The organism is Candidatus Omnitrophota bacterium (assembly GCA_041648975.1).
Lineage (GTDB): Bacteria > Omnitrophota > Gorgyraeia > 2-01-FULL-45-10 > 2-01-FULL-45-10 > JAQUSE01.
Genome location: JBAZNZ010000011.1, coordinates 1 through 57671, shown reverse-complemented (window position 1 = coordinate 57671; position 57671 = coordinate 1). Strand labels below are relative to the sequence as shown.

Genomic DNA, 57671 nt, shown 5'->3' with positions numbered 1-57671 from the left:
CCGTCATGGGTATTCGCGCCGGTATGGACCGTGCTTTACACTATGATGGGGACAGCCGCGGCTCTGGTGTGGCACAAGGGCGCGCGCGACAAGCTCGCGAGGACAGCGCTTTATGTTTTTTGGGCGCAGATGCTCTTAAATTTCCTGTGGTCATTCGCGTTCTTCGGAATGAGGTCGCCTGTGTTAGGCCTGGCTGTCATAGCGCTTTTATGGAGCGCGATAGTGCTTACCATAGCGCTTTTTTATCGGGTCTCGAAGTCCGCGGCTTACCTGCTGATGCCGTACATATTTTGGGTGAGCTTCGCATTTTATCTGAACGCCGCTATAATGCATATCAATAGATAAAGGCATGGACGAAAATAAATTTGCCCGATGAGGCAATATGTGATATAATTGTATCATATTATGAAGCGATTAGCCCATCTAATCGCTTCAACCGCATAAGGCAAAAAATGAAGTATATATGGGAACGCAAAAACTGGTTCGATTTTAAATATGACAAGGCCCGCCTGCTTAAACCACTGGGAGAATTGAGGGTTTTGCAGGGGAAGCTCTTGGGCCGTGTAGTGTCCCTTGGCATTAAGCTTGAGACCGAAGCCCAAGCCGATATATTGGTAGAAGAGACCGTCCGGACCGCGGAGATCGAAGGGCAGAGGCTTGACCGCAGCGCGGTCCGTTCCTCGGTTGCCGTTAAGCTTGGCCTGCCCAGGGGTGTGGGTGCGCACGACCGCAATGTTGAAGGGCTCGTAGATGTCCTGCTGGATGCCGTGCGCTTTCACGACAAACTTTTGACGTTGGAACGGTTGAACGGCTGGCATGCCGCGCTATTTCCATCCGGGCATTCGGGATTGAGGAAGATCAGGGTGGGAAGACTGAGGGGCGGTGAGCTTATGCAGATAGTATCCGGCCCCATCGGCAAAGAAAAAGTGCATTTTGAAGCCTTGCCAAGGCAGCGGCTCGACGAAGAAATGAGATCATTCCTGAAGTGGTGGAATTCTTCATCCGACACCATGGACGGTATACTGCGCGCGGCAAGCGCGCATCTGCGTTTTGTAACGATACATCCTTACGAAGACGGCAACGGCCGGTTGGCGCGGGCCCTGACCGATATGGCTTTGGCCCATGACGAGAAGTTGAAAGTCAGGTTTTACAGTGTTTCTTCCGAGATCATGAAGATGAGGAATGCATATTATAAGATCCTCGAAGACGTCCAGAGATGCAGGATCGATGTGACGCAGTGGTATCTATGGTTCATTAAATGCGTTACCGCGTCTATCGAGCACTCGCAGAGTATCATCGCCAACATATTCGCGCGGGTCGATTTCTGGAATCAGCATGCCCAAATCGGACTTGGCGAGCGGCAGAAGAAAGTGTTGAACCGGATCCTCGAGGCGGGTCCCGGAAATTTTACCGGAGGCCTGACAACGCGCAAATATGTGAGCATCGCCGGGGTAAGCCGCGCTACGGCGTTTCGTGAAATAGCGGATATGGTCGATAAAAAATTACTGCGTCAGCTGCCCGGCAAGGGCCGGAGCGTTAAGTATGATTTAGTATGGCCGAAGATGGATAGTTGAGATTCCGGAGATTGGGACCCCGATAACCAAAGAGGGAGAATAGATAGTGAGCGATCTGATAATTTGTACTAAATGCGGCAAAGAGACCAATAAGTATTCGCCGGCCTGTGAATATTGTTTTGAACCTTTGGAACGCGCCGCTTCCGTCGATAATACCGCAAAAACCATAGAGGAGCAAGGCAAGGTCCTGCATGCCGGGTTAAAAAAATATTCCGGACAAATGAGAAAATGCCCGTTTTGCGCCGAGGAGATACAGGCGGACGCGATCAAATGCCGGTATTGCGGAGAATTTATTAAAAAACCGGCCGATGATGTAAAAAAATATAAGAATTTATTATTGATATTACTGGGCGGCATAGGGGCGCTCGTTTTCTTAGTGTTAATATTTATCGGAACTTCCAATTTTCTAAAAGGCGCTTCGGCTATTAAGTATGATAAAAGCGTCAGTTCGGAGTTGAAGAGAGATCCCGCTAAGGCGGATTATGTTAAGAAGTATATTACCGTCACAGATATCGGGACACTGGAAGAAACGGACTTAAAGTCCTCGGCGGCGACAAAATATTTCTACGGGACGATCAATAACGCCGGAGATAAGACCGTGATCAAATTGACGCTGGCCGTCTATTATTTTGATAAAAATGACCGGTGTATCGCCGAGGGTACGATAGCGCCTATACTGGGAACCAAAGATAAGCCCAATTCCGTGAAGCCGGGCAGTTCAAAAGCTTTTCAACTGCCGATACTGGATACAAATCCCGAATGGTCCGGCAAGTTCAAGGAGAAGGTTGCCGACATTGAATTTTTATGATGAAAAATAATCCGAGATCGCCGAAACCGAAGATATATTTAGAGAAGAGAATGGGTAAGTCCGTCACTGTCATAGCCGGACTGCATACTTATGGGGCAAAACGGTTGGATGACATTGCCAGGGAGTTGAAGACGCTCCTTGGCACAGGAGGAACGGTCAAGGGCGGAAAGGTTGAGATCCAGGGAGACAAGGCCGCGCCTGTCAAGGCATGGTTCATTAAAAAAGAGATACCGGTAGAAAAATAAGAGGAGGTTTATCGTGGAAAGAAAAGAAGTCATTACGATGAAGGGGGAGGGTTTAACGCTTGAGGGCCCGGCGATCAGCCCCGGACAGAAGGCCCCGGCGTTTCAGGCGCTTTCGCAGGATATGGAAACGAAGGGCCTTTCAGATTTTAGCGGAAAGATCAAACTCATAGCCTCCGTCCCGTCGCTCGATACGCCTGTCTGCGATACCGAGATAAAGCGTTTTAACGACGAGGCAGCAAAGGTCTCGAAAGACGTAGCGATCATATTTATCAGCATGGACCTGCCGTTCGCGCAGAAGCGTTTTTGCCAGGAATTCGATATCAAGAAAGTGAAGACATTGTCGGACCACCGGGACGCAAGCTTTGGTCAGAATTACGGGGTGCTTATAAAAGAGTTGAGATTGCTCGCCCGGGCGATATTCATTATAGGGAAAGATGACGTTGTTAAATATGCGCAGATCGTAAAAGAGCTGAGCTCCGGGCCAGATTACGACGGCGCGCTTGGCGCGTTAAAAAAAGAGACCGGAGCGGCAGAGCGATAATTATTTGCATTTTCAGTGATTGTATGTTAACTTTATCTATATAGCTTAACAATTGTTAACCTATATGAATGAAGTTAACGAAAGGCGCCATATGGCGGTAAATGGGTTCATCAGTATACAACAGCTTGCCGGTATACTTGGTATAAGCAGGATAGCCGTTTATAAAAAGGTCAAGAAGGGCCAGATAAAGGCCATACGTATAGGGCGGAGCTTTGCCATACCCCGCAAGTATTTAGACAGCATATTGGGCAGAACGCTTAAAGATAGCCAGAAAAAAGAGATAGACGCGGCTGTAAGGAAGACCGTGAGGGAATACGGAGATACGCTGAAGATGCTGGGTAATATGTGATGAAGACCGTAACGATAAAAGAGATAGAATATGTGGCGTTCCGTCTTGCGCAGGAGATGATGTCTTTCAATGAGCCTATACCGGATTTTTCAACGCGTTTTCCCAATATCCTGGAAAGCTGTTTTGCCGCGCCGTTCCAGACGTTTGGCGGAAGATCGCCCTATCATGACCTGTCTTCAAAGACAGCTGTCCTTTTCTATCTCATGGTGAAAAATCATCCGTTCCAAAACGGTAATAAGCGCATAGCTATGACGACATTGTTTGTGGTCCTGCATAAAAACAGGAAATGGCTCTCGGTGGATACACAGGAGCTTTACAACTTCACAATGTGGATAGCCCAAAGTCCGGCTAAAGCAAAAGAGGAAACGATAAAAGCGACAGAAAAGTTTTTGAGATCGCATTTAACCATAGCGTGAGTTTTGCATTTTACTTGGATGCCGTTATAATTTATATTATCAGCAGGGATATGGATACAGACAAATCCGTTCCATAACATGAAAGGGGGAGCAAGGATGAAAAAGATTACGATGGCGGCCGGCGTCATAATAAAGTGGCTGGCGATCGCCGCAGTAGTCGTTTTACTTGCGATATTGGCGATGGAGAGGGGTGAACTGGTGACCTATACATTGATCATGGCGATCCTGCTCTTATCCGCGGATAAGATCAACAAAGGAAGTAAATCCGCCTGGTGGTTCCTCGTGACATTCCTGCTGATCCCGACCGTTGGTATCGCGATCATGCTCCTTTTGCCGACGCAGAAATTCCCGCACGAGATATTCGTCATGAGCGCGATGCTCATAATATTCGTTCCTCTGCTAATAATTTTGCTGTTAGATCCGCCGAGCAAGTGGAATGTTTAAAAAAGCCTTTACGTTTTTTATAGCAGTTGCGGAGGAATAGAAAGTGATAAGTACTCGTAAGCTTTTGCCGGTGAAGATGTTGATATCCTTTGTAAAAAAAGCGGGGTCCGATGTTGAGGCCGCTTTTCTATCCTATCCTAAAAAAATACAATGCAATATTTGTGGTTGGAGCGGCCGTCGTTTTCTAAGCGATCCGTGGCATAAATATGTCAATTGTCCGGTATGTCATACCAGTGTCAGACAAAGGCTGTTCATTGCCGCTATTCAAAATACCGGTAATATACCGTTTGAAAATACAGTGCGGGATAAAAGGATACTGCATTTTGCCCCCGAGGACGCAATAAGCGGGATATTGAAGAGTATATCGTCCCGCTATTCTACGGCTGATCTTTTGCGGGATGATTGCGACTATAAAATTGATATTTCCAATATGCCGGAAATTAAAGAAGGAGCATTCGATTCTGTAATTGCATTCGATGTCCTGGAACATGTGGCCGATTACAAAAAAGCCATCGAAGAAGTGCACAGGATATTATCCCCGAACGGCAACGCTATTTTCACTGTGCCGCAGAAAGATAATCTGGAGTTGACTTTTGAAGACCCGGCTATCGTTACGCCGAAAGACAGGATAAAGTATTTTGGCCAATGGGACCATCTTAGGATCTTTGGGAGTGATTTTTCTAAAACCGTTGAAAGCAGAGGCTTTTCCGTAATTGCCGTCAACGAAGCAATGTTCTCTGAAACTGTCGGACGTAAACATGTCTTATTCCCTCCGGTATTGTCACCTCATCCCTTAGCTACAAATTACAGAAATGTGTTTTTTTGTAAAAAAACTTAAAAAAATAAGGATGACGTGTCCAGTAAGGATCCAGTAAGGATAGCGGCGTTGACTAAATATTTTCTTTGTGATATACTTTTGTTACAATCAAATTAAATATTTATATATTATATCTAGTGTAACATTTCCAAGAGGCTGGATGAAAGCTCTATTTAAGACCTACATAGTCCTGTCATTATTAACCGCTTTATTTTCTTCGCAGATATTCGCTCAAGGATTCAGGGATAGGGGCACGCGCGTTATGGGATGGCAGTTTCCCATAGTAGGCGACAGCGCCCAGGTGCAGGAGTATTATCTGTGCATAGGTGATGTGCTGGAGATCAGCATATGGAACCATCCCAATCTTACGCGGAAGGTCAGGATAAATCCCGACGGTTATCTGTATTATCCTCTGGCGGGAAAAATAAAGGCGATCGGGCTTACGGTCGACCAGCTTCAAGCAAGCCTTAAGGAAAAACTATCGTTGTATATCAGGGTCCCGGATGTCACAGTGCTGATATCGGAGATATCGGGAAATAAGATCATCATCCTCGGCGAGGTCCAGTATCCGGGCGTCTATACGTATGAAGGAGTGATAACGATAGTTGACGCCATAGCGTTGGCCGGCGATATCACGCGTGATGCAAAGATGGAAAGCCTCATAGTAGTAAGCGATAACCTGACCGATCACCCGAAGGTAAAGAGGGTTGATTTATTTAAGGCTCTGCGCAAGGGAAGCGTCGATAGGGCCCTTTTACTGACTAACGGCGATATAGTCTATGTGCCCAGGCATTTTATCGCGGACTTCACGCAGTTTATGAGAAATGTCAATGTTTGGGCGCAGGCCGCGTATTATTCTTCTAACGGGGCTTTTTATTACCGTACACTTACAAAGCCACTGGACAAACAATAATCTTATTATGGACGTCCCAAATCTAAACTTGAACGATTACCTGGATATAATCTACCGTCGTAGATTTACGGCTATAGTTGTCTGCGTTGTTACGGTAATATGCTGGGTCTTTTTTTTAAAGATGCAGGCGCCCACTTATAAGGCCAGGCTTATATTCAAAGTGGATAGCGCTTACAGCGCTATAATACCGTCTCAAGTATATCAGGAACAGCCCACCGGCCGTGTTGCCACGACCGTGGAGGAGCTTTATGATTACGCGAAATTGATCTCCAGCAGGTCCAATATCGAGAAGACCCTTGTCGACTTAGGGCTGGTGACAAGCAGGGATATCAGCAAGATCGAAGATTATATGAAGAACATCTCGACTACCGTCGTCCCTAAAAGCAACCTGATCGAACTCGAAGTGACCGATACCGACCCCGTCATGACAGCCAGGATCGCGAATAAAATGTTTGAAGTTTTTAAAGAAATAAACTTCAACGAGAAAAATTTCCAGAAACGTAATGTGGCCGTCTTTATAAAAAAATCGCTGGAGGAGGTTTCGGAGAAGCTGAAAAAAGAAGAGGGCAGGATGCGCCAGCTTACTTCGTCCGGAGTCATCGGAACTGCTGAAACGCTTCGGAAACAGATAGACCAGCTCGACCAGAAGCGGGTGGATCTTTTGAATATATATACGGAGAAGCATCCCGATGTCCTGGCTTTAAGACAGCAGATAGAAGAGATGAAACAGGAATTGCAAAAACTTCCGGTAGAGGAGTTTGAATACAGCACACTGCTTAGGGATATAACGCTTGATCAGCAGATATATAACGACTTAAAGCAGAAATTGCAGGAAGCCCAGATAAAAGAGGCTGAGGTGATCGATAATATTTCCCTCGTTGAGGACGCGATACCTCCGCAGAAGAAGTCGTTCCCGACGTTGATCCATTATTTGCTTGGCATATTATATGGAGCGCTGGCCGGGATAACTGTGCCGCTCTTTATCGAGCATGTGGTAGAGACATCCTTCAACAGTGTCGAAGACATAGAGAATCTTCTCAAGATCAAAGTGGTCGGGATTATTCCCTGCGCCTCTAAGTCCGCTGTGAAAGAAGGGGTCTGGCGGCAGCGCATCTTCAAAGTGAAGCGATCTACGGCTGGGATAAACCCCAAAGGTCTTTTAATGGCTTTCTATTCGGTGGATCCGTTATTCGAGGAAGCTTTCCGCATACTCGGAACGAACATACAGGCGATCTTAGGCGGACCTGCCGGCCGCATTAAGAACAAGACGTTGCTTATAACCAGCGCCGTGCCCCAGGAGGGGAAGAGCATGATCTCATCAAACCTGGCGACATTAATGGCGCAGATGGGATATAAGACTCTTCTCATCGACGCGGATTCACGGAGGCCTTCAGTCCATCAATTATTCGGCTTTCCTGAAAAATCCAAAGGATTCGTCGATATAATAGCGGGGAAGAACGACCTTAAAGAAGCCGAACAGTCGGTGATAAAGAATATCACCGATATCATGTTGAGTGATCAGGAACAAAATGCCGAGGAGATGTTCAAAAAATCATGGCTTAATAACTTACATATTATGACGGCCGGTTCTATTGCGCCTACCGGTATGCACATGTTCGGCGCGGAACGCATAAAAGAGATAATAGAATATTTTAAACCAAAATACGATATAGTTATACTGGACACATGCCCGATCTTATCGGTAAGCGATACCTCTGTCTTATTACCTATGGTAGATGATGTGCTGATAGTGTACAAAGTAGGTTTTACCTCCCGCCTTACCCTTAGGAGGACTAAATCGAACATAGAGAACATAAGGGGCAAAGGCACAGTAAACGGCCTTATATTGAATAACGTCATCTCGAAACTTACCATGGCCCCTTATTACAGCTACGGGGGAAAATATTACGCCAATGCGGCAAAACCGGCCTCCGGCGCAAACAGGAAGACGACTTAAATGTACGAGACATATTGGGGGCTGAAAGAGAAGCCTTTCGAGAACACGCCCGATCCGAAATTCATGTATTACTCCTCCAGGCATGAAGAAGCGCTGGCGAGGATATTATACGGCATCAGGGAGGGGAAAGGCGCTGTAATGCTCACCGGGGACTACGGCTCCGGCAAGACGGTCTTAAGCCGTATCGTGATAAACGGCCTGCTCAAGGGCAAAGAATACGAAGTAGCCCTGCTGACTCACCCGTACCTGACTTCCGCCCAGCTCATCCAGGAGATATTCTACCAGCTTACCGGCGATTACCGTAAAATGCCGAAAGCGCAGATGATACACGAATTCCAAAACGTGATTTATAAGAATTTCAGCGCGAATAAGCGGACCGTCCTCATAGTGGACGAGGCGCAGATAATTAAACATAAAGAGACGTTCGACGAATTGAGGCTCCTGCTCAATTTCCAGCATGATGACCGTTTTTTCGTGACCCTGGTATTGATCGGCCAACCGGAATTACGCCAAAAAGTCGCTACCATGCCGCAGCTGGCGCAAAGGCTGGCGGTGACATACCATCTGACCGGGCTCGGCCGCGATGAGGTGGCTAAATATGTAAATCATCGTTTGAATGTGGCCGGCAGGGCCTCCGAGATATTCACCCCGTCCGCGGTAGACGCTATCTGCGATTATTCCGGAGGCATACCCCGCAAGATCAACAATATCTGCGACATGGCGCTTTTTATGGGTTTCGGCAGCGAGCTGAAAAATATCGACATAGATTTCATGAAAAAGGTCGGTGATGATATGACAATGGAGATCGCGCAGTATGCCCAGAATGGTTGATCTCATAGGCGGTTCAGGCGGTGTCCGGGACGGGGGAGATAATTTCGAAAACAAAAAGAAAGACAGGGACTATCTGTCTATGTCAAAAAAGATAATATCCGCCATGAAGAACGAAGATACGGAAGCCAAAAAAGATATGGCCGTTTTGTACGAAAGGATCGTCCGGGCAGCGTCCCAATTGCTTGAGAAGACAAGGGAGAAGGGGGATATGGCCTCCTGTATGCGGGAGGCTTACGCTGTTTTCGATGAGCTCTTCAATAAGCTTGTCACGGGGGAGTCTATACTGGAAGAGATATACGAGACGCGGGAAGGGTACTATTTACCGTATCATATAGCCAACATGATCGTCCTGGCGTCTTTCTTAGGTATAAAGATGGGCTTGAATAAGTCCAGGCTGGGACAGCTGGGCCAGGCGGCTCTGTTCTGCGATATCGGCCTTGACCGGTATAAAGATATCATCTCTAAACCGGACAAGCTGGACCAGAAAGAGTTGGAGTTAATAAAAAAGCATGTCGCGGACAGCATCGAAATCCTGGACGGGATCCCGCATATCAGTAAAACCGTTAAAGACGCGATAATAGAGCATCACGAGAGGACGGACGGCAGCGGTTACCCGGACGGTTTGAAGATGGATGAAATCAGCGATTACGCGAAGATAATAGGGCTGGTAGACACTTATGACGCGTTGACTAACGACAGGCCGTATCGCGAAGGGGGGAACGCCCACGAGACGATAAAGCTTCTCCTGAGTTCGTTGAAAGGAAGTTTTGACCATGATACGATGAGGTCTCTCTTGAACGCGTTATCCCTGTATCCTATAGGAACTCTTGCCGAACTGGATACGGGAGAGATCGCGCGGGTAATCGGGGTAGAGCCGGGCTCACCGTTGAAACCTATAGTGATGGTAGTCCAGGATTACTCCGGGAATCCCGCAAAAGAAAAGAAGATCATTAATCTTGCCGTCACCGACTCGATATCGATAGTAAACTCCAAATAATATTATAAGCCGGTCGTCAGCTTACTGAGCCCCAACCCCGCGAGAATAAGAGAATTTGAAAATACGAGGACGCTTATCGTCTTCATTTGTGTGATGCCCAGATTGATCATCTCGGTGCCTATAGTAACCCGTAATAATACCCCCGCGACTAAACCGACCAATCCTAAAAAAATCAATGCCCGGGCTGTTTTTACCATTGTCTCCCTCCTATTTTGCGGTTATTTTTATACCATTCTATTTATTATTCGGCGCCTTTTCGCGTTAAGACTGCCGGAATAGTCTTCAAGAATATCGAGAAGTCAAGATGCAGGGACCAATGGTCAATATATTCCAGGTCGAGCTTTGCCCAATCCGTAAAATCGCAGACCTTATTTCTTCCGCAGATCTGCCAGAGGCATGTGACGCCGGGTTTCATGCTGAACCTTCTCCTCTGCCACCCCTTTATCTGGCTCACCTCGACCATAGGAAGTGGCCTGGGGCCGACTATACTCATCTCGCCTTTTAGCACATTTATTATTTGCGCGATCTCATCCAGACTGGTCCTCCTTAAAAATTTTCCGAATGGGAATACGCGGGGATCGTCTTTTACCTTGAAGACAGGTCCTTTCATGATGTTAAATTTTTGCAGCTCTTCACGTCTCTGCTCGGCGTTATTATACATGGTCCTGAACTTGTAAAATATAAACGGTTTTCCGTACAGGCCGCCGCGTTTTTGTTTAAAAAGGACGGGGCCGGGGGAGCTTAATTTTATACCTATGCCTATCAGCAGGTATAAAAAACAGAAAACGGGGAAGAAGATAAGCGCCACGGTAAAATCGAAGAGAGTCTTGATGAATATCGGCCAGTCGTAGGGCGGAGTTGTGCTGAATACCAGCAGGTGTGAATTGCCGATACGCCCGCTGTCGAGCCGGGCGCTACGCAAGCCGAACAGGGCAAGTTTTATCCAGCCCTCTACACCTCTCTCGCCGCACAGGAACAGGATGTTTCTCACATCGGACTCAAACCCTTCATATGAGGCCGTTATGACAAGTTCGATATTGAGCCTTTCGAGTATATCGCCGAGATTTTTCACGCCTTCTTCGAACACAGGAATTTTATCTTTACGCTCTTTTTCAGCGGCTTCACCATGACTAAAGTATATTACTCCTTCGATCTTTAATCCCAGATCCTCGTTCTTTAATTCTTCCAGGATGCGATCTACGTCGTGGACCTTTCCGATGAGAATGGCTGATTTAACATTGCCATATTTCAGATAGATCTTCTTCGCCCAATATTCTTTCAGGCAGAAAAAGGCGGGAAGTATGGCGCCGTACAATACTATGAGTGAACGGTTGTATTGATATTCGTTGCTGAAAAATGAAAAGGCGACGAATATGATCACCAGCTCTACAGTTGATTTTATCGCGTCCATACAGACTTTCGAAAACGGCCTCAGCCTGTTTGTGGGGTATAGCTTATTCAGCCGGAGAAGGATAGGGAAAAGGGGAATTGACAGCAGGATCAGCGCCGACCAGTTTTGATGGCCGGTCAATCCTTTGAAGTCGTAGAGGCCGGCCTTCTCGATAGCGCCCTTTAAGATAAACGCGGCGAACCAGGATAATGTCGCTATGGCGCTATCCAGGAGGATGTTTAGCGACGTTAATACTTTTCTTTGAGATGTATACATGGGCTTAGTTCTTAGATTTAACAGCTTCTTTTTTCGAAGTCCGGTTTTTTATCCAATTATATGTTATTACCAAACCCTTTTCATAAGTGATCTGCGGTTCCCACCCGAGGATCTGGCGCAATCTGGTATTGTCGCTGTTCCTTCCTCTCACGCCTTGCGGAGCGGAAAGATTATGTTTTTTGCTTATCTTTTTACCTGATATCGCTATGATCATATCCGCCAATTTATTAATGGAGATCAGCCTGTCTGATCCTATATTCAAAGGCTCGATATGATCCGATTCCATAAGCAGGATGCATCCCTTAACGCAGTCATCGATATAGCAATAGGAGCGCGTCTGGTCGCCGTCCCCCCAGATCTCTATTTCGCCTGGGTTGTTTGCATCCGCCACTTTTTTACACAGGGCAGCGGGAGATTTTTCCCTGCCGCCTTCGTAAGTTCCCTCAGGGCCGTAAATATTATGAAACCGCGCTATGCGTATATCAAGCTTATAATCCCGCTTAAATGCCTGGAATATCTTTTCCGCATAAAGTTTCTCCCAGCCGTAAAAACTGTCCGGATCCGCAGGGTACGCGTCCTCTTCCTTGAGCGGTTTGACATCGGGCGTTTCCTGTTTAAATGTAGGGTATATGCATGCGGATGAGGAAAAGAAGACACGGTTTATTTTATTTTCGACGCAGCTCTTTGCCATATTCGCGTTTATAAGCGTATTGTCATATACGATATCCGCGCAAACCTCGGTAATGAAACCTATGCCGCCCATATTTGCCGCCAGGTTGAAAACATAATCCATCCCTTTTGTCGCTGTCAGGCAATTTTTAGAATCTCTCAGATCAAGCGTTAATTTTTCGGAATAGTAAGGCTCATCTATATATCCGTCCCATTTTATATCCGCTACTCTTACAAAATTACCTTGAGCATACAATTCCCGCGCCAGATGAGACGCCACGAACCCGCCCGCCCCGGTTACCAGAATTTTTTTATTCTTTATCATTTCCGACTCCTTTCGGATTTTTTATTCCCAGTCGTTCAATTATAAGATAGTAGATAAATTTTGAACCGCCGATCAAATAGCGGCGCCAGAGCCGCGCAGGTTCTGTGATAAGCCTGAAGAACCATTCCAAACCATGTTCCCGCATCCACCGGGGGGCTTGAGCCTTTAACCCTGCCAGAAAATCGAACGCCGCTCCTACACCAATCATTACGGGAGCATTCAATTTATTTCTATGCGAGTACATCCATCCTTCTTGTATAGGCGTACTCAATCCGACCCATATTATGTCAGGTTGAGCTTTGTTGATAAAGGCCATTATTTTGGAGTCTTCTTCGGGCGTAAGAGCCCGGAATGGGGGAGAGAAAGTTCCTACAATATTTGATCCATAATTTTTACCCAGGACCTTCGCCAGGAGTTCAGGCGTGCCCGGCGCTCCGCCGTATAAGAAATGTTTATATTTTTTTCCGGTCTGCCGGCAGAAGGCATCCATTAGCTTTGAACCATAAACACGACGTTTTAACGCTTTCCCGTTCATACGGCCGAGCCACACGAGCGGCGCGCCGTCAGGGACGACCATATCTGCTGAATTTAAAATTTGTTTAAAGCCCGGATTACGCTGGGCTTCTACTATGCCGTGCATGCTGGTGACAGCTATAAAATGGCATCCGGCCTTTTCCTTGATCCAATCTTCTATCCTGGCAATAACATCCGGGATCTGGACGGCATTTATACGCACACCCAGCACCTTAAAATCCGTTAAATCCTGCGGTTTCATATTATGTTATTCCTGCCGATAATGGAATTTTTCGAAAATAGTCATGGCAATAATTACTTTCGAACGCTATTGATTTATTATCGGCAAATTTTTTATTTATAGCGTCTTTCTGTTTTTGTATAAGCCAATCTTCCACGTCTTATATTACCTATTCATTGGTTTAAAGTATCGTGCCCTATCTTTTATTGTTATAATCGATCCGATAATCTGCGATTATCTTTCCGGTCTTACTAAGATTTTCGTATCATACGCTCAATAAAATTTTTGTGCTTGCCAATATTGGTAAAACGCGCCTTTCCTTTCCAACAATTCTGACAATGTGCCTTCTTCTGCCAATATTTTATTTTGTATAACTACGATTTTGTCGGCATTTTTTATGGTGGACAGTCTATGGGCGATCACGATCGCCGTTCTACTTTTTATCAACTCTGAAATTGATTCCTCGATCAATTTTTCAGTCTGCGTATCCAGTGCATTAGTTGCTTCATCAAGGATGATTATGTCCGCGGGCTTAAGAAGCATTCTTGCGATCGCGAGGCGCTGTTTTTCGCCGCCTGAAAGCCTCACGCCACGGTCACCTATAACCGTATCCAGGCCGGCGGGGAGGCTGTTGATAAAATTGCTTAGGCGAGCTTTCGCGATAGCCTCGTTCAAGTCTTTATCGGACACCTTCTCCTTCAAGCCGTATACTATGTTGTTCCGTATAGTATCGTTGAATATCAATCCTTCCTGCGATACTAGCGCCATATGGGACATGAGAGATTTCGTGCTAAATTTTCTAATGTCTACATTGTCAATGAGAATAGTCGATGGGGGACAATCATAAAATCGTAAAAGGAGGTTTATCAGGGTCGTCTTGCCGGCTCCTGTCTCACCTACTATCGCCGTGAGAGAGCCATTCTTAATAGAAAAATTAATATTTTCCAGGACCATTTTCTCGTTACCAAAATAAGAGAATTTCAAATGGTTAAATCTGATAGTTTCTTTAAGCCCGGTAAATTCTTCCGAGCCGTCTGATACGAAGAACTTATCTTTATTGTCAAACATTTTCATTATATCGGAAATAGGGCCGTCTATCGTTGAAATATATCCCCTGAAAGTATTTAACCCTCCTATTGCAGTTACGGATTTTTTTAAAACATAGAAATACACAAGGAATTCACCCAGGTCGCGTTTTCCCCTCGCCGCCATAAAAGCTATCGCGGATACCAAAAGGAGTATGACAAAGAGCATGATTACTTCCTGCAAGGGGAAGATCAGGTAATACTTCTTGTCGAGGCCGAACTCGAGTTTTGTAGTAATATTATTTATGCGAATGAAATCCCTATTTTCTCCATCTTCGTTGTTATAGACTTTAACCAACGGAATGCAGGAAAGAACATTTTGCAGCTTGCGGCTCATAGCTGCGTAAAATTCGGTATAAGCGTTGGAGTTTTTCTTGATCTTTACAATAAGCCATTGCGAGCCAAAGTAAAAAAATGGGGAGATAATAATTATAACTAACGTAAGTTTCCATGATATGAAAATCATTAAAATAGAGTATATGACAAGCAGAAATATTTGAGTCAACGCTACGTTTGCTTGCAGCATCCTCTGGGAAATTTGGTTTGTATAATCCAGCATAACAGTTTGGAGGTATCCCGCGCTTGATCGGTCATAAAATAATTTTCCGAATGAGAGATAGCGGTCAAAAATAGACGTACGTAACTTATTAATTGACTGCCACGAAAAATATGAAAAACTCAAAGCGGAGAGATATTGGAAAATATTTTTTAACACAGCCGATAGGAAAACGATTACTAAAAGGATTATGAATATAGCGGTATTGGAAAGGTTGAGATTGCCGGAAAATATATAAATAAGATAAGAAAATGCTTTATTTTCTTTAGTGAAACTAAAATCTACATGTATTACCCCGTTTAATAATGGTATAAGAGTGATCGCGCTGATGCCTTCAAAAATGCTGGAAACTATCGCGAGGATTGATGAGATTATAAGATAATAGACACTTACGCCGGTTTTCTGGAGTAAGTCCCATGCTGCGAGTAGGCTGGACAGTATTTTAATGTTTGGTCGTTGAAATCGCAAGATATTTCATGCTTTCTTCTTCAGGGCTATAAGTCCATATTATACCCTTTGATCATTTCGAGGTCAAATCATTTCTATTTTGGCTTTTCTATTTTGGCTTGACACATATCAGACACATATCAGAAATTTATTTCTATAATCATATACTTGTGATAAAATATAGCTCATATATGTATATAATCATGTTTTACGGTAAGTAGCTAGTTACTATGGTTAGGGAAGGCGAGGGAGTTTTTATAAAAATAGTGCATTTTGAATAAAATCAATATAGCAAAAAAATATAACAATCCTAGATTTTTGTAACTACATAGATAGAATAAAGAAAGAAAAAATATGAATTTATTAAAAAAGATAGCATGTAAAGCTAGGGGCTTTTTAGTTTCCCCTCTTCTTAAACAAGAGAATTACTCCTCCGCGGTTTGTCAGCTGCAATTAAAGTTGGCTTATAAATTATTTGCCGAGTCAAAAAATCGCCTCCCAGGTATAGATGAGGTTGGATTTAAAGTTTTTTCTCAGACAGATGAAGATGGTATTCTGCTATATATTTTCTCAATAATTGGAGCGGCTATTAAAAAGTCAGTCGAGATTTGTGCTGGAGATGGGATTGAATGCAATACTGCAAATCTAATTATTAATCATGGATGGCATGGGCTGCTAGTAGACGGTAACGAGACTCTAGTCAAAGAAGGGCAAGAATTTTACAAGAAAAATATACATACCTGGATATATCCTCCTGTTTTTGTACATTCTTGGATAACCCGGGATAATGTCAATGAGATTATCAAGAAAAATGGTTTTATGGGAGAAATAGATCTTTTATCAATAGATATGGACGGTATGGATTACTGGATATGGGAAGCAATAAGTGTAATTAACCCCAGAGTTGTTGTAATTGAGTACCAAGATATAATCGGCCCGGATAAGGCGTTAACAGCTCCATATAAAGACGATTTTAATGCATATACGTACCCATTAACCCGTGGAATGCCGAATTTTTGCGGAGCGTCTTTACCTGCTTTAGTAAAATTAGCAAAGAAAAAAAATTATCGCCTTGTTGGGTGTAATAAATATGGATACAATGCTTTTTTTATTCGCTATCCATTCGGGGAAAAAGAGATCCCGGAGATACCGATACAGGAATGTTTTAAGCACCCAAAAGTTCTTTGGGGCATAAAAGAACGATTCCTAACTGTTAAGGATTTTCCATGGGTTGAGGTGTAGTTTTGAAACATTTTTTCGTATAATTTTGTTGCATAAATATGGCTGTGGATAGCTTTATTATTTAACGTCTTTATATTATACGAAGCTTAAGGCTAGTCTACTTTTTCGGATAATTTGCTGCGCAATTAATCCCACAAATTCCTGTCCAGGCTGCGGTAGGAGGTCGCCTCCGAGATGTGGCGTGCTTCTTGATATCCTTGCCGTCAATATCTGCGATTGTGCGCGTGACCTTCAATATCTTGTCGTATGCCCTCGTCGAAAGGCCAACACAGTATCAACAAAAAGAAAAGGTTACCCCAAAAGAGAAAGGGCTGTTTCCAACAAAATAGGACATTTCTATTTTGGCTTGACAATTTATAGGACAATTTATAGGACTTTCATTTACTTTTGCAAAATTAGATGGTATGCTGATATAGCTATCGGCATAAAATTCGTTTTATATAAAAAGCATTCATATTATTTATTTTTATATTGATAAATGGATATAATTCATTGATGAGTAGAAGTATGCCAGCGAAAATTTTAAAAGCAATAAAAAACCCTTGGTTAATTATTCTTTATTTACATAAACACTGGCATTATTTTATCGTGTCGCTAAGAAGCCGGGAGATAGTACAGATTTATAAAAACGGAGATATGTATTATAAGTACAAAGGAGATCTGTATCCTGAATACCTGAATAAAGGAAATGCGAGTTCGTTTATTGTTGATAAAGCAAAACAATATTGCATTGGCAAGGGGATTGACATAGGCGCTGATGCGTGGCCATTGCCGGGAGCAATCCCAATATTGAACGAAGAGCATCAAAATGCTTACAAATTAGACAATTTTCCTGATAACAGTTTAGATTATGTTTTTAGTTCACATTGCCTTGAACACCTTGACAAATGGCAGGCTGCTTTAAAGCTATGGATTAAGAAAATCAAACAACAGGGAATTCTATTTCTATATCTACCCCATAAATCAATGAAGATGTGGAATAGGGGAGGTCCGTGGGTTGGTTATGGACATAAATGGATTCCTACTGCCGAAGTTGTAAATAAATTTTTGAAAAAAAATGGAATGGAAATAATAGAATATAATCCCAGTAAGGATAAATACTGGAGTTTTCATATTGTTGCGAAAAAAACGGATTGTGAGCATGTCAAACAAGGTCATAACTCTTTGTAAAATCGTTATCCGACGGATATTGATTATCTTCCCCTTGCCTTTGTTTATTTTCTTTATCGGTGAGCCGGTCTTTTGGATTCTTGGCAGGCGTTGGAATAGAAAAAAGATCGACATGCCTCATTTAAAACGGGTATTGGTTGTACGCCTCGACGGGATTGGCGATGTAGTATTAACTACACCTTTTTTAAGAGAGCTGCGCAAAAATTTACCTAATGCGCGGATTACGTTGATAGTAAGGCCTGAAGCTCTTAATTTAGTAAAACTTTGCCCATATGTTGATGAGATATTAACACATGATTGGAAAGAGCCCGGTATCTTTGCATACTTAATGTGGCACATCAGCGCTCTAAAATTTTCTATTTTTCATCTTTGGAAAAGACGTTTTGATTTATCGATCTTACCTCGCTGGGATGTTGATAACCGTAATAGTTCATTTATAATATATTTTAGCGGAGCCAGGTTAAGAGTAGGGTATTCTGAAAATGTAAGGCCTGAAAAAATTGAATTGAACAAAAGATATGATATTCTTTTTACTCATGTAATATCAGATAAAACTCTTAAGCATGAGGTTGAGCACAATTTAGATGTTATCACGTTTATCGGAGGAAAAATTGAAAGGGATAATTTAGAACTCTGGTTAAAAGAAGATGATTCGACTTTTGCACAGTCGTTGTTACGGCGATTTAACATAGATGCAAAATGTTTTTTCGTAGGAATTGGCCCCGCTGCACAAGAAAATCTTAGGATGTGGCCAAAAGAAAGGTATTTGGATATGCTCGATTGGTTTTTAAAAGAAACAGCGTCTAAAATAGTTCTTTTGGGTAATAAAAATGAGCGATTAATAGGCGATTATATCGAAAATAATATTAAAAAGGAATTCTCAGACAGAATAATAAATATAATGGGTGAAACGACCCTTCGACAAACAGCGGGTTTATTGAAATATTGCAGATTTTATCTTGGAAACGATACAGGTGTAATGCATATAGCAGCGGCAATGAAGATTCCGGTAATAGAAATAAGCTCCTGGTCGGATTCCGGAAACAAATTCTCGGCAAAATCCCCATTTAGGTTCGCGCCTTGGAAAACTCGCTGTGTTATAGTTAATCCGAGACATCCGCTCAGCCCATGTGTATATGATTGTGTTAGCTCCGAATCACATTGTATTGCGCAAGTTACGATAGAGGATGTTAAGAATGCAATTAAAAAGATCATAAAAGGACATTAGTTATTAATTAAAATAGACTTGACTTATGCAGCGTATGCTAATGGGGTAAAAAATAGTAACTATGCCTAAGCCTCTTATATCCGCAATCATTTGCACTAAAGACCGATATCAAGATCTAGAGAATTCTTTAAAGAGCCTTGCTGACCAAGATTTTGATAAGGATAAATATGAGATTATAGTAGTCGATAACGCCTCGCAGGATGATACCAAAAAATTAGTCGACAAATATCTTCACATTCAAGCTCCTAGAATAAAACATATAATTGAGAATCAAATCGGACTTTCGTTTGCCAGGAATGCCGGACTCAAATATTCCGAAGCGGATATAGTGGCTTTTATTGATGACGATGCTGTGGCAGATAAAAAATGGTTAAAAAATCTATTAAAAGCCTATGATGAATATGATGCTGATGTTGTTGGAGGCAAGATACTGCCGTTGGGGTATACCGACATGCCCAAGTGGCTGCCGGATGAAATAGCATATTTCGTAACGGGAAGATTTGATCTTGGAGATAAATACTTATTGCTTAAGGATAAATGCTATCCTGTTGGAGCAAATATGTCGTTTAAAAAGAAAATATTTGATAAAATAGGGCTGTTCAATACCAGTATAGGCAGAAAGGATAATTTATTGTTATCCAGAGATGAAACTGATATTTGCTGTAAAGTACGACGAGAGGGAGGCATGATTTATTATTCACCGGATGCGGTAATCCATCATAAGCTTCATCTTTCACGGCTAAACAAAAACTGGCTTAGGAACAGACTGTATCAGGAAGGCATATCCGAAGCGATTATTGATTTGCATGAAAGAGGCGTAAAGTTTGGCCTGATAATAGCCATTAAAAAAATCCTCCACGTTATGTACTATATGCTTAAATACTTGGTATATCGCTTGGGGTACATATCGGGTAACGATGAAAAACGCATTATTTTATTAGAATGTAAAATAATAAGGTGCGCGGGCTATATTACTCAGACTTTAAAGCAAGTGATGACGTTACAAATCTTCATGCATAAAAATGGATAAAAAATCGTTTTGGGTTAAACTAGTATTGTGTATAAATGAAAGGAAAGTCGTATGAGGTTAAGGAGCTTTATAAAAAAAGCGCGTATTAAAATATTAAAAATTTTTAAAAAAGATATTAACTTTATTTATAATGAACCTTTTGCTATTGAAAATCTTCAGGGTTTAAAATTCGCCAACAAAATGGGCGAAATTATTGATATTGAATTTCATCCGCAATCAGTTGTTGACTTTGGGTGCGGCACAGCAACCATATTGGAATATTTTGAAAGAAAAGGAATAGAAATCTTAGGAATTGACGGTAGCGAAGCCAATAGAAAATATTCCAGAATAAATGTTAAAAATTTTGTATTATTCGACATAAGGAGAAAGTATACCGTTACGCATAAATATGATTTATGTATGTGCTTAGAAGTGGGAGAGCATATAGAAGAAAAATATTCTGATATGCTTATTAACAATTTGATTATGTCAAGTTCTACCATCCTATTTGGAGCCGCACCCGTAGGTCAAGGAGGCACAGACCACTGTAATGAAAAGCCTTATGTATGGTGGATTGAGAGATTCAAAAAATACAATTTTGAATTCGACAAAAATCGTACGGATAAATTAAGAAAAAAACTATCAAGCATACCGGATATTTTTTATTGGTATATTAATAATATTATGGTATTCAGCGAAATGTCACTGCATTTATAGCGGTCAATAGATATTGAAAAGTCGGGATAAATGTAATAATTAAACTGGATATGTGTAATGGAAAAAAAAATAATTAGCTTTCTAATCCTGGCTTATCTGTTGTGTCTCATATTCTCAACGGATTTGCTTGATCCCGAAAGAAAGTTATTCGGCATGTTAGAAGACTATGGGATATTGTTTTGTTTTCTAGTATCGCTGTTTTATTTTGTAACAAATAAAATGAATGTTAGGTATTTTAAGATAAATTTTATATTTTTGTTGATTTGCTATATGTTTTTATCCACGGAATCTATTTTGCGATACGGTAAAATTATGTTATATCCGCATATTATTTTATTTTTGAGTTATATATTATATACTTTTGCTTTTTATGGCTTGTTTTCGGATCAACGTGACGTAATGCGATTCATAAGAAGATTGTGCTATTCGGCATGTGGCATTGTATATATTATTATACTTAGTAAGACGACTTATTTATCCAATATTTTCGAGGTTAAAAGGGCCACAGCCGCTCATTATGTATATTTATTACTTCTGGCTAATCTTCTTTTAATAATTAGTTATTTTCAAAACGGGAGAAAGATTAATATTGCTTTTATCATAACTAATTTTTTCATAATCCTTATAGAACAACACAGGACTGTATGGATATGCAGTATTTGGTCATTATCTATATTCAGCATTTTATTGCTGAGGTGTAAGAATGTAGATTTGAAAAACAAGCATATTCGACTCTCTTTTTTCGCAATTCTTATAATATTAGTCATATTGTCGCATGCTGTAATTTTTGGAGGAGAAAAATATGATAAGATTATGGAGTTTTTGAACATGAGGTTTAAGGAGATATCTGAATTTAAAGAAAAAGGAACAGGCGCCTGGCGCTATGAACAATATAAATACTATATGCCGTTTATTGCAAAAAATTCTTTATTCGGCATGCGTTTCAAAGGATTTGAGTTACCACCACTATATGACTTTATCCCAGGTAAACTAACCGGCCATCATTTCCATAGCGGGTACTTAACGGCTTTACTATATAATGGAATATTTGGTCTATGGCTTATCTTTGGTTCGTTTGTGTATTATGTGGTTAGGTTTTTGAAATTACAACAATATTCTTTGGAAAATATTGCATTATTCTCTTTTTTGTCCAGCGCTTTTCTTTGGTCCCTTTCCTATGAGTTACCGGAATTTGTTTTTGCTATATTGGGATTAGCTTTTGTATGTTTGCAAAATAATGAGACAAAGAGTACATTATTATGATTCATATTATAATTCCGGTACATAATCGAAGAGAGCTAACTCGAAACTGCCTTGCCTGTTTAAAGAGACAGACGTTCACAGATTTTAAATGCGTTGTAATTAACGATGGTTCCAGCGACGGCACAGGCGATATGGTAAGGAACGAATTCCCCGACGTTGTCTTGCTGAGCGGGGATGGAAATCTATGGTGGACAAAATCTGTCAATTTAGGGATAAAGAGTGTGCTGCCGGGGTGCAAAAAAGAAGACTTCATATTGACGTTAAATGATGATGTCGAGATCAGGGATGATTTTCTGGCGAATATCGTGAAATGCGCCGGAAATAATCCGGGTCTTTTAATCGGCGCGCTTGCCATAGATATAAAATCAGGAAACATTACTTTTCCTGTTATGAAAAACAAGGGGTGTAAGTTGCCTGAAGGGCAGGAAGCTATCAAGATGGATATGTTAGTAGGGAGGGGAATGCTCATACCTGTCCCTGTGTTCGAAAAAATAGGTTTTTTTGATGAAGCGTTGCCTCAATCGGCGGCAGACGAAGATTTCAGCATTAACGCCAAAAAGGCCGGTTTCGATCTGATAGTGTGCGCTAAATCGGTTGTCTATGCGAACGAAAGCAAGGAAGAAAAGATGCGTTTATATATAATCAATCCCATCGAGTATGCAAAATGGATTTTCGCAATAAAAAATCCGTTTAATATCCGGACCCGTTATATTTTCAATAGAAAACATTCAAGATTCTGGGTTGTGTCTTTTACCCGTGACCTGTTGATCATATTCGTAAGATATTTCCGTAATGTATTTAACCGTCTTCTGGTTATCGCAGGTGTTAAAAAATGAGGCTTGCACCCATAGCATTATTTGTTTATAACCGAGTTTTCTTTGCCAAGAGGACCATCGAGGCTTTACAAAAAAACCTTTTGGCTGGCGAGAGCGATCTTTTTGTATTTTCAGATGGTCCAAAATCCAATTATGATGAAAAACGCGTATCTGAAATGAGGGAATTTTTACGAAAAGTGGACGGATTTAAAAAAATAGAAATTATCGAAAAGGACACTAATCTTGGATTGGCCGAATCGATAATCAGCGGGGTTACCGAAATCGTAAATATGCGCGATAGGGTAATTGTTTTGGAAGACGACCTGGACCTGTCTCCGTATTTTTTGAAATTTATGAACGAAGCCTTGGAGCTATACAGCAATGAAGACAGGGTAAGCAGTGTATGCGGTCACTTTTTCGGAGTAACTGGAAAAATTCCGGAAACCTTTTTTTTAAAAATGTTTTCCTCTTATGGATGGGCGACATGGAAGAGAGCCTGGGGTTTTTTCGAGAAGGATGGGAAAAAGCTTTTGCGTAAATTGGAAGAATTGAAATGCGGCAAAGCATTTGACATGAATGGAATGTACCCATTCATGCGCACGCTTAAAAAGCAGTCTACGGGCCTGAGCGATGCGTGGGCTGCCCGCTGGTATGCGTCCTCATATCTGAGAAATAGCTTGAATCTTTTCCCCGGCAGGTCCCTTGTCGATCATATAGGGATTGCCCCGGACTCTAGTCATAATGTGACACCTTATGCAAAGTTATATAGTGTAAATATGTCTGACCGTCCTATCGTAGTAGAAAAGGTAAAACCGGAAGAAGATCCGTGTGTAGTAAAAATAGTGGAAGAGCATATGAAGAGGACGATGCCGAACGTAACGACGAGGGCGTTTTATAAATTACAACGATTTTTTTATTCTGCCCGGAAAAGCGCAAAAAATATAATTTCCAAATGGTTGTGATGGCGGATATTTGAAATCAATTCTGTAGAAGGCTTGAACAATTACTGATGGTACTTTCAATACACTGCGCATTCAAGGCGTATTTGCGGTATGGATGCAAAAGAGGTTTTGTCTATCGCGGCCATTTGTCGGAATTGCGCCATCCCGATACTGCAGAGCTTCTTCAGGTGGACGGACTTTTTATCCGCGAAAGATAAAAACGCGATTTCTAATCCTTTAATCCGCTCCGTATAAACATGTCTGCTTTTGAATACATTTTTTGCCTGAAACACGACCATATCCGGGACTTATGTTTGGGCAGCAGGGCTTTAATAAGTTCTTTGGCAATAGTGCCTAAACCGCATCCTATGAGGGGGTATTTCTGTACGCTTAAGATCTCAAAATCCATGCGCTCCAGTATATTCACAACGATCTTTTCGGATGCGAAGCTCAAGTGATCCGGCAGAAAGAAAGGCTTATAGTGATCCGCCGCGGAAAAATTTGCGGTATCTCCTGTCTCTAAAATAAGCTCGCCGCCCTTTTTCAATAATTTTCGCGCAGACCTGATAAATGAAGGAGGGTTGGGAAGATGTGAATATACATTCAACATTGATACGACATCGTACTTTTCGCTATGGGAGTCTATATCGAAATAGCCGACGTTCAAGCCTCTCCTGCGCGCTGACCCCTGTTTTTTGATATTCGGCTCCGTCCCTGTAGCGGTAATTTTTCCATAGCTGTATTTTTGAACAGCCATTATGAACTCGCCGTGTCCGCAACCGATGTCAAGCCACGTTGTTTTATTTCCCAGATTCCCCTTAAACATGTCGTCAAGAATATTTAAATATTTTGATATTTTGCTATTATCAAAATTGCCGGTCATGTCAAATGTGTTTACGCCGCCATGTTTGCCCTGTTTATGCGCCTGGGATATTTGATCGTCATCCGGACGGTTCTTTACGAATAATAAGCCGCATCCGGCGCATTTCACCAGGTTAAAGCCATTCTCCTCAGCGTAAAATAGGTGGTCAGAAGATCCGCAATTATAACAATTTTTCACTTCCATATAATAAATCTTATACCAAAACAGACCATAAGTAAAGTGATTAAGACTTGAACAAGTTATGATGACTTTACATATATGCTGTTTGGAAGTATAATATATAAAATGCAACGGAAAGGAAGCACCGGAAAATGACAGCTAAACCAAGGTCGACTTTTATCTCTATACAGGACGCGGATGATCCGCGCCTGGCGTCATACCGCTCTCTTAAGGGAAAACAGCTGGAAAAGGAAGGTATCTTTATAGCTGAAGGGGAGAAGGTAGTTAACAGCATGGTCCAGAGCGGATGCCGGATAGCGTCATGCCTTACGGCCAGAGGAACGGTCCCCAGATACAAGGGACTCCTTGCTATGATGGCTTCGAAAGGAGCCGCTACTTACGTTGCGGCCGATAAGTTGATAGAGGAGATCATAGGTTTTCGTTTTCATAAGGGTATCATGGCCATTGGGTATTGCCCCAAAAAACTTACAGTCGCCAATACGGTGGAAACTCTCAGGCGCCCGTTATTCCTCGTCGCGCTGAATGCCGTAAATGACCCGCAGAATGTCGGGCTCATAGCGCGTAACGCGGCCGCGTTCGGGGTCCAGGCGCTTATAGTCGATAACGAGACATACGATCCGTATTACCGGAAAGCCGTTCGCGTCTCGATGGGCGCTATCTTCAGGCTGCCGGTCTGCTATGAACGCGGCCTGGCTTCAAGCCTTGTCAGGCTTAAGAAAAAATTTGATATACGTATAATCGCCGCCACTCCCGACAAAGGCACGGACGATATCGCCAAGGCCGGGCTCTCCGGCAATATCTGTTTTGTCTTCGGCAACGAGGATAAAGGAGTATCGCGCCAGGTATTGAATATCGCCGACGCCGAGGTCCGCATCCCTATCTCAAAGACGATCGATTCGCTGAATGTCGCCAGCGCCTCCGCTATATGCCTCTATGAAGCAGTTCGTTACCGGGGAAAAAGATGATAGCAGTAAAGAATATCAGTAAGCGGTACGGCACACGCGTGCTCTTCTCCGACGTGAGTTTCGATGTCCTTGCGGGCGAGAAGATCGGGCTCGTGGGCCGCAACGGACAGGGGAAGACCACGCTTTTCAGGATAATCACCGGCGAAGAGGAGCCCAACGAGGGCAAGGTCTTTAAGCCCAGGAATTACTCCATAGGATATCTCGGCCAGCACCTTAAGTTCACAAAGCCTACCGTGCTGGAAGAAGGCTGCGTCGGATTGGGCCCTGAAGAGATCGGGTCCGAATGGAAAGCGGAGAAGATACTCTCAGGGCTGGGCTTCCGCGAAGAGGATCTCAATCATAGCCCGTCGGAATTCTCCGGAGGGTTCCAGATGCGCATCGCCCTCACCAAGGCCCTCGTCTCCGAACCCGGCATGCTCCTCCTCGACGAACCTACGAACTTCCTGGATATAGTCTCGATCAGGTGGCTCGAGAAGTTCCTGCGGTCGTGGAAAGGCGAACTCATCGTGATAAGCCACGACAGGGACCTGGTCGATAGCGTGTCGACGCATATAGTGGGTATCCATCGCGGCATGGTGAGGAAGATGAAAGGGTCGACTGCGAAGTATTACGCGCAGCTTCATAAGGACGAAGAGGTGCACGAGAAGAGGCGCCTGGAGGACGAGAAGAAGCGCAAGCAGATCATGGAGTATGTGAACACGTTCCGCTCGAAGGCGAGCCACGCCAGGACCGTCCAGTCGAACATCAAGAAGCTTGAAAAGATGGAAAAACTGGAGAAGCTCGAAGAGATCCGCACGTTGTCGTTCTCATTCAATTATGAGCCGTTCCGCGCCGGGCAGGTTATGGATGTGAATGACCTTGCGTTTTCATACGACGGCAAGGAACCGTACCTCATAAACGGCCTGAACTTTATCGTGAGCAGGCATGACAAGATCGGCATCGTGGGAAAGAACGGCAAAGGCAAGACGACGCTCTTAAAATTGCTCTCCGGACGGCTTAAGCCCGTAGGTGGCAGCGTTAAGACGCACACCGCGGCGCTCCCGGCTTATTACGAGCAGGCCAATACAGCCGACCTTAACGACGGCCTTACCGTGGAAGAGGAGATATGCCTCGGCAGGGCATTTATAGATAAATCGCGCGTGCGCGGGATATGCGGAGCGATGATGTTTTCCGGAGACGACGCCGAGAAGAAGGTAAAGGTCCTCTCCGGCGGCGAGCGCAGCCGGGTTCTGTTGGGAAAGATACTCGCGGCGCCTTCAAACATCCTTTTCCTGGATGAGCCCACGCACCATCTTGACATCGAATCCTGCCAGGCGATGATGGATGCCGTGCGGGATTTCGAGGGAGCGGCGCTTGTAGTGGCGCACGACGAGCATTTCCTGAACGAAGTGGCGACGAAGCTGATCGTCTTCAAGAACGACAGGGCATTCCTGTATCCGGGTAATTACCGGGAGTTCCTGGACAGGATCGGATGGGAGGACGACGAAGGTTCGCCCGCCGCAAAGGCTGAAAGCTATCCGGAATCTAAGCCTGTCCAGCCTCAAGCCCCATCCGGCCGGGCCGGCGCGACGGAAACCAAACAGCGGCTGTCAGGATCGACCGGGCCGAAAAGCCCGCCGGAACGCGCACCGAAAGGGCATGATAGTAAGATGTCTCGCAAGGCCCGCGCTGAGTTTATCGCTATGAAGTCGAAGGTTTTAAAGCCTCTCGAGGCGAAGATCAAGAGCCTGGAGGATGAGATAGTATCTTCCGAGGCAAGGATGGCTTCCGTGAATGAGGAGCTCGCGAAATCTTCTAAACTAGGCGGCCTCGGAGCCATCCGGAGAAGCGAACTCTCGAGAGAATTGAAAGAACTGGCGGATAAGATCGACTCCTGTTATTCTCGACTCGATACGACGATGAAAGAGTATGACGCCGTGAAACGGAAATTCAGCGATGAAATATAAACACGCCCTGTTCCTGAATCCATATATCGAGAACACGGCGACAAGCATAATGGGGCTATTTCCGCCAACAGGCCTTGAATATGTGGCCTCCAGCGCCGAGGGCCTTGCCGATAAAATAACTCTTCTCGACCTGCGATACGAAACGGACCTGTGCGATACCGGTAATCTGATCGATTTTATACGCAAGGAGATCGATATCGTATGTGTCAGCGTCGGTTGGGATCGCCAGTATGAAGAGATCTGCGGCCTGTTGAATACGCTGCCGGATAATATACCGCTGATAGTAGGAGGGTATAAAGCCACGGTAGAGGTCGAGGAACTTTTTCGAGCCTGTCCAAAAATAGATATAATTGTCAGGGGTGAGGGTGAAGAGACTATAAAAGAGATATTAAAAGGTACACCGCGTGAAGATATTTTGGGCATCTCCTACAGGGGAAATCAGGGGATAGTCCATAACGCGAACAGGCCGTTACCCGATGTCGATATCATAGGCTCGCCGGACCGCCGATTGCGGCGGAATAAATATTACATGAGAATAAACGGGATCGGCATGGAAGGTTTTACGTTCGACTCGGTCTTAAGCGCGAGAGGCTGCCCTTTTAACTGCAAGTTCTGCACATTCAATCTGAATCCACTTGGCCAAAAAAGAGATTACGCGGCGCGCAGTGTTGAATCCGTCGTGAATGAGATAGGAGAGATACGCGCCGGCACCATCCTGTTCAACGACGATAACTTTTTTACGGATATAAAAAGGTCGGAAGATATTTGCGACCTGATAATAGCGCGCAAGATAAAAAAACGTTTTATGGCGCAGGCCCGTATCGAAATATCCAAGCATCCCGGGTTATTGGAGAAGATGGTGAAGGCGGGTTTCAAGATGCTGTTCATAGGCATAGAATCCCCGCACGACCATATATTGACTGAGCTTAATAAAGGTTTTGACTCATCCGAAATAAGAAGATGCTTTGCCGTATTGAAAAAATACCCCATATACTATCACGGCTACTTTATTTACGGCAACATAGAGGAGACTAAGGAAGAGATGTTGTATATAGCGAGGTTCTCAAAGGAGATAAGCCTTGATTCTATCACGTTCCAGAAGTTGCGCATAGAGAAGTTCTCTCCGCTCAGAAAGGTCGCAGAAAATACGCCGGGTTATCACGTTACCGAAAAAGGCGAATTGTATTCAGATACTTTTAGCCATGCGTCTTTAAAAAAAATAGGAAGGCAGATCAAATTTTCATTCTATACGCCGCTTCAGGTCTTAAAAATATTGAGGAAACTGCTGATAGTGAGATTCTTCACTTTTAATGAGATCATCATGTTTTTATCCGTAGGTCCGCGTTTGATAAAAAGTGTAGTAGCAAGAGAAATGAAAAAGAAGAGGCTCGGCAACTCCCTGAAACGCATATTCATAAAAAATGCCTGATTGCCCCTCAATGTTTACGGGTAATTACGCTAAATTTATGGTATACTAGATACAAAATAATGAAAGGAGGAGAAGTATGTCGGAGAGTGAAGAAAAAGATGTGGCAGGTGAAAGCAAAAGCGACAAATTTAAACGGCTTGCGTCAAAGAGGGTGGTAAACGCTATATCCAAGGTCGAGCTTATAGCGAATCTCGCCGGTTCCAGTTACGAATATACCCCCGAAGAGGTCACGAAGATCCTGACCGCGCTGCAGGGCTCGGTGGATAAGGTCAAGGCGGCGTTTTCCAAGCAGAAGATAGAAAAGACCGTATTTACGCTGTAATATATTCCGTGAAAACCGATAATAGGTAATAGGATTCCAGGGGACGCGTCACAAGATGACGCGTCCCCTGGAACTTTAAGCGCGGGATCGATCAGAATAGGAAGTCAATAAAATGGAAGGCGATCTTAAGAAGGTCTCTCTGGTAAAAGGCGGCAACAGGTATGATAATATCATAAAGGCGCTTGGCCTGATAAGGCCCGACCTTGAGGGCGTAAGAAATAAAAAGAATATCCTTATTAAACCCAACCTGACAGCCACCCAAAATGAGCTTGCAAATACCGACGTAAAGGCCGTAGAGGCTGTAATAGATTTTTTGCTCGATAATTTCAGTGAATTAAGCGGCAGCCGGTTTACCATACTGGAAGGCAGCGGCAGCGCTTACTATGAGAAAACGGCTACAAGAGACGTCTTCCGCAAATTCGGGTATTATGAGCTTATAAAAAAATACAGGAACGTCAAGCTGGAGTGCATAGAGGACTTTTCCGATTTTACCGAACTTCATGTAAGATCCATCGCCGGGGGCGAGAAGATAAGGGTGATAAAACATTTTTACGATTTCGATCATCGTATATCCATAGCCGTCCCTAAGACCCATAATTACGCCATCGCCACATTCGGCATCAAGAATATGGCCGGCATGATAAAGCAGGAAGACAAGTCCATCCTTCACGGGTTGCGCACGCCAAGCGCCCCCGACTCCAGGACGATATTCACCTATATACCGACCTCTTACATAGCATGGATGAGGCGGAGGGCGCCCGGTTTAGTAAATTTGATATTTAAGAAATCCATTACATACCTGAAAGCGACAAAGGTTATCCATCGCAATGTGGCTGAACTCGCGCGCCATACATGGCCGGATCTTGTGGTGCTGGACGGCTTTCGCTGTATGGACGGGAACGGCCCGGTGGACGGTTTTCCGGTGGACCTGAATGCCGCTGTCTGTTCGACGGATCCCCTGAAGGCCGACGGCATCGGAGCCAGATTGATGGGCCTTCAGCCTGAAGAGATAGGGTATCTTTATTACCTGGGGCAGGAAGGGTTCGGAGACTATTCCCTCGCCGGCCTGGTCGGTGATAGTATCGAATCCGCGCGATTGAAGTTCAAAATGCATCCCACCTATAATATCCAAAAAGATTGGAAAAATATTATTTCTCTTTAAATATTATCCGCAGCGTAGTAAACTAAACATGGCTCAAGCGCTTTGCTCGGTATTTAAATATAGAGGAGGAGTTATGATCATAATGTTCACATTATCATTGGCGGCTATTATATTATTCTTCGCGGGAATAAGGATCGTGCGGCCGACGCACAGAGGGCTTGTAGAACGGCTCGGTAAATATCACGCCTTTGCCGGGGCGGGATTCCACTGGATAATCCCCATCATCGATAATATGTACCAGGTAAATGTCACCGAACAGATGGTCGACGCCGAACCGCAGGAGATAATCACCAACGATAACCTGAACGCAAGGGTCGACGCTCAGGTGTATTTCCGCGTCAAGGCGGACGAGGAGAACGTAAAGAACTGCCAGTATAATGTAAACAATTACAGGTATCAGATCGTGAACCTGGCCCGTACTACACTCAGGAACATCATAGGGACATTGACGTTGAAGTCCGCGAATAGCGAACGGGGAAAGATCAACGCCGAGCTCCACAAGACGCTCTGCGAAGAGACGGCGAGCTGGGGCATCGACATCGTCAGGACGGAGCTTAAAGAGATAGATCCGCCAAAGGACGTCCAGGAGACGATGAATAAAGTCGTCAAGGCTGAGAACGAGAAGATCGCCGCCGTCGATTTCGCCACGGCTACGGAGACGGTGGCCGACGGAGCCAGGCGCGCCGAGATCAAGAAGGCCGAAGGTATAAAGCAGGCGAAGATTCTCACGGCCCAGGGCGAGGCCGAGGCGATCGCGCTCGTCAATGAAGCGGCGGATAAATATTTCATCGGGAACGCGCAGCTCCTGCGGAAGTTAGAGGCCGTAGAGGCGGCGTTGAAGGACAACGCCAAGATCGTCGTCCCGTCTAACAGCGAGCTCGTCAATGTGATCGGCGAGTTGGCCGGCGCGATGCCTCTCAAAGTCAAAGGGAAAGATTAACCGCCATGTATGAAAATCATTATTACCATCCCGAGCATGGATTTAAGACAGGCATTACGCCGGAAGAGATGGTGAGCGCCACAAAAGACGAGAGAGCCGTATTGTGGCTCGACGTCTGCGATATAGACGATAACGATATAGACGTGCTTACCAATGTGTTTAACCTCCACCCGCTCACCGTTGAAGATTTTATTATGCCCAACACGCGGCCCAAAATAGAAGAGTTCCCCGACTACCTGTTTATGGTGATCATCTCCATACAGGGAGGCAATAACAGCCAGAAAGGCAAGATCGCCATGGCGGAGGTCGACTGCTGCCTGGGCAGGAACTTCCTCATCACATTCCACGGCGAACAATCCAGCTCTATCGCGACCTGCAAGGACAGGGTCAGGAAGCAGTCTCCCATGATAATGCACGGGGCCGATATGCTCCTTTATTCCATCCTAGAATCGTGCATCGATAATTATTTCCCCATCATCAACGAATTCGACGATATGGTGGACGTCATGAGCGACGAACTTTTCAAATCACCGGACCAGGGGACGCTCCAGAAGATATACAATCTCAAGAACGACGTTATGAACTTGCGGCGCACCATAGGGCCGCAGGCGGATGTCATAGGAATGCTGTCGAGGGGGACTTATAAGTATATAACGCCGTCGAATATCATGTACTTCAGGAACCTTTACGACAACATGGTGCGTTTCAACGATATAGTGGGGACGTCTCGCGACGTCATATCGGGCGCTATGGAGGCCTATGTCTCGATCGTATCGAACCGGCTGAATGAGATAATGAAGACCCTAACCATTATAGCCACCATAATGATGCCCCTTACGCTTATAGCGAGCATCTACGGTATGAACTTCAAACACATGCCTGAGCTGGAGCACGACTTCGGCTATCCGGGCGTCATATTAACCATGGGCGTCATAACTATTTTTATGCTTATGTTCTTCAAGCGCAAAAAATGGTTATAAAATATAATAATACGTAATGAAATGCCGTTTTAACAGCAGTATAAACCGGGAGGATAGTGATGGGGCTTTATAGCGAGAAGTGCGGATTCGGCAAGAGAAAAAAGAGCGTAACGGAGCAGAAGAAGATCAAGCGGTTGATGGTTCGCGCGACGGTCAAAAAACTGAAGGCCGCCGGGAAGCCGGTAGATCTGCAGGCTATAAATAAAGAGGTATTCGATAAGGTCCGCAGGAAGAGATAGTAATGAAGATCGTCATATCGATACTTATATGGATCGCGGGCGTTGTCATCACCGCGGCCGCTTTTCTTTCCAGCCTCATCATAAAGAAGATGCCTTTTCAGGTCGCCAACAGGGAAAGGCTTGTGCATGCCCAGTGTTTCTGGTGGGCGGACGCGCTCGTAGCCATGAACCCCTTTTGGAAGATCAAGGTGGAGGGGCTGGAAAATATCGACCACAATAAGACGTATGTGGTCGTCGCCAACCATCAAAGTTTTGCCGATATAATAATCATATATAAGACGCACATGTACTTTAAATGGGTAGCCAAGAAGAGCCTTCTTAAATTGCCTTTCATCGGCGGGCTGCTCTGGGTCAATGACCACATCATGCTTTCCAGGGGAGAATTCGGCAGTATAAAAAAGGTCTACAGGCAGGCGGCCGAGCGGCTCAGGAGCGGCGTATCCATGCTCTTCTTCCCGGAAGGCACGCGCAGCGGCACGGACGACATGAATGAATTCCAGAACGGCGCTTTTAAGCTGGCCATACGGGAAAAGAAACCTCTGTTGCCCGTATTTATCGGCGGCACAAGAGAGGCCATCCCCAAGGGCGGCTGGATCTTCAAGACGAAAGTGTCGGGGAGGCTGGTGATATTCCCGCCGATCGATACGTCGTCTTACCGGATCGCCGATTTTGCGGCTTTGAGAGACCTCGTGCGCGGTAAACTGCAGGATACCGCCGGAGAGGATGAAAAGATATGAGCAAGAAAGGTAGATAATTATATCCGTAACAGGCAATGCTAACCGCCGCTTTTCGAAGAAGCGGCATATAGAGAAAAAGGAGTAAGATGAAAAAGCAATCGAAACACAAAAGCTATTCTCCGCCGCAGGACAAGCCGGATATAACAGAGATGCTGGCCAAGATACAGCAGCAACTGGTTTTTCTGGAGAAGAAGATAGACTCGTTGATCAACAAGCCCGCGGCGAAGCCCTTCAACGCGGAACACGCTCCAAGGCCGTTCCAGCATTTCGGCAATTCACAGCGGCCCTCCGACGCGAATCGCGATACGAATTTCAGGGAGAGGACCCTTCATAAAGCGGTCTGCGCCGATTGCGGCAAAGGATGCGAGGTGCCTTTCAAGCCAAGCGGAGACCGTCCGGTCTATTGCAAAGAATGTTTTTCGAAGCGCAAGACAGGCGGCCCGTTCAAAAGTCACCGCGATGAAATGCCCAGGCATCAGGATAATCTTCGTGTAAGCGATTTTGGTAAGAGCCGGCATGAAGAGTCCCGGCATACCGGCGCGAAGAAGAAGGCGGGTTCAAAAAAGCGAAAAAAATGAAGCGGATCCTATCGATAACACTGGCGGCGTTCTTCATAATATCCGACGCATACGCCGGCGATACGATACGGGAACACGTGAAGTTCCTCTCGGCGGATATAGGCAAGAGGAACACGTCCAATTACGATAGCCTGCAGCGCGCCGCGGACTACATAAAAGAGGAGTTCATTAAATACGGTTATGACCCCGAAGAACAGTCTTACCATATGCAGAAGAAGGGGTTCCGGGATAAGCCTTACCGCAATATTATCGCCGTCAAAGAAGGTTCAGGCAGAAAAGATAAGATAATAATAATCTGCGCCCACTACGACACTTACTGCGAGGCCCCGGGCGCGGACGATAATGCCTCGGGCGTCGCCGCCGTCCTGGAACTGGCCAGGCGGGCGCGTGATGTAGACCTGGACAAGACGGTTAAATTCATCGCTTTTACGAATGAAGAGGTGGATATCCTGTTTGATGACCCCGATACGGGCAGCTACAGGTACGCCAAAGAGGCGAAAGCGACGCATGAGGATATAGAGGCTGTTTTATGCATCGACATGATCGGCTATTATTCCGATGAACCCGGTTCCCAAAAATATCCGCTCATCTTCAAATTCTTCTACCCGGATAAAGGTAATTTTATAGGCATATGCGCAGAGACGGGGTCGTCTAACCTGCTTCGCAAGGTCGTAGACGAATTTAAGAAGGCCTCCGACATGCCTGTCGAATACATGGCCGCGCCCGCGCCGCTTGTTCCTGAGTTGGTTACGTCCGATAACCGGGCCTTCTGGACGTTCGGCTATGAAGCGGTATGGTTTTCCGATACATGCATATACCGCAATCCATATATGCACACCAAAGGTGATACTTATGGAACGCTGGATTATCAGAGGATGTCCAGGGTCGTGGATGGGTTATACAAAGTAGTATTGAAACTGGCTGGAAAGGGGGCATTATATGGAGAATAAAAGTTTAGGTAAGTCGTCTACCGGCATAGAGCCGAATATGGCGGCGCTCCTGAGTTATCTGCTGGGTTTTATTACGGGAGTGATCTTTTATCTTGTTGAAAAAGAGAATAAGTTCGTCCGGTTCCACGCGATGCAGTCAATTATCGTATTCGGAACTCTGTTCCTGGCCGGCGTCATCATCGGGTTCATCCCCGTATTAAGCGTGATATTCTGGACGGCGGAGCTCGTTCTCTGGATAGTCCTTATGATAAAGGCATATCAGGGCGAGAAGTTCAAGATCCCGATAGCCGGAGATATGGCGGAAAAAAACGCGTGATCAGATGCAGAGAAGACGCCGGAAAAAAATAATATTCATCTTTCTCGCAGCGTTAATACTGATCGTATCGGCCGCGTCGGCGTATATGAATGCCCTGGCCCTGGCTTCGAACATGAAGCTGGCGCTCATGAATGAGATAGAAGGAGCTACCCGCAAGAAACTATTCTTTCAGTCGATCCGTGTCAATCCGGCCACAGGCCTCGTCATAGACGGTCCCGTCCTGTATGACGGCTCCTCCGTCGTCTTTAGAGCTAAAAAGGCAAGCTGTCTTCTTTTAGCGATGCCGGTCCTTAAGAAGATGATCATCATACCGGAGTTGAAGATAGAATCCCCGACGCTCCTGGTAGAACGCATGCCCGATAATTCGTTTCCGATACTGGAACTTATCCCGAAAGAGTATATCTCGCCGGGCGGCCTGAATGTAGCCATACGCAGGCTGAAATTAAAGAACGGCAGTATCGAGTTTGTCGACCATACGCTTGAACCTCCTTTTAAGAAGCGCCTGACAAAGGCCGATCTGGATATCCGCTTCTCTATCAGGAACAAGGTCGTCTTCACTTTTTCCGGAGCGCTCGAGACCGATCCTCCCGCCGGGATAAAGGCGTCGGGCGAATATTCGGTCCCGAAAGACGAATTACGCGCCGAGTGCGTGATCGACGACATACAGCTTATGGACTTTACGGAATATTACGGCGCCTCGGGTTTCTATTTTCCCGAAGGGACGGTCGGCGCGAAGATCTCGATCGACAGCGCAGGCGGCATAATAGATGCCGGGATAAAAGCCGAGACGAAGAGGCTTAATGTCCTGAAAGATAATATAAGCGCCCGCGTAGATTCGTTCATTAAGGCATATGTCCGGTACGATACAAGGTCCGGGCAGACAGAGTATGCCGGGACAGCCGATATCCGCTCTATGGACATCTCCGGCATAGAGGCGATCGGAGAGCTCAGTGGGATCAAAGCGAAAGTGGAGTTCGATGACTCCAGGCTGTCGTCCGATAATGTCCTTGTGGAGGCGCTCGGGATACAGTGGAAGGTGAAGATAAACCTGGTAAATTATAATGACCCGATACTCGATATATACGCAGGTTGCGAAACGGTGCTTAGCGCGTTCCAGAGGGGACTCGAAGAGAAATTCGGCATGGACCTGGGCGTTGTCCTTGCCGGCAAGGGAGAGATCGATTGCGCGATCCAGATACGGAGCGACCATCCGCCAAAGCTGAACGGATATATCCGCGCGCAGGACGCCATGATAAGACTGGGCGGCGGGAATATGCTGCTGGAACACGTCAAGGGGGAAGCGCATTTTACGCCGAACAACCTGAAATGGTCCGGGGTCGATCTTACATGCGGCGGCAAGGTCTATAAGTCGTCCGGCGAATTGACCAATTTCAAGTCTCCCGGGATCCAGTTGGATGTGTCGTCTAAAGAGATGTCGTTCGAGTCCGTCCTCGCCATTGCCGGCAAGACGCTGAACTTCTCGAAGCTCGACGGCAAGTATCTCAACTCTTATTTTTCGGTCACAGGCTCGGTGGATACGGGAGACCCAGGCGCTCTGCCGGCAAAGATAAAAGGCGTTCTCGATATCGATCTTAAGGACCTGAATGGGATAGCCGCCCTCCGGGAATTTCAGGACAAGGCAAAGGCCGAAGGAAGGGTCAACGCGGAATTTTCCACGGACGGCGATATTAAAGATATTAAGGGATGTAAGATCGAAACCGGCGTGAAGAGCGCTTACCTGTCGCTTTACGGCCTGAAACTCGAGAGGCCTACGATGAATTATTTCCAGGAAAAAGGCCTGGGGCAGATAAGGGCCTTGCGCTCTTCTTTTTACGGCGGGTCCCTATGGGCCGCGGCAAAAGTGGACTGGAACCGGAAAGACCTTCCTTATTCGGCAAACTTTGACATAAAAGAAGTCAGGCTTGAGTTGCTCAAGAAAGATATGGGTTTTAAGGACAAAGACGTTTCCGGCGATATCAAGATATACTGCGGTATTAACGGCTCATTGAAGGATGCGTCTGCCGTCGGCGGCGCAGGCAAGATATCGATAGCAAAAGGGAAACTGTGGCAGCTGGATCTTTTTAAGGGCCTGGGCATGCTGATATTTACGAGCGATTTCAGCGATATCGTATTCGCCGATGGGTCGTGCAACTTCAGGATCGAGGATGAAGCGTTCACCACGAACGACCTCATCTTGAGGAGCGGCCTTCTCGATCTTTCCGGGGCGGGGAGGATCGGGTTCGATAAGTCTATAAAAGCGGCGCTCAAATCCGAACTGGCCGAAGAGGCCATGTATCCGGGCGCGAAGATGAACCTGGCCGTCGCGATAGGGAAATATACTTATATCGACGTCGTCGGCACTCTGGAAGAGCCCATGTTCAAGATAAGGCCGAGTTTTTCCGATATGGCAGAGGATATAAAAAACGTCTTCAGGGGGGAATAGGCGAAGGAGGAGAGGACTGTGGCGAAGATCAAACTGGACCTGCATGATATATTCAATAAGGGCTGCGCGATCGAGGCGGAGTTGAGCCGGGTCGTGAGAGAGGCCGTCGAGAAGAGGATCGCGTTAGTTGAGATAATCCCCGGCAAAGGAAGCGGACAACTGAAGAAACGCGTCCTGCGGTTCCTGGATTCGCCGGAGATAAAGAGGCTCTATCATCGCGTAGAGAAAGACGACAAGAATTTCGGGAGAATATTTGTCCATTTCAGGTTCTGATATAAGGTATAATAGTAAGGGTCAGTTAATAAAGGATCTATCCATGATATATGACATAGCCGTTATAGGCGGCGGGGCCGCGGGAACGATGGCGGCGATAAGGGCCGGCGCGCTAAAGTCCTCCGTCTGTCTCGTAGAGAGGAACGACTCGATAGGCCGCAAGATAATGATAACCGGCAAGGGAAGATGTAATATCACAAATACGGCTTCCATCGACGTCTTTATGGAGAAGTTCGGCCCGAAGGGCGAGTTCTACAGGACCGCGTTCTTTGCGTTCTCTAACGAGGACCTGACGGAGTTCTTCCGCTCGAGGGGTTTGGAACTGAAAGCCGAAAGGCAGGGCCGCGTATTTCCCGTGACGGACAAAGCCCGTTCAGTGATATCTGTGCTGGAAGATTGTCTCAAGGAAAATAAGGTAGAAATTATCTATGGCGCGCGGATCATCAGCGTCGAAGGCCGGAAAGGGGCGTTTACGCTTATCTCGGAAGGCGGCGCCCGTCTCGACGTGAAGAAAGTGATCGTCGCCGCGGGAGGGGCGTCTTATAAGGCGACGGGTTCGACCGGGGACGGGTTTATTCTTGCCGGCAAAGCGGGGCATGCGGTAGCGACGCTCAGGCCCGCGCTCGTCCCGCTTAAGGCCAAAGAGGCATGGGTCAAAGATCTTCAGGGGATCGGCCTCGAGAACGTCCGCATAACTTTCCACGTCGGTAAAAAGAAGATCGTCTCCGAGATAGGCGAAGTGATGTTCACGCACTTCGGCGTATCCGGGCCGCTTGTCCTGGACTTAAGCGGTGAAATAATGTCCGCCGTTGAAAAATACCCGGAGATACCGATGACCATCGACCTCAAACCGGGCCTGAAGAATGAGCAGTTAGAGTCCAAGCTCGTCAATAAATTCACCGTTAAAGGCAACGTCCAGATGAAGAACCTCATGCAGGATATATTGCCTAAAAGGATGATAGACGTATTCTTAAGGCAATTGAATATACATCACGGTAAGAGGACGAACCAGATAACAAAAGAAGAGCGCGCCGCCATTATCAGCGCGCTTAAAGCCTTTAAGCTGACTATTACCGGCAGCCTTCCTTTAGAGGAAGCTATGGTGACTGGCGGGGGAGTGTCGATGAAGGATATAGACCCTAGGACGATGGAGTCTAAGGTCGTGCCGGGGCTCTATTTTGCGGGTGAAGTTATAGAGGGCTCGGCGCCGAGCGGAGGCTACAACCTGCAGCAGGCGTTCTCTACGGGCTATCTCGCGGGCAGTCACGCGGCCTCATGAAAAGGATTGACCTTAGCCCGATTTGGTGTTACAATCATGTCAAAATACTATATAATAATGTCTTCTGGGTATGGTAAGCTGGAAGACATTTTTTTATACCAAACTTATAATAAGATGATGGGCGAAGCAGAAAGGAGTAACAAAAATGATAGCAGGGATCACGACGTTTGAGCTGGTTGCGATATGGAGCGTTATGGGGATATCTCTTCTGGGACTTCTCTACGCGCTCTTCCTCCGCAGCCAGATATTGCGCGAGGATAAAGGCACGCCTAAGATGCAGGAGGTCTGGAACGCCATACGCGAAGGCGCGGACGCTTACCTGCGCAAGCAGTTATTTTCCATACTACCGTTAATAGTACTTCTCACATTCGCGCTCTTCTTTTCCGTATATATAGTTCCGCCTTCCCAGGAAGCGATGCAGAGGTTTGCCGGCCGTTCGGAGGACGCTGTCCGCCTGATCGTAGGAATAGGACGGGCTCTCGCGTTCGTTATGGGCGCGATCTTTTCGCTTATCGTGGGGCAGCTCGGCATGCGCATGGCCGTACAGGGCAATGTGCGCGTGGCCGCGGCGTCGAGGAGATCTTTCGGCGACGCGCTTCGCATAGCTTATCGTACAGGGACGATCACCGGTATGCTGACCGACGGCCTCGGGCTTTTCGGCGGCACTATCATATTTATAACGTTCGGCATAGCCGCGCCTGACGCGCTGCTCGGTTTTGGTTTCGGCGGCACGCTCCTCGCGCTCTTCATGAGGGTGGGCGGCGGCATCTACACGAAAGCTGCCGACGTCGGCGCCGACCTCGTAGGGAAAGTCGAGGCGGGTATACCTGAAGACGATCCGAGGAACCCGGCGGTCATCGCGGACCTCGTCGGCGATAATGTAGGCGATTGCGCCGGTATGGCAGCCGATATATTCGAATCATACGAAGTAACTATAGTATCCGGTTTGATATTGGGGCTTGCTCTCTACCACCTGACGCACAGGCTGGAATGGATAATCTATCCGCTCCTCGTCCGCGGCATAGGCGTCCTGTGCTCCATAATAGGCACATACGCCGTTAAGGGAAGCCAGTCGGCTAAGAGCGACAACGCTATGCACGCGATATTCAAAGGATTCGTTACGTCGGCGTGCATATCAATAGCGTTATTCGGCGCGCTCGCGTATTTCTATATGAATAAACTTCCGGGCGGATGGTGGAGGCCGTTCCTGGCTACTGCCATCGGTGTGCTGCTCGCTATAACGATAGACCGCCTTACCGAATATTTTACCGGCACCGAAGCAAAGCCTGTCCGGGAGATAAATAAATCGACGCGCACAGGCCCGGCCACAACGATACTATCCGGCATAGCTGTCGGTTTCGAGTCTTCCGTATGGTCTATACTCGTCATCGCCGCGACGATATTCGCCTCGATACTGATATTCGGTTCGATGCCGGATGTGTCGGCCGTCGAGCGCATCACTTATATACTCTACGGTGTTGCCATGACAGGCATAGGTATGCTGACGCTTACAGGCAACAACGTGGCCATGGACTCCTTCGGACCGATCGCGGACAACGCGAACGGCATCGGCGAGATGGCATGGCACGCGGAGAATGATGAAAATACGCGCTCGGCCCGTAAGATAATGGCGGACCTCGACGGGGTGGGTAACACCACAAAAGCCATTACTAAAGGCGTGGCGATAGGATCGGCGGTAATAGCGGCCGTATCGCTCTTCGGTTCATATATGGTCGACGTCAGCAAGGTCCAGGCTTCGTTAGGCATGGCCGCGGCCGACCAGCTTAACAGTATAGGTATACGTGTTTCCGTTCCCCAGGTCTTCGTGGGTATGCTGATAGGCGGCGCGATACCGTGGCTCTTCTCCTCGTTCTCCATCCAGGCGGTCAGCCGCGCGGCCTCTTTGATCGTTTTAGAAGTCAGGCGCCAATTCCGCCTCGGGGTCCTGGACGGTACGGTGAAGCCCGATTACAAGCAGGCGGTGGCTATATCGACGTCCGCGGCGCAGAAAGAGCTCGTGAGCCTGGCTATTATATGCATAGCTTCTCCTATCCTCGTAGGGCTTGTTCTGCAGGTAGAGGCTCTCGGCGGTTTCCTGGCAGGTATAATACTTTCCGGACAGCTTTTGGCGGTATTTATGTCGAACGCCGGAGGCGCCTGGGATAACGCGAAGAAGACGATAGAAGACGAAATAAGCAGCGTAACCGATAATACGGGCAAGGGTTCGGAGCGGCACAAAGCCGGCGTAGTCGGCGACACGGTCGGCGATCCGCTGAAGGATACCGCGGGCCCGGCGCTCAATCCCATGATAAAGGTCGTCAATCTCGTCTCGGTCATAATCGCGCCGATAGTCGTGCAGTATAATAAGCTCGGGTTCGGCGGCTGGCTCACTGTGGCGATACTATGCGCGGCTCTCATATGGGCGATATTGCACAGCAAAAAGTCGGCTCCGGAATTAGCGCAGCAATCGTAAAAAATCAATCTCCGAGGTGAAGACCTACGAGGTGTGACGGGTCGAAGTAATCACACCTCGTAGGTGTAATTAAAGTGTTTGACTGAAGGTTATGCGTGGACGATCAGCCTGAACCGTCACTATTTAAGAAGATAAAGGGTCTGCTCATCGGAAAGGCGAGGAGTCTCCAGGAGCCGAACCTTTTCCATAAGATATCGCTCGTCGCTTTCTTCGCATGGGTGGGGCTCGGATCCGACGGCTTAAGCTCCTGCTGTTACGGCCCCGAAGAAGCATTCCTCGCCTTGAAGAGCCACATGTTTTTGGGAATATTTGTGGCTCTTGCCACCGCGGTAACGATATTTGTCATAAGCTACAGTTATTCGCAGATAATCGAACTTTTTCCCCATGGCGGCGGCGGATACCTCGTCGCCAGCAAATTGCTTTCGCCCACAACAGGCATGGTCTCCGGCTGCGCGCTCATCATAGACTATGTCCTTACCATCACGATATCGATAGCCAGCGGCGCCGACGCGCTTTTCAGCTTTCTTCCCAGAGAATGGTACCCATACAGGCTCGCTTTTGCCGTAGTGATCGTGTTTGTGATGATCTTATTGAATATGAGGGGCGTAAAAGAATCTATCCTGCCCCTTGTCCCGATCTTCCTCGCTTTCATAATCACGCACGTTTTCGCGGTAGTGTATGGTTTCATTACCCATGCTTCGGATCTTGGAGCGGTCGCCGGGGCTACTGTGGCCGATGTCAGAAGCGCGACAGCCGAGGTAGGTGTAGTCGGTGTGCTCATATTAATAATGCGCGCGTACAGCATGGGCGCCGGGACATTTACAGGTATCGAGGCTACATCCAACGGTGTGCCGTTTTTGCGGGAACCCCAGGTAGAGACCGCGAAAAAGACTATGAAGTACATGGCCGTTTCCCTCGCGTTTCTCGCCGTAGGATTGATGCTTGGATATCTCTTTTACAAAGTGCAGCATCAGCCCGGCAAGACCCTGAATGCCGTCCTTTTTGAAAATATGACCGCCAATTGGGGCGATATCGGCTCTATCTTCGTTTTAGTTACGCTTTTTTCCGAAGCGGTCCTTCTTTTTGTCGCGGCCCAGACGGGTTTCCTGGACGGCCCCCGGGTCATATCCAATATGGCGCAGGACCGGTGGTTCCCGTTCCAGTTCGCGCTTTTAAGCGAACGATTCGTCGCGCAGAACGGCATACTCCTGATGGGCACCGCGTCGATCGTATTGATGATCGCAAGCCGCGGTTCGGTGAAATATCTCGTCGTTCTTTACAGTATAAACGTCTTCATCACGTTTTTCCTGTCCCAGCTCGGCATGGTGCGTTATTGGTGGAGGAAGAGGAACAAGATCAAGCGTTGGCTGAAGAAGATATGTATAAACGGCCTGGGGTTGGCGATGACCGCTTTTATCCTTATGTCCATCATAATTATTAAATTTCATGAAGGAGGCTGGGTCACTATCTTTATCACAGGCTCTCTCGTAGCGCTGGCCATGACGATAAAACGCTACTACAACGGGACGTTGACCCTCCTGAAGCGTCTCGACACTCTTATAAATGTCACCGATCTTCCGAAACCTGAATGCTCACAGGGGCTCGCGTTGGAGAACGGCGCAGCGCCCAAGTATGACCCGGAGTCGAAGACCGCGGTCATCCTCGTCACGGGGTTTAACGGCATGGGGCTTCATACCCTTTTCAATGTGATGCACCTTTTCGGCAGCAGTTTCAAGAACTTCTTCTTTCTCGAGGCGGGCGTAGTCGGCGCGGGTAACTTTAAAGGCGCGGAAGATATAGAGAAGCTCAAACACCATGTCGTAAAAGGTTTAGACCGTTATGTGGGATATATGAAGAAACAGGGTTACTACGCCAAAGGTTTTTCCACTTACGGCACGGATGTGGCGGATGAACTGTCGGATATCGCCATTAAGATATTCGAAGAGTATCCCCGGACCGTATTTTTCGGAGGCCAGATAGTATTCGCCCAGGATACGATATTCACCAGGATGTTCTATAACCATACTACTTTCGCGGTCCAGCGCAGGCTTCACCAGAAAGGCATACCGTTCATCATAATGCCTGTCCGCGTGAACTAAAGACCGGATAAACCTATGGCGATTGACGGAAAGCGAAGGAGCGGCGTATACAGGTGGATAAAGATAGGAGGGCTCCTCTCTTTTCTGCCTTTTGTCATGGCCGCAGGCCCGCTGGGCGGATATTTCCTGGGGGATTACCTGGAGAAGAGATTTGGATCGCCGTCCTACGTGTCGCTTATTTTCATAACACTGGGTTTCATCGGAAGCGTCGCGGAGACGGTCAAGATAGTCAAGGCAGCTCTGCAGGCGGAGAAGAAGGGTTAAATGACTGAGTCGCCGAATTTAGTATCGCTCATTGCCGATTCGCTCGAAGGGACTCCCGCTAAAGAGTTCCTGCTGGCGTGGGAAAATATCATATTCTCCGTCTTTATCGTCGGCGTCATAACGATAATAGCCTTTTTCGCGTCGAGGAAAAAGGCCATGGTCCCCGGGAGGCTTCAGGCTGCCTGCGAACTGTTCGTCGGCGGGGTGGACGATTTCGTCTGCGGCATAATAGGCCCCAAAGGCAGGAAGTATACTCCTTTTATCGGGACCCTGTTCATATATATCCTCTTCATGAATCTATCCGGCCTTATTCCGCTGATGAAATCATCTACGACTAGCTGGTCCATAACGCTGGCGCTCGCGATCTGCGTCTTTTTCTATATCCAATACGCCGGCATCAAAGAACTCGGCTTCCTCGGCTATATAGACCACCTTTTAGGCAAGCCTCGCGGGATAGTGGCCTTTACGATATTCACGCCTGTTATGATGCTATTCCTCCATATAGTAGGCGAACTGATAAGGCCGATAAGCCTCTCGCTCCGTCTCAGGAGCAACATATGGGGAGACGATATGCTGCTCGCTTTCATATCCGGCTTCGGCGTTAAGGGCGTCCCGCTCTTGTTCTTTAACAGCCTTATCGCGATACTGGCGTCGGTAGTGCAGGCCGTCGTATTCTGTCTGCTGACGACTATATACTTCGCGCTTGTATTGTCGCACGAAGAGGCTTAAAATAGTGTAGTTAAAGATGTAGTCCCTCGCCACATGAGTTAGATTACAATGGCTCGGGACGATTTGTCAGAGTGAAATTACAACAAATCGGGGGTGGAACATGGATTATAAGGCAGTGTTGTCTATAGGCCTTCCGCTTGGATTGGGGCTTGTGGGGTTCGGTTCGGCGATAGCGTTGGGTAAGGCCGTCGCAGCCGCGATGGACGCGACGTCCAGGCAGCCGGAGGCGTCGACGAAGATATTAATAAATATGGCGACGGGCTGCGCCTTTATCGAGGCTCTTACGATATACGCGCTCGTCTTCGTATTCGGCCTGGCGGGGAAAATCTAAAAAAAGTCGTAAGTTGTAAGTTATAAGCTGTAAGTGGTATGCTGTAATAAATCAGTGTTTACAACTTAAAACTTACCACTTACAACTAAACCCGGAAATGAGTTTACAATGGAATTATTCAAACTTTTAAGCGCAAGCCAGATAGTCGCTCAGGTCGTGAGTTTCCTTATACTCTTCGTCCTGCTGCGCCTTCTTGTCTGGAAAAAGTTCCTTAAGATACTGGATGACCGCAAGGAGCGGATCGCGTCCGAATTCAAGGGGATCGAGGACGCGAAGGCCCAGACCGTTAAGCTGAGGGGCGAATACGAGGCGAAGCTCACGAAGATAGAAGACGCCGCGCGAGCGAAGATGCAGGAGGCGATAGCCGAGGGTAAAGGCGTTGCCGCCGAAATAGAGAAGAGCGCCGAGGCCCAGGCGCAGAAGCTGATCCTGGCCGCAAAGGATACCGTGAAGGACGAACTCTCAAAAGCGCGCGAGGTTCTTAAGGACGATATAGTGGACCTTGCGATAGAGGTCGCCGAAAAGGTGGTGCAGGAGAAACTGACCGAAAAGACGGACAGGAAGATGGTGGAGGAGTTCCTGGAGGGCGTGGAGAAGAAATGATACTCGCGAAGAGGTATGTCGACGGATTTCTGGAATACGCCAGGGGCGCGATAGGATTTGAGGAGGCGCTCGAGGAGCTTAAGAACGCCAAAGACGTCTTCCGCGACAATCCTGAATTTTTAAAATTCCTGGGCAAGCCGGTAATAACCTATAATGAAAAATGCGGCGTTATAGACGAGGTATTCGCAAAAAGTTTTTCGCAGGACCTGCGCAATTTTTTGAAACTGCTCCTGAAAAAGGACCGTGTGGAGATATTTTTCCAGATAGCCGATTACGCCCGTATTAAATACGCGCACGGCGAAAAGGTCGAAGCTGTCCTGAGCACAAGTTACATGCTGGATACAGACCTGGTCCGGTCGATAAAGGACGCCATGGAGCGTAAGATGAATAAGAAGCTCCAACTCTATGTGAAGCTGGATCCGGATCTACTCGGCGGGGTGAAGGTGGATGTCGGGAATAAGGTGATCGACGGATCCGTGAAGAAACGTCTCGAAGAGATAAAAGAGAAGATGACGGCGCTAAGGATGAGTTGAAATAATGGAACTGAGACCCGAAGAAGTAACGTCTATAATAAAGAAAGAGCTTGAGAAATATAAGACCCGTGTCAGGATGGAGTCTACGGGCACGGTCCTGCAGGTAGGCGACGGGATCGCCCTCGTATACGGCCTCGACGACGTCATGGCCGGAGAACTCGTAAAATTCCCGGGCGACATAACGGGCATGGTCTTCAACCTCGAAGAAGAGTCGGTCGGCATAGTCATCTTCGGCGACGAGAAGAATATAAAGGAAGGCGATATAGTAAAGAGGACGTACAAAGTGGCCGATATCCCGGTCGGTGACTCGCTAGTGGGAAGGGTCGTCAACTCCCTCGGCAAGCCTATAGACGGCAAGGGGTCTGTAGAATCACACAGGCGCAGGCCTCTCGAGGCGCACGCGCCGAGCGTCATCGAACGCCAGCCCGTTAAGGAACCGCTGCAGACGGGAATAAAGGCCGTCGACGCCATGATACCGATAGGCCGCGGACAACGCGAACTGATAATAGCCGACAGACAGACCGGAAAGACGGCTATAGTCCTCGATACGATAATAAACCAGAAGAATAAAGGCGTCTACTGCGTCTATGTGGCTATAGGGCAGAAGCTGTCGAATATAGTATCGGTCCACGATACGCTGGAAAAATACGGGGCCATGTCATATACGACGATAGTGAGCGCCTCATCCCGCGCGGCGGCTACCTCTCAATATCTGGCGCCGTATGCCGGCACCGCCATCGGCGAAGAGTTGATGTATTCGGGCAAGCATGCGCTTGTCATTTACGATGATCTCTCCAAGCATGCCCAGGCATACAGGCAGCTCTCTCTGTTATTAAGGCGCCCGCCGGGCAGGGAGGCGTATCCCGGCGATATATTCTATCTCCACGCGCGTCTATTGGAGCGCGCCGCGAAATTAACCGATAAACATGGAGGCGGCTCGCTTACGGCCATTCCTATAATAGAAACGCAGGCCGGCGACATCACGAGCTACATACCCACGAACGTCATCTCGATAACTGACGGCCAGATATATCTGGAGAACGACCTTTTCTACGCGGGCATCCGCCCGGCCATCAACGTGGGCCTTTCCGTTTCCAGGGTGGGCGGCAACGCCCAGAAGAAGGCGATGAAACAGGTGGCGGGAAAACTCCGCCTCGACCTGGCCCAATACAGGGAGCTCGCGGCCTTTACGCAGTTCGGTTCTGAGCTCGACAAGACGACGCAGGCGCAGCTCTCGCGCGGCGAGCGGATGGTAGAGCTGTTGAAGCAGGGGCAATATGAGCCGCTCCCGCTTTCTAAGCAGGTCATGATCCTGTACGCGGGGACTAACGGTTTCCTGGACGACCTGCCCGTCGCCGCCTTGCGTAAATTTGAAATAGCTTTTTATAAATATATGGAGAGTCTGCATCCCGACATCGAGATACAGATAGAATCGAAGGGCGAGCTCGCCCCCGAACTTATGGACAGGCTCAACAGCGCGATAACGAAATTTAAGGAAGAGTTCAAAGCAGAGTATAAGGTATGATCCAATCCTTGCAGAATATAAAACGCAGGATCCGCAGCGTCGAGTCTACCCGCAAGATAACGCGGGCCATGCAGATGATCTCCGCGGCGAAATTGAACCGTGTCAGGTCGACGCTATTCCAGTCACGGCCGTATTTTAATAAACTGGAGACGATATTGAACGACCTGCTCGCGTCAGGCACGGAGGTCAGCCATCCGCTGCTCGAGAAGCGTCCGGGGGGCGGCAGCATAGCCCTCTGCGTGATGACATCGGATACCGGGCTATGCGGCACATACAACCACGCCGTAATGCGCTCGTGCGGGGAGTTCATGAGAGCGTATGATAAAGACAAGGTGAAGCTGGTTCTGGTAGGGAAGGAAGGATATAATTTTTTTAAGGCTCGCGGTTTCGAGATAAGCGGATATTACGTCGGGCTGCACGGAAAATATTCGTATGAAGCGTCGAAAGATATATCCGACGGCCTTATCGCCATGTTCCTCAACAATATCGTCGATGAGGTCTATACCGCGCATACGCATTTCAATTCTATGCTGCGTTACAAGATAAAGGTGCAGAAGATCCTGAACATCGAATATACGAAAAATGAAGCGGGGCTCGAGTACCTGGTAGAGCCTGATATCAGGGCCGCCGCCGATTCGCTTATACCGGCGTATATATCGGAAAAGCTGCGCCTTACGCTCCTCGACGCGTTCGCGTCGGAGCACTCGTCCCGCATGATCGCGATGAAGGCCGCGACCGACAACGCGGACGAATTCATCGACACGCTTACGCTGATGAGGAATAAAGCGCGGCAGGCCTCGATCACCAGAGAGGTGATCGAGATCGCGTCCGCCGCCGAAGTGCTGAGAGACTGAACGGGAGCTTCATCCCGCCTGGAGTCAGCTGGGGGCGGGATTCAGCCAAAGCTTGGATAGGAGCTTCATATGGCATATGGTGAGATAATACAGGTAATAGGGCCGATAGTCGATATAGTCTTTCCGGAGGGAGAGGCGCCGCAGATATTGAACGCCATCAAGGTCGAGGATAAGGAGAAGTCCATTAATTTGACGCTCGAGGTGGAACAGCTTACGGGGAATTTTACGGCCCGCTGCATCGCTCTCGGGCCGACCGACGGGCTCGCGCGGGGTATGAAGGCCAGGGATACGCTCTCTCCGATCACGGTTCCGATAGGAGAACAGACGATAGGCCGCATATTCAACATGCTCGGCGATACTACGGACGATCTGGGGCCGGTCGCGCATCCTGATAAACGCGCCCCCATACACAGGCAGCCGCCCTCGTTCCAGGAACAGGTGCCTGTCTCGGAGATGCTTGAGACGGGCCTGAAGGTCATAGACCTGCTGGCGCCATATCCGAAAGGCGGCAAGATAGGGCTCTTCGGAGGCGCCGGTGTGGGAAAGACCGTTATAGTGATGGAACTAATACGTAATATTGCCTCCGAACACGGCGGCGTATCGGTATTCGGGGGTGTGGGCGAGAGGACGAGAGAGGGAAATGAGCTTTGGCTTGAACTGAACAAGTCCGGCGTAATAAAGAAGACGGCTCTCGTATTCGGCGAGATGAGCGAACCGCCGGGCTCCAGGTTCCGCGTGGGCCTCTCGGCGCTCACGATGGCCGAGTATTTCCGCGACGAAGCGGGTATGGACGTCCTTCTTTTTATCGACAACATATACAGGTTCGTCCAGGCCGGTTCGGAGGTCTCGACGCTCTTAGGCAGGATGCCGTCGGCCGTCGGCTACCAGCCGAGCCTCGCCTCGGAGATGGCGCAGCTCCAGGAACGTATCGTATCTACGAAACGCGGTTCCATAACGTCCGTCCAGGCGGTATATGTCCCGGCGGATGACCTCACCGACCCGGCTCCGGCGACTACATTCTCCCATCTCGACGCGTGCATGGTCCTCTCGAGGCAGATATCGGAGCTCGGCATATACCCTGCCGTCGATCCGCTCGAATCCACATCGCGCATCATGGACCCGAAGATCGTCGGCGAGGAGCATTACAATACCGCCGTCGGCGTCCAGAAGGTCCTCCAGCGTTATAAGGACCTTCGCGATATCATCTCGATACTCGGTATAGACGAGCTTTCAGAAGACGACAAACTGATCGTTGCCCGCGCGCGCAAGATACAGAAATTCTTTTCCCAGCCTTTCTTCGTCGCGGAGGAGTTCACCGGGACTAAAGGCAAGTATGTGAAGCTTGAGGACACGATAAAAGGTTTTAAGATGCTAATAGAGGGCTTGCTCGACGACCTTCCCGAGCAGGCGTTCTATATGGTCGGCACTATCGAAGAGGCAATCGAAAAAGGCAAACAGCTGAAAGCGTAAGGCTTATCTAATGGCAAAACCGTTCAACCTCACCATACTCTCTCCGGAAAAGGTCGTATATGAAGGCAGGGCCGTTTCCCTGGTCGTTCCTTCCGAATCAGGCTTCATGGGAGTGTTGGCCGACCATGCGCCGTTAATAGCTAATCTGCGCTCCGGCAGGATCACAGTAAAAAAAGAATCGGGCGATCGCGAGATATTCAATTCGGACCGAAACGGATTTATAGAGGTTCTGAAGAATAACGTAACGGTCCTCATCGCTTCCGGTGTAGGGTAGGTTTAAACCTCCCCTACTATCATAGATTTGTCATTACTCGAGCAAAGAAGCGAGGTAGCATTGGCAGACGAATACGTCATAGAAGATAAAAAAAAGCAGCTGCTAGTTATCGTCATCATCTGCCTCGTCGGTTTCCTCGTGACTTATGACTACGCAAGCCTGAACATTTCTCTGTCTGTTATAGCCAGCCATTTCAAGGTAAGATTGATCGATGTAGCGTGGCTCCCCACAATATACCTCTTGATAATAACGAGTCTGCTTCTCGGTTTCGGCAAATTGGCCGACATCGTCGGCTACAAAAAGATATTCCTGGTCGGCGTTAGCGGATTCGCCGTCGGCGGCTTCCTGTGCGCGATCTCACCGACGTTCCACACGCTTCTCCTGGCGCGCACGTTCCAGTCGTGCGGGCAGGCGGTCTACAGCCCGATGGAGATAGTGCTCATCACCGCGTTTTTGCCGCAAAACATAAGAGGCAGGGCGTTCGGGTTGTATGCCATGTTCCAGGGTTTCGGCATGGTTGCCGGGTCGCTTCTGGGCGGTTACATCAACAGCGTCCTTAACTGGCGTTACAACTTTGTATTCTCCATCACCGCGGGCATCTTTGTCGTCCTGTTGTCCTTGAAAGTCCTGCCGTGGAAACACATCCCGCCCGCCGAAAAGAGGTTTGACCTTCCCGGCGCGGCGCTGCTGTTTTTCGCCCTCGGCGCCCTTCTCTACGCGGTCAATTCCATGTCGAAGCCGGTCTTCGACCATCTCGCGGTATTTTCGTTCGCGGCCGCGTCGCTAATATTGTTCGCCGTTTTTTTCTTCAGGGAAAAGACGGCGCCCGCGCCGCTGTTGGACCTCAAGCTTTTCAAAAACCTCGATTTCACTTTCAGCGTCGGCGCCCTGTTCCTCGTCATGGCCCTGGTTATAGGCTTCATCTTCCTGTTCCCTTTTTATCTTGAAATGGTAAGGAGCCTGGATATCGCAAAAGCGGGTTTAATCATGACATTCCCTTCCGTACTAATGATGCTTATTGCCCCGGTTGCCGGGATCCTCTCGGACCGCATGGGCTGCCGCAGGATATGCGTTGCCGGAGCGGCCCTGATCCTGGTCGCCTTCATAATGCTTTCTTTCGTGGGGCAAAATTCGCCGGATGCGCTTATAGCCCTGGCGTTGCTATTCCTGGGGATGGGAATGGGCCTCTTCATAGCGCCGAACAACAAGCTTGTCATGGGCCATGTGCCGGCAGGCAGGCATGGCGTCGGCTCCGGCGTCTATAAGATATGCGCGAATGCCGGATCGTCCATGGGCCTGGCCGTCCTGGTCCTCATAACCTCGCAGATAATCCTTTTCAACGCGGCAAAGATGCACATACTGTTCGCGGAGGTCCGGGAACACCCGGATATAGCGATAACAGGGTTCCGCGGGGCGTTCGCATTCGGCGTATTGCTCAGTGTCATTGCCCTTGTCCTGGCGTCACTGGCCAAAGATGCTCCGCAGCATGGCGAGTGAGATTTAGATTGAATAAAAAAGAGGACGTTATCGATGTTTTCATATATTAATATGCCGTTAAAGGTGATGAGATTCCTGCAGGCAAACATCTCTCCGCGCGAAATGGCCCTCGGGGTATGCCTGGCGATGTTTCTCGGCTTCATCCCGTTGAACGGGCCTATTGCGCTCCTCCTTATGGTATTCTTCCTTGTCTTCAGGATAAACCGGATGTCGACGCTGGTTGCCCTGCCGCTATTCAAGGCCGTATATCTTATGGGAGCAAGCAGGCTTACAGAAAGCGTCGGTACATATCTGCTGGCAGGCGCCGATTATCTTGCCGGGATGTGGAGGTTGATAACACACATGCCCGTCATAGCGTATTTGGATATAAATAATACGCTTGTTGCCGGAGGGCTTGCCGTTTCGGCCGCGCTTTTCGTTCCGGTTTACCTCATTTCAAAAAAGATAAGCGCTGTTATAAACGCGAAGTATCTGGATAGGATCAGAAATTCGGCGTTCATGGCGCGGATATCGGGAAGGAAGCGGGCCGCCGGAGCCGCCGGCCCCGGAGCGGCGCCGAAAAAAACTCTGCGGCATGTAAATATACCCGGTATTATTATGATAATAGCCGCGCTTCTGATATTCCATTTCGGGGTGGGGCTCATCGTGAGCCCGGCAGTCACCTCGTTCCTTGTGTCCGAGATAAATAAGCATGACGCCGCTATACATATAGGTAAGGCGAATTTCTGGCCGCTTACGTTATCGGTCACCATAAACGATTTTAAGGTATTTGACCCCGATAATAAGGATGTGCGTATCGCGAAGGCGGACGATGTCTCGGTCGGCATAAGCCCGTTAGCGCTACTTAGGCGGCAGATCGTCTTCTCGAACATGCGCATGAGCGGCGCGGAGATAGACCTGGTCGGCGAGCCTGACGGTTCTTTTAATGTCGAGCGGCTGGCGAAGAAAGAGGCCGCGCCCGGCGAGAGCGCGTGGCAGCTTGCCATGAAGAAGAAGGACTGGTTTGGTAAGGCATGCGAGATGGTGAAGAGCCGCTCTTCCGGGGAGGCCCGGGAGAAGGCCAGGGAAGCGGCTGCCCGCGCCAGGAAGGTGACTAAGACGGTTGAAGAACTTCCGAAAGGAAGGCTAGTCCGTTTCAAGACGCAGAAGGACCTCTATCTTTTCGAGATAAGGAACCTTACGATAGATAACGGCCGCGTTAACATCGAAGCCGAAGGCGGACAGAAGGTAGAGGTAGAGCGCGCGAAGGTCCGTCTGGGAGGGCTGAAGTATGACCCGGAGAACGGGATGGCCCTGGACCTTGTGGAATTTAGAGGCGTTGTAAATAGGGGAGGATCATCCGCCGGCAAGTTCAATATCTTCTTCTCTAAAGGCTCCGGCGCGCCGTCCGGGAATGTCCGCCTTGACGTCGAGCTCGATGACATCGACCTCGACGCGGTCCGGTTTATTTATGAGGATTCATTACCCGTTAAGGTAAAAAAGGGCGCTCTTACGATGAGGTCGAAGACAAACATACGCGGCGACTCCATAGATTCACGCAATGATATAAAGCTGAAGAACCATCTGCTGGAACAGAAAGGCGCCGGCGCGACGGCCGTCGGCATTGTGCCTGTCGGAGTGATAATCGACGCGCTTAATATGATAAATCCCGCGGAACTGAAATTCAATATTACCGGCACAGTCGAGAAGCCGGAATTCGGCGGTTTCCAGGAGTCGCTCATGAAGCTTGTGAAGCCGTATATCACCGACATTGGGGAGAAGTTAAAGAAAAAGGGGATCGACGCGTTGAAAAAGCTGATCAATAAGGGCAGCGGCGACAAAAACGCGGAAGGGGTATCTTCGGCGGACGCCTCCGGACAGAGCGAAGACATCAACGATACGATCAATTCGCTAAAATCGCTATTCAAGAAGTAGCACCATTTATTCTTCGAGCAAGCTCTAATTTAACTCTGGCGCGTCGATACCTCGACAAAAGCTCGGTATCGACCCTGAGCGAAGTCGAAGGGTCGAGAAGAACCGATATGAAGAAGTTCTCGATTCGCCTATAAGAAACCATTGCTCTCTCGAACAATAAAAGGCGCTGGAGGTAATGGATGTCGGAATTAAGATATAACATGATATCGCGCGACTGGGTGATAATAGCGCGTGAAAGGGCTAAGCGGCCTTCGGACTTCAAAAAGGCCAAAGGCGTTGCCGTCGAGCTTCCTGCATATGAGGCGGCTTGCCCGTTCTGCGCCGGCAACGAAGGAGACTGTAAAGACGAGACGTTTCGCGTAAAGGACGGCTCAAGCTGGAAGGTGCGCGCGGTATACAATAAGTTCCCGGCGCTCTCCCCGGCGCTGGAGAGGACGCGGACGCTCGACGGCCCGCACCACTTTATCAACGGTTTCGGCGTCCACGAGGTCCTGGTAGAGCACCCGCGCCATAACATGACCATACCTTTTATGAAGGACGAGGAGGTTTTCGACATCATCAGGATGTATAAGGACCGTTATGAGGCTATCCAGCGCATGGGCGGCATCGAGTCCATAATAATCTTTAAGAACCACGGAGCGCAGGCAGGCAGTTCCCAGGCGCACGCCCATTCCCAGCTCGTCGCCACCCCGATAGTGCCGCCCGCTATCAGGACGCGGGTAGAGCAGGCGACCAGATACAGCGATATCACCGGCGAATGCATGTTCTGCGGCATCCTGAAACAGGAATTGTCGGAAAAGGCCCGGCTTGTCCTGGAGACTGATTCGTTCGTGACGTTCGTCCCTTACGCGGCGGCAATGCCTTTTATGATGTGGATCGTCCCGCGGCGTCATACTACGTCTTTCGATGAGATAAATGAGGCGGAGATAGCCGACCTGTCGCGCCACCTGAAGACGGTGCTGGGCAAGCTCTATTCGGCGCTCGGCAACCCCGATTTCAATTACACCATCCGTTCGATACCGGTCAAAGAGAAGGGCGACCAGCATTTCCACTGGCATATAAATGTCATCCCCAGGATATCCCAGCCTGCCGGGTTCGAGCTCGGCTCCGGGATCTTCATCAATTCCTCGGTCCCCGAAGACTGCGCCGAATTCCTGCGCAAAGCTAAGGTACCTGCAGTTAACCAATGATCTATGTTTAACCTCGTAGGATGCCTATCAGTTATACCGCAAAGGCAACCTACGAGGTTTTAACTTGGAATAACCTACGAGGTGTGACGGGTTTGAGTAATCACACCTCGTAGGTTTGCAATGGTTAAGTCAATTTCCACCGACGGGGTACTTTAAATCTCCGTCGGGACGGCATTCCAAAAATCGGCCTGTAAGGAATAAAAAAGTTAGTTTTTTTCAGTTGACTTAGTTCCACTTAAATGTTATCATCAACCTACATAACTCGGGAAACAACCTGAACGGAACGGAAAATTTGGAAACAGCACCATCGATCCCCAATAGTAGCAAAAATGTTTTGCTTGACGCTATTGGGGATTTTTTATGTCTTAAATTTTAATATTTAATAAGTACATTTTTGTAAAAAATTAAAGGAGGCGTCATGAAGGCTTTGAGGAATTGGTCCGGATTAAAAGCGGTTCTGTTTGCCGGTATATTTTTTGCGCTATCTTTTGGGTTTGCCTGTCAGGCGTCCGCCGACGATAAATCTATAACCGTCACTTATCCGAACGGAGGAGAGGTTGTTTCGCCGGGCGCGACTCAGACTATAGAATGGACCAGCACGGGAGATGTCGGAAACGTCGATATCAAGCTTTCCGTCAATAACGGCGCTTCATGGATGAACATAGTAACGGATACGATAAACGACGGCACCGAGAATGTCACTGTGCCGTATATGCCGAGCGCAAACTGTCTTATTAAGGTAAAGGAACATACCGGGACAACCTTTGACAATTCTAACGCCGCGTTCCGTATCAACACGCCTCCGGTCCTGGATCCTATCGGCGACCAGTCTACAGATGAAAATTTACTGCTTGAAATCGGGCCGACCGGAACGGACGCTGATAACGATGTTCTTACATATTCCGCGGACAATCTTCCTTCAGGCGCGACTTTTACCAATGGCGTCTTTTCCTGGCTGCCGACTTATCAACAGGCAGGCAATTATTACAATGTCCATTTTGAGGTGACGGATGGCTTCGATGTCTACGCGGAAGATATAACGATTACGGTCAATAATGTGAACACTGTGCCTGTCCTTGAGCGCATCGGCGATATGGTCGTGAACGAGCCTAATACATTGAGCTTTGACATATCGGCTACTGATGAGGACGGAGATGTGCTTACGTATTCCGCGTCAAATTTGCCGGGTGGAAACTTTTTCCCTGCAGACCGGGCATTTACATGGGATACAGACTACCAGAGCGCAGGCGTCTACCCGAACGTCCACTTTGAAGTAACTGACGGTGTAAATGTAGTTTCTGAAGATATAACGATCACGGTCGATAACGTGAACACGCTGCCGTTCCTTAACATAGAAGGCGCTAATTCTATAAATGAAGACGATACGCTGGCCGTAGACCTAGCCGCGAGCGATGAAGACGGAGATCCTCTGACTTTGTCGGCGGTTAATGTGCCGGACCATGCTAATTTTACTTCAGTCGGGAACAGCGGGACCTTTATATGGACGCCGGATTACGACCAGGCAGGCGACTATTCCATACGTTTCGAGGTGACTGACGGTGTTAATATAGTTGCTCAGGATTTTCCGATCACGGTCAATAACGTCAATCGTCCGCCTGTCCTTAATTCGATAGGCAATAAGACGGTCGATGAGGTCCAGGCTCTGGCTTTTACAGTATCAGCTACGGATCCTGACGGCCAGACGATCACCTATTACGTAGAGAATTTGCCGGACGGCGCGGCCTTCGACTCCGAAACAGGGGCGTTCAACTGGACACCAACCTATGAACAAGCAGCGCTTTATGAGAACATAACTTTTACTGCTTCCGACGGCGACCTGTCCGATCCTGAAACCATCTCTATCATAGTAAATAACGTCAATCGTTCGCCTGTCCTTAGTCCTATAGGCAATAAGTTGATAGATGAGACTATGCCGTTGACATTCACGCTCTCTTCTACTGATCCGGACGCGGATGATGTCACATATACATGCACGAACCTGCCCGTTGGCGCCGCTCTTGATCCGAACACAGGTGTATTTACATGGACGCCCGCGTTTCCCGGCACCTATGAGAACGTTCATTTTGTAGTTACGGATGATTCTCCGGACGGAGTGTTGACAGATACGGAAGACATAGCGATATACGTCGGTTATCTGCCGGTCATCGATCCAATTGGCGCTCAGAGCATCGATGAAGGCCAGGCGCTTAGCTTCACGATTTCAGGCAGCGACGCGGACAATGACCCGATAGCATATTCGGCGGCAAATTTACCAGGTGGGGCGACTTTCGATGCCGGCACAATGACTTTCTCATGGATCCCCGGTTATGACGCCGCGGGCACATCACAGACAAAAGATTATACGCTTACCTTTACGATCTCAGACGGCACCGGTACAGATACAGAAAATGTCACCATCACCGTCAACAACGTCAACCGCGCCCCGGTATTAGGCGATATCGGAGCAAAGACCGTAGCCGAAGATGTCGAATTGAGCTTCCCGGTCCTGGCCAC

The 57671-nt window shown here is 47.6% G+C and carries 56 protein-coding genes and 2 pseudogenes (1 of these 58 running past the window's edge); 51 read left to right on the top strand and 7 right to left on the bottom strand.

The window, feature by feature from the left end; all coding sequences use genetic code 11:
- From WC592_04610 to WC592_04550, 13 genes and pseudogenes are all read left to right on the top strand, one after another.
- Positions 1-345 carry the 3' portion of a TspO/MBR family protein gene (locus WC592_04610; GenBank protein ID MFA4981732.1) on the top strand. Its footprint begins 123 nt before the window's first position, so only the last 345 of its 468 coding nucleotides appear in the window; its start codon lies beyond the left edge, outside the window; the stop codon is at positions 343-345.
- Positions 346-452: 107 nt separating this feature from the next.
- Positions 453-1574 (top strand): Fic family protein, encoded by a 1122-nt coding sequence (locus WC592_04605; protein ID MFA4981731.1) that lies wholly within the window; start codon positions 453-455, stop codon positions 1572-1574.
- A 220-nt stretch (positions 1575-1794) separates the two neighbouring features.
- Positions 1795-1890, top strand: a pseudogene (locus WC592_04600) (zinc ribbon domain-containing protein).
- A 488-nt stretch (positions 1891-2378) separates the two neighbouring features.
- A complete protein-coding gene (locus WC592_04595) occupies positions 2379-2627 on the top strand; it encodes a hypothetical protein (protein MFA4981730.1) in 249 nt (82 codons plus the stop codon).
- A gap of 13 nt (positions 2628-2640) precedes the next feature.
- A complete protein-coding gene (gene tpx / locus WC592_04590; GenBank protein ID MFA4981729.1) occupies positions 2641-3168 on the top strand; it encodes a thiol peroxidase in 528 nt (175 codons plus the stop codon).
- 64 nt (positions 3169-3232) lie between these two features.
- Entirely contained in the window at positions 3233-3517 is a 285-nt protein-coding gene (locus tag WC592_04585) for a helix-turn-helix domain-containing protein (protein MFA4981728.1), read from the top strand.
- Positions 3517-3933: a type II toxin-antitoxin system death-on-curing family toxin gene (locus tag WC592_04580; GenBank protein MFA4981727.1), complete on the top strand. Its 417-nt coding sequence runs from the start codon at positions 3517-3519 to the stop codon at positions 3931-3933. Before WC592_04585 ends, WC592_04580 begins: the two co-directional genes overlap by 1 nt.
- Positions 3934-4029: 96 nt before the next feature.
- A complete protein-coding gene (locus WC592_04575; GenBank protein MFA4981726.1) occupies positions 4030-4377 on the top strand; it encodes a hypothetical protein in 348 nt (115 codons plus the stop codon).
- A gap of 43 nt (positions 4378-4420) precedes the next feature.
- Complete coding sequence (locus WC592_04570) at positions 4421-5215, top strand: methyltransferase domain-containing protein (protein MFA4981725.1); 795 nt, start codon at positions 4421-4423, stop codon at positions 5213-5215.
- Positions 5216-5354: 139 nt separating this feature from the next.
- A complete protein-coding gene (locus WC592_04565) occupies positions 5355-6107 on the top strand; it encodes a polysaccharide biosynthesis/export family protein (GenBank protein MFA4981724.1) in 753 nt (250 codons plus the stop codon).
- A gap of 7 nt (positions 6108-6114) precedes the next feature.
- On the top strand, positions 6115-8064 hold the full coding sequence (locus tag WC592_04560; protein MFA4981723.1) for an AAA family ATPase: 1950 nt from the start codon (positions 6115-6117) through the stop codon (positions 8062-8064).
- Complete coding sequence (locus WC592_04555) at positions 8065-8895, top strand: AAA family ATPase (protein ID MFA4981722.1); 831 nt, start codon at positions 8065-8067, stop codon at positions 8893-8895.
- Positions 8879-9892: an HD domain-containing phosphohydrolase gene (locus tag WC592_04550; GenBank protein ID MFA4981721.1), complete on the top strand. Its 1014-nt coding sequence runs from the start codon at positions 8879-8881 to the stop codon at positions 9890-9892. The genes WC592_04555 and WC592_04550 overlap by 17 nt, the downstream gene beginning before the upstream one ends.
- Positions 9893-9894: 2 nt before the next feature.
- Here WC592_04550 and WC592_04545 read toward each other — a convergent pair whose 3' ends face one another.
- The 5 genes from WC592_04545 to WC592_04525 all read right to left on the bottom strand — a co-directional run bounded on the left by WC592_04545 (position 9895) and on the right by WC592_04525 (position 15415).
- The gene (locus tag WC592_04545; GenBank protein MFA4981720.1) at positions 9895-10089 is read right to left on the bottom strand and encodes a hypothetical protein; all 195 of its coding nucleotides are present in this window, start codon (positions 10087-10089) and stop codon (positions 9895-9897) included.
- Positions 10090-10133: 44 nt separating this feature from the next.
- Complete coding sequence (locus tag WC592_04540; GenBank protein ID MFA4981719.1) at positions 10134-11558, bottom strand: sugar transferase; 1425 nt, start codon at positions 11556-11558, stop codon at positions 10134-10136.
- A gap of 4 nt (positions 11559-11562) precedes the next feature.
- Positions 11563-12552, bottom strand: a complete 990-nt coding sequence (locus tag WC592_04535; protein ID MFA4981718.1) for an NAD-dependent epimerase/dehydratase family protein — start codon at positions 12550-12552, stop codon at positions 11563-11565.
- Complete coding sequence (locus WC592_04530; GenBank protein MFA4981717.1) at positions 12539-13327, bottom strand: WecB/TagA/CpsF family glycosyltransferase; 789 nt, start codon at positions 13325-13327, stop codon at positions 12539-12541. The genes WC592_04535 and WC592_04530 overlap by 14 nt, the downstream gene beginning before the upstream one ends.
- Before the next feature lie 252 nt (positions 13328-13579).
- Entirely contained in the window at positions 13580-15415 is a 1836-nt protein-coding gene (locus WC592_04525) for an ABC transporter ATP-binding protein (GenBank protein MFA4981716.1), read from the bottom strand.
- A gap of 333 nt (positions 15416-15748) precedes the next feature.
- Here WC592_04525 and WC592_04520 point away from each other — a divergent pair, with 333 nt between their 5' ends.
- Entirely contained in the window at positions 15749-16636 is an 888-nt protein-coding gene (locus tag WC592_04520) for a hypothetical protein (GenBank protein MFA4981715.1), read from the top strand.
- A 125-nt stretch (positions 16637-16761) separates the two neighbouring features.
- Here WC592_04520 and WC592_04515 read toward each other — a convergent pair.
- Positions 16762-16904, bottom strand: a pseudogene (locus WC592_04515) (ATP-binding protein).
- Positions 16905-17143: 239 nt separating this feature from the next.
- Between WC592_04515 and WC592_04510 the strand changes: the two are divergent.
- From WC592_04510 to WC592_04480, 7 genes are all read left to right on the top strand, one after another.
- The gene (locus WC592_04510) at positions 17144-17806 is read left to right on the top strand and encodes a methyltransferase domain-containing protein (protein MFA4981714.1); all 663 of its coding nucleotides are present in this window, start codon (positions 17144-17146) and stop codon (positions 17804-17806) included.
- Entirely contained in the window at positions 17778-19034 is a 1257-nt protein-coding gene (locus tag WC592_04505; protein MFA4981713.1) for a glycosyltransferase family 9 protein, read from the top strand. The genes WC592_04510 and WC592_04505 overlap by 29 nt, the downstream gene beginning before the upstream one ends.
- Before the next feature lie 61 nt (positions 19035-19095).
- Positions 19096-20064, top strand: a complete 969-nt coding sequence (locus WC592_04500) for a glycosyltransferase (protein ID MFA4981712.1) — start codon at positions 19096-19098, stop codon at positions 20062-20064.
- 51 nt (positions 20065-20115) lie between these two features.
- A complete protein-coding gene (locus tag WC592_04495) occupies positions 20116-20760 on the top strand; it encodes a class I SAM-dependent methyltransferase (GenBank protein MFA4981711.1) in 645 nt (214 codons plus the stop codon).
- Positions 20761-20817: 57 nt separating this feature from the next.
- On the top strand, positions 20818-22023 hold the full coding sequence (locus WC592_04490) for an O-antigen ligase family protein (GenBank protein MFA4981710.1): 1206 nt from the start codon (positions 20818-20820) through the stop codon (positions 22021-22023).
- On the top strand, positions 22020-22859 hold the full coding sequence (locus tag WC592_04485) for a glycosyltransferase family 2 protein (protein MFA4981709.1): 840 nt from the start codon (positions 22020-22022) through the stop codon (positions 22857-22859). The genes WC592_04490 and WC592_04485 overlap by 4 nt, the downstream gene beginning before the upstream one ends.
- Positions 22856-23800, top strand: coding sequence for a glycosyltransferase family 2 protein (locus WC592_04480; GenBank protein MFA4981708.1), 945 nt, complete (start codon positions 22856-22858; stop codon positions 23798-23800). The genes WC592_04485 and WC592_04480 overlap by 4 nt, the downstream gene beginning before the upstream one ends.
- Before the next feature lie 208 nt (positions 23801-24008).
- On the opposite strand, the gene WC592_04475 is transcribed toward WC592_04480, so the two are convergent.
- Complete coding sequence (locus WC592_04475) at positions 24009-24770, bottom strand: class I SAM-dependent methyltransferase (protein ID MFA4981707.1); 762 nt, start codon at positions 24768-24770, stop codon at positions 24009-24011.
- 203 nt (positions 24771-24973) lie between these two features.
- Here WC592_04475 and WC592_04470 point away from each other — a divergent pair, with 203 nt between their 5' ends.
- The 30 genes from WC592_04470 to WC592_04325 form a co-directional block, all read left to right on the top strand.
- Entirely contained in the window at positions 24974-25807 is an 834-nt protein-coding gene (locus WC592_04470) for an RNA methyltransferase (GenBank protein MFA4981706.1), read from the top strand.
- Positions 25804-27753, top strand: coding sequence for an ATP-binding cassette domain-containing protein (locus WC592_04465; protein ID MFA4981705.1), 1950 nt, complete (start codon positions 25804-25806; stop codon positions 27751-27753). The genes WC592_04470 and WC592_04465 overlap by 4 nt, the downstream gene beginning before the upstream one ends.
- A complete protein-coding gene (locus tag WC592_04460) occupies positions 27743-29182 on the top strand; it encodes a radical SAM protein (GenBank protein ID MFA4981704.1) in 1440 nt (479 codons plus the stop codon). Before WC592_04465 ends, WC592_04460 begins: the two co-directional genes overlap by 11 nt.
- Before the next feature lie 76 nt (positions 29183-29258).
- On the top strand, positions 29259-29504 hold the full coding sequence (locus WC592_04455; GenBank protein MFA4981703.1) for a hypothetical protein: 246 nt from the start codon (positions 29259-29261) through the stop codon (positions 29502-29504).
- 112 nt (positions 29505-29616) lie between these two features.
- Positions 29617-30666 (top strand): DUF362 domain-containing protein, encoded by a 1050-nt coding sequence (locus WC592_04450; GenBank protein MFA4981702.1) that lies wholly within the window; start codon positions 29617-29619, stop codon positions 30664-30666.
- Positions 30667-30739: 73 nt separating this feature from the next.
- Positions 30740-31606: an SPFH domain-containing protein gene (locus WC592_04445; protein ID MFA4981701.1), complete on the top strand. Its 867-nt coding sequence runs from the start codon at positions 30740-30742 to the stop codon at positions 31604-31606.
- Between the two features lie 5 nt (positions 31607-31611).
- Positions 31612-32586: a magnesium/cobalt transporter CorA gene (gene corA / locus WC592_04440; protein ID MFA4981700.1), complete on the top strand. Its 975-nt coding sequence runs from the start codon at positions 31612-31614 to the stop codon at positions 32584-32586.
- 59 nt (positions 32587-32645) lie between these two features.
- Positions 32646-32825: a hypothetical protein gene (locus WC592_04435; protein MFA4981699.1), complete on the top strand. Its 180-nt coding sequence runs from the start codon at positions 32646-32648 to the stop codon at positions 32823-32825.
- A 2-nt stretch (positions 32826-32827) separates the two neighbouring features.
- Positions 32828-33562: a lysophospholipid acyltransferase family protein gene (locus WC592_04430; GenBank protein ID MFA4981698.1), complete on the top strand. Its 735-nt coding sequence runs from the start codon at positions 32828-32830 to the stop codon at positions 33560-33562.
- 86 nt (positions 33563-33648) lie between these two features.
- Positions 33649-34140 (top strand): CxxC-x17-CxxC domain-containing protein, encoded by a 492-nt coding sequence (locus tag WC592_04425; GenBank protein MFA4981697.1) that lies wholly within the window; start codon positions 33649-33651, stop codon positions 34138-34140.
- A complete protein-coding gene (locus tag WC592_04420; GenBank protein ID MFA4981696.1) occupies positions 34137-35090 on the top strand; it encodes a M20/M25/M40 family metallo-hydrolase in 954 nt (317 codons plus the stop codon). The genes WC592_04425 and WC592_04420 overlap by 4 nt, the downstream gene beginning before the upstream one ends.
- Positions 35080-35406, top strand: a complete 327-nt coding sequence (locus WC592_04415; GenBank protein ID MFA4981695.1) for a DUF4870 domain-containing protein — start codon at positions 35080-35082, stop codon at positions 35404-35406. The genes WC592_04420 and WC592_04415 overlap by 11 nt, the downstream gene beginning before the upstream one ends.
- Positions 35407-35410: 4 nt before the next feature.
- Positions 35411-37849 carry a DUF748 domain-containing protein gene (locus WC592_04410; protein ID MFA4981694.1) on the top strand — a complete coding sequence of 813 codons (2439 nt, stop codon included), beginning with the start codon at positions 35411-35413 and terminating at the stop codon, positions 37847-37849.
- 18 nt (positions 37850-37867) lie between these two features.
- A complete protein-coding gene (locus WC592_04405; GenBank protein ID MFA4981693.1) occupies positions 37868-38122 on the top strand; it encodes a Smr/MutS family protein in 255 nt (84 codons plus the stop codon).
- Positions 38123-38165: 43 nt separating this feature from the next.
- Positions 38166-39401: an NAD(P)/FAD-dependent oxidoreductase gene (locus WC592_04400; GenBank protein ID MFA4981692.1), complete on the top strand. Its 1236-nt coding sequence runs from the start codon at positions 38166-38168 to the stop codon at positions 39399-39401.
- A 145-nt stretch (positions 39402-39546) separates the two neighbouring features.
- On the top strand, positions 39547-41874 hold the full coding sequence (locus WC592_04395) for a sodium-translocating pyrophosphatase (protein MFA4981691.1): 2328 nt from the start codon (positions 39547-39549) through the stop codon (positions 41872-41874).
- A 95-nt stretch (positions 41875-41969) separates the two neighbouring features.
- Positions 41970-43973 carry an APC family permease gene (locus WC592_04390; GenBank protein ID MFA4981690.1) on the top strand — a complete coding sequence of 668 codons (2004 nt, stop codon included), beginning with the start codon at positions 41970-41972 and terminating at the stop codon, positions 43971-43973.
- A gap of 15 nt (positions 43974-43988) precedes the next feature.
- Positions 43989-44237, top strand: a complete 249-nt coding sequence (locus tag WC592_04385) for an AtpZ/AtpI family protein (protein ID MFA4981689.1) — start codon at positions 43989-43991, stop codon at positions 44235-44237.
- A complete protein-coding gene (gene atpB / locus WC592_04380; GenBank protein MFA4981688.1) occupies positions 44238-44966 on the top strand; it encodes a F0F1 ATP synthase subunit A in 729 nt (242 codons plus the stop codon). It begins immediately after the preceding gene.
- 100 nt (positions 44967-45066) lie between these two features.
- Positions 45067-45297 (top strand): ATP synthase F0 subunit C, encoded by a 231-nt coding sequence (locus WC592_04375; protein ID MFA4981687.1) that lies wholly within the window; start codon positions 45067-45069, stop codon positions 45295-45297.
- A 108-nt stretch (positions 45298-45405) separates the two neighbouring features.
- A complete protein-coding gene (gene atpF, locus WC592_04370) occupies positions 45406-45900 on the top strand; it encodes a F0F1 ATP synthase subunit B (GenBank protein ID MFA4981686.1) in 495 nt (164 codons plus the stop codon).
- The gene (gene atpH, locus WC592_04365; protein MFA4981685.1) at positions 45897-46433 is read left to right on the top strand and encodes an ATP synthase F1 subunit delta; all 537 of its coding nucleotides are present in this window, start codon (positions 45897-45899) and stop codon (positions 46431-46433) included. Before atpF ends, atpH begins: the two co-directional genes overlap by 4 nt.
- A gap of 4 nt (positions 46434-46437) precedes the next feature.
- Complete coding sequence (atpA, locus tag WC592_04360) at positions 46438-47958, top strand: F0F1 ATP synthase subunit alpha (protein MFA4981684.1); 1521 nt, start codon at positions 46438-46440, stop codon at positions 47956-47958.
- On the top strand, positions 47955-48812 hold the full coding sequence (gene atpG / locus WC592_04355; GenBank protein ID MFA4981683.1) for an ATP synthase F1 subunit gamma: 858 nt from the start codon (positions 47955-47957) through the stop codon (positions 48810-48812). The genes atpA and atpG overlap by 4 nt, the downstream gene beginning before the upstream one ends.
- Before the next feature lie 69 nt (positions 48813-48881).
- A complete protein-coding gene (gene atpD / locus WC592_04350) occupies positions 48882-50282 on the top strand; it encodes a F0F1 ATP synthase subunit beta (protein ID MFA4981682.1) in 1401 nt (466 codons plus the stop codon).
- A 10-nt stretch (positions 50283-50292) separates the two neighbouring features.
- Positions 50293-50556, top strand: a complete 264-nt coding sequence (locus WC592_04345) for a F0F1 ATP synthase subunit epsilon (GenBank protein ID MFA4981681.1) — start codon at positions 50293-50295, stop codon at positions 50554-50556.
- A gap of 60 nt (positions 50557-50616) precedes the next feature.
- Positions 50617-52053, top strand: a complete 1437-nt coding sequence (locus WC592_04340) for an MFS transporter (protein MFA4981680.1) — start codon at positions 50617-50619, stop codon at positions 52051-52053.
- 51 nt (positions 52054-52104) lie between these two features.
- The gene (locus WC592_04335; GenBank protein MFA4981679.1) at positions 52105-53967 is read left to right on the top strand and encodes a DUF748 domain-containing protein; all 1863 of its coding nucleotides are present in this window, start codon (positions 52105-52107) and stop codon (positions 53965-53967) included.
- A 179-nt stretch (positions 53968-54146) separates the two neighbouring features.
- Positions 54147-55157: a galactose-1-phosphate uridylyltransferase gene (galT, locus tag WC592_04330; protein MFA4981678.1), complete on the top strand. Its 1011-nt coding sequence runs from the start codon at positions 54147-54149 to the stop codon at positions 55155-55157.
- Between the two features lie 418 nt (positions 55158-55575).
- The coding region (locus tag WC592_04325) for a putative Ig domain-containing protein (GenBank protein MFA4981677.1) at positions 55576-57671 on the top strand (2096 nt) is incomplete at its 3' end.

Coding starts and splice junctions, on each gene's coding strand:
- WC592_04510 (MFA4981714.1), top strand. CDS start 17,144: ATGCCAGCGAAAATTTTAAAAGCAATAAAAAACCCTTGGTTAATTATT.
- WC592_04605 (MFA4981731.1), top strand. CDS start 453: ATGAAGTATATATGGGAACGCAAAAACTGGTTCGATTTTAAATATGAC.
- WC592_04490 (MFA4981710.1), top strand. CDS start 20,818: ATGGAAAAAAAAATAATTAGCTTTCTAATCCTGGCTTATCTGTTGTGT.
- WC592_04425 (MFA4981697.1), top strand. CDS start 33,649: ATGAAAAAGCAATCGAAACACAAAAGCTATTCTCCGCCGCAGGACAAG.
- WC592_04505 (MFA4981713.1), top strand. CDS start 17,778: ATGTCAAACAAGGTCATAACTCTTTGTAAAATCGTTATCCGACGGATA.
- WC592_04375 (MFA4981687.1), top strand. CDS start 45,067: ATGGATTATAAGGCAGTGTTGTCTATAGGCCTTCCGCTTGGATTGGGG.
- WC592_04460 (MFA4981704.1), top strand. CDS start 27,743: ATGAAATATAAACACGCCCTGTTCCTGAATCCATATATCGAGAACACG.
- WC592_04455 (MFA4981703.1), top strand. CDS start 29,259: ATGTCGGAGAGTGAAGAAAAAGATGTGGCAGGTGAAAGCAAAAGCGAC.
- WC592_04400 (MFA4981692.1), top strand. CDS start 38,166: ATGATATATGACATAGCCGTTATAGGCGGCGGGGCCGCGGGAACGATG.
- WC592_04575 (MFA4981726.1), top strand. CDS start 4,030: ATGAAAAAGATTACGATGGCGGCCGGCGTCATAATAAAGTGGCTGGCG.
- WC592_04540 (MFA4981719.1), bottom strand. CDS start 11,558: ATGTATACATCTCAAAGAAAAGTATTAACGTCGCTAAACATCCTCCTG.
- WC592_04565 (MFA4981724.1), top strand. CDS start 5,355: ATGAAAGCTCTATTTAAGACCTACATAGTCCTGTCATTATTAACCGCT.
- WC592_04410 (MFA4981694.1), top strand. CDS start 35,411: ATGCAGAGAAGACGCCGGAAAAAAATAATATTCATCTTTCTCGCAGCG.
- WC592_04485 (MFA4981709.1), top strand. CDS start 22,020: ATGATTCATATTATAATTCCGGTACATAATCGAAGAGAGCTAACTCGA.
- WC592_04345 (MFA4981681.1), top strand. CDS start 50,293: ATGGCAAAACCGTTCAACCTCACCATACTCTCTCCGGAAAAGGTCGTA.
- WC592_04420 (MFA4981696.1), top strand. CDS start 34,137: ATGAAGCGGATCCTATCGATAACACTGGCGGCGTTCTTCATAATATCC.
- WC592_04480 (MFA4981708.1), top strand. CDS start 22,856: ATGAGGCTTGCACCCATAGCATTATTTGTTTATAACCGAGTTTTCTTT.
- WC592_04415 (MFA4981695.1), top strand. CDS start 35,080: ATGGAGAATAAAAGTTTAGGTAAGTCGTCTACCGGCATAGAGCCGAAT.
- WC592_04550 (MFA4981721.1), top strand. CDS start 8,879: ATGCCCAGAATGGTTGATCTCATAGGCGGTTCAGGCGGTGTCCGGGAC.
- WC592_04450 (MFA4981702.1), top strand. CDS start 29,617: ATGGAAGGCGATCTTAAGAAGGTCTCTCTGGTAAAAGGCGGCAACAGG.
- WC592_04595 (MFA4981730.1), top strand. CDS start 2,379: ATGATGAAAAATAATCCGAGATCGCCGAAACCGAAGATATATTTAGAG.
- WC592_04555 (MFA4981722.1), top strand. CDS start 8,065: ATGTACGAGACATATTGGGGGCTGAAAGAGAAGCCTTTCGAGAACACG.
- WC592_04470 (MFA4981706.1), top strand. CDS start 24,974: ATGACAGCTAAACCAAGGTCGACTTTTATCTCTATACAGGACGCGGAT.
- WC592_04495 (MFA4981711.1), top strand. CDS start 20,116: ATGAGGTTAAGGAGCTTTATAAAAAAAGCGCGTATTAAAATATTAAAA.
- atpH (MFA4981685.1), top strand. CDS start 45,897: ATGATACTCGCGAAGAGGTATGTCGACGGATTTCTGGAATACGCCAGG.
- atpA (MFA4981684.1), top strand. CDS start 46,438: ATGGAACTGAGACCCGAAGAAGTAACGTCTATAATAAAGAAAGAGCTT.
- corA (MFA4981700.1), top strand. CDS start 31,612: ATGTATGAAAATCATTATTACCATCCCGAGCATGGATTTAAGACAGGC.
- WC592_04445 (MFA4981701.1), top strand. CDS start 30,740: ATGATCATAATGTTCACATTATCATTGGCGGCTATTATATTATTCTTC.
- WC592_04430 (MFA4981698.1), top strand. CDS start 32,828: ATGAAGATCGTCATATCGATACTTATATGGATCGCGGGCGTTGTCATC.
- WC592_04435 (MFA4981699.1), top strand. CDS start 32,646: ATGGGGCTTTATAGCGAGAAGTGCGGATTCGGCAAGAGAAAAAAGAGC.
- atpF (MFA4981686.1), top strand. CDS start 45,406: ATGGAATTATTCAAACTTTTAAGCGCAAGCCAGATAGTCGCTCAGGTC.
- WC592_04585 (MFA4981728.1), top strand. CDS start 3,233: ATGAATGAAGTTAACGAAAGGCGCCATATGGCGGTAAATGGGTTCATC.
- WC592_04465 (MFA4981705.1), top strand. CDS start 25,804: ATGATAGCAGTAAAGAATATCAGTAAGCGGTACGGCACACGCGTGCTC.
- atpB (MFA4981688.1), top strand. CDS start 44,238: ATGACTGAGTCGCCGAATTTAGTATCGCTCATTGCCGATTCGCTCGAA.
- WC592_04385 (MFA4981689.1), top strand. CDS start 43,989: ATGGCGATTGACGGAAAGCGAAGGAGCGGCGTATACAGGTGGATAAAG.
- atpD (MFA4981682.1), top strand. CDS start 48,882: ATGGCATATGGTGAGATAATACAGGTAATAGGGCCGATAGTCGATATA.
- galT (MFA4981678.1), top strand. CDS start 54,147: ATGTCGGAATTAAGATATAACATGATATCGCGCGACTGGGTGATAATA.
- WC592_04560 (MFA4981723.1), top strand. CDS start 6,115: ATGGACGTCCCAAATCTAAACTTGAACGATTACCTGGATATAATCTAC.
- atpG (MFA4981683.1), top strand. CDS start 47,955: ATGATCCAATCCTTGCAGAATATAAAACGCAGGATCCGCAGCGTCGAG.
- WC592_04580 (MFA4981727.1), top strand. CDS start 3,517: ATGAAGACCGTAACGATAAAAGAGATAGAATATGTGGCGTTCCGTCTT.
- WC592_04520 (MFA4981715.1), top strand. CDS start 15,749: ATGAATTTATTAAAAAAGATAGCATGTAAAGCTAGGGGCTTTTTAGTT.
- WC592_04545 (MFA4981720.1), bottom strand. CDS start 10,089: ATGGTAAAAACAGCCCGGGCATTGATTTTTTTAGGATTGGTCGGTTTA.
- WC592_04535 (MFA4981718.1), bottom strand. CDS start 12,552: ATGATAAAGAATAAAAAAATTCTGGTAACCGGGGCGGGCGGGTTCGTG.
- WC592_04530 (MFA4981717.1), bottom strand. CDS start 13,327: ATGAAACCGCAGGATTTAACGGATTTTAAGGTGCTGGGTGTGCGTATA.
- WC592_04395 (MFA4981691.1), top strand. CDS start 39,547: ATGATAGCAGGGATCACGACGTTTGAGCTGGTTGCGATATGGAGCGTT.
- WC592_04500 (MFA4981712.1), top strand. CDS start 19,096: ATGCCTAAGCCTCTTATATCCGCAATCATTTGCACTAAAGACCGATAT.
- WC592_04335 (MFA4981679.1), top strand. CDS start 52,105: ATGCCGTTAAAGGTGATGAGATTCCTGCAGGCAAACATCTCTCCGCGC.